Source organism: Dorea sp. Marseille-P4042 (assembly GCF_900290215.1).
Lineage (GTDB): Bacteria > Bacillota > Clostridia > Lachnospirales > Lachnospiraceae > Dorea > Dorea formicigenerans.
Genome location: NZ_OLMI01000002.1, coordinates 1,440,862 through 1,498,532, shown reverse-complemented (window position 1 = coordinate 1,498,532; position 57,671 = coordinate 1,440,862). Strand labels below are relative to the sequence as shown.

Below are 57,671 nucleotides of genomic sequence, written 5' to 3'. Positions count from 1 at the left end.
AGGATTGTAGAATTGATTTGTAATTAACAGAGGAATGTTTTTTGATAAATGCTTGACTGTAAACCTTGTTTATAGCTTATTATTAAGTAAAATAGAGTTGCTCGAAAGGGAGGCATAATATGACTATAAAAGACGTAGAAGAGCGAACAGGTTTATCCCGTTCTAATATCCGTTTTTATGAAAAGGAAAAACTTATTGAGCCTTCGAGAAATGAAAGTAATGGTTATAGAGATTATTCTGAAAATGATGTGGAAAATATAAAGAAGATTGCATATCTACGTACATTGGGAATTTCTATTGAAGATATACGAAGTATTATATCCGAAAAAGTAACATTGCAGGAAATGCTTGAGAAGCAAAAGGAAGTATTAAAAAATCAGATTACTGATTTGAATAAGGCGAAACTCATGTGTGAAAAAATGCTGGATGAAGAAAGTATTAGTTATGAAAAATTACAGGTAGAACAGTATATAACAGATTTGCATGACTATTGGAAAGATAATCGAACTGTTTTCAAACTGGATTCAGTCAGCTTTTTGTATATATGGGGAAGTATGCTTACCTGGACTATGCTTACCGCACTATGCTTGATTATTGGGGCTTTGTCTTATTCTAAGTTGCCGACAGAAATTCCAGTACAATGGAGTAAAGGAGTGGCAACATCCCTAGTTAATAAAAACTGGATTTTTATTTGTCCTGTTATATGTATCATAATCCGTTATTTATTAAAACCTTTTATCTATGCGAAATTGCAGATGAACAATTATTATGGAGAAATTATAACAGAGTATTTGACAAATTATATGTGTTTTATTGTGTTGTCAGTGGAAATCTTCTCCATACTTTTTACTTTCGGAGTGGTAAAAAGTGTTGTTGTACTGTTATTTGTGGACACGGCAATTTTTATTGGATTGTTAGTAGTTGGTTTGGTAAAAATGGATTTGAGAGGGAAAGAAGTTTTATGATTCAAATTTTATATTTCAGAAATAACAATAAGATACTATTTTTCCCACTATGAGAACGGTGGCTATGAGATAGAAATTGCATATACCGGCGAATAAAAGAACCGCTGTTGCATGGTTTATTAGCTTCCATGTAGCAGCGGTTTGTGCTATGGTTATTCGGTTAAATTCTCAGAACGACAATTAGAATTTTCTTTTCTATATGATACCTAACGCAATATTTTCTGCCCAGAACCAAAACGGTGACATAACAATCCATGTAATCGCTAAAATAAAAATTCCCCTACTGCTCATGATTTTCTTCCTGAAACTTCGATTGTTGCTTACATTATACTTCGTCCATCTCTCTAAGGACAGTGGGATGTTGTGATGAAAGTGAGAGAGATCGCTTACCTGTCAGACAATTTATCTTACTATATTTTTTGCACGATAAATTTACTGATTTAATATCTCTGCAATCGTGTTTGGTGCATATTTATTGAGTTCATGTCCTGCATTTGGAACGATGTGCAAAGTAGCTTGGGGTAGCAATTCTTTTAGCCTTTTAGAAGCCTTTAGATTGGCAGTATCCTTTTTGCCACACAAAATTGTTACTGGACAACGAATATTATTTAATTGCAAAGTAAAATCCAATGACCGCATAGAGTGAGCCAATTTTATGGTGCTGCTTTTTGATAGTCCCATACTTTCAAAAACCTTGTTTGGCATACAACGGAAGATAAGATTTTGAAAATCTATCAGTAAACTTGGAACTTTATATTGTGCGCCAATCAAAACCAGCGAATCCACTTTTTCCTCATGTCGAATAGCAAAATCAATCGCAAGAAGCGCACCTAACGAAAGACCGCAGATACGAAGCGGCTCTTTTACTTCTGAATACCGCTGTTCTAAATCACCCAAAATCTGCGAATAGGATATTTCATCTTCTGTTGAAGAAAAAAGTTCTGGGCAATCGACATCAGAAATTGATAGTTGTTGGACTACTTCTTTCCAGTCCTGTGCAGTTTGTCCCAACCCATGTAAAAAAACAGTTTTCATTAAACGCCTCCTAAGCTCAAGATAACCATCAATGCACAAACAAACTGGAAGTTGGTTACTTCTTGTAATTCATTTTCTTACTTAATACCCCAAACAAAGCCAATAAAAATATTCCTATTCCAAGCAATACGCCAGCCACTTTCATTAATTCATTGTTTGTATACTCTGTATCCGGAAGAATCCCATACTTGTAATAAGAATAACTAACATGGTCTGTGGTATATGCAGCTATGGAATCTCCTACATTATATTCCGAATATACAAATCCCGGTACTTGCATTCGCTTGTGATAATCATTCACTTTTCCATTGTTGTAGTAGAAGAAATAATTCTGAGATATCGTATCAGCCGAGGCATCTTCAGCCCTTTTACCTGTAATCACAATATCCTCCATATAGTAATCTTCTCCCAGTACCATCTCTTCCATTTGTGTATTAAATGCTTTAGATGTCAAAAGTATATTTATCCAGACTGTAATGAAAGCTATACTTAAAATAATGAAACAAATCCAAAACAAAATTTTCTTTTGATTTCCAGTTAATATTTCTTTTGATTCTTTGTGCTCAACCAATTTATTACTCATTCCATAATACCTCTAAAGTACTTTTTTCTTCTTCCTTCCCTTCGTCCAAGAAGTGTATCTCACTCAAAGAACTCGGTCAATCCCGATTTTACTTTGTAACTATGATTTTTCCTTCTGAATCCAGAAGAGGTGTAATAGCCGCTCCATATCCAGATTTCCAACAAAGATAGTTAACCCCAGTCTCCTTATCTACAAGGATTTGGCGAACTCCTTCATCCTTAAGCTGACTTCCGTCTCTAAATGTAGCTTCAAATCTTTCTTCTTTCTTTGCCAGGTTTATTTCTCCTTTTTTCAAGCGTTAAATTCAAAATTACCTTCGCTTTACTATTTCTAATAGTTTTCTCACATAATCATCTGCGTGGTTTATTGAAAACTCTCCATGATACATATTAGGAAGAACTTGTATAAAACTATCCTGCAATTTTTCATGAATGATTTTAGCAGATTTTTTCATTGATTGCTTTTCTTTTTCTCCAACATAAATTTGAACGGTTGCTTCACACTCTCCAATGCCATCTTTTAGTGAATATACTGAGTTTTCCTGTAAAAAGGCAATCATATCACTCTTTCTAATAGCACAAGTATCTTTGTAATATTCATCAAACAAATTCGACTTTATTCGTAGTGATTTGAATTGCAATTTTGAAAACCACTTATACTTTATTAAGCCATAGCAACTTCCAAACGCCGGTTTAATCATAGAATATGTAAATTTTGAAGGTATCACAAGTACACTTTCCACTATTGCATACTTACATATATCTTTGCGTTGAGATAAAATTTCAAGCAAAATCTGCCCTCCAAGCGATAGTCCTCCCATCATTAAAACAGAACCGCCCAATTTGCTATTTACAAATTCTATAATATCCAAAGCATTATTCTCTATCGTTGTAAACTGCTTATCACATCCTGCATGACCATCTAATATAGGCAAAACCACATGATAATCTGTTTGAAGTCTTTCAGCAACCTCTTTGTAATTCCACCATGATAAACCGCCTCCGTGTAAGAGGATAATTACATCGCTGTTTTCTTTTCCATATTCTACATAATTCAACCTCTTTCACCTCGCTGTAAACTTCCGATTTCTATTTTCGTTTCCATAGCATAGTGTACTCTTTTTCACCAATAGCTTCATCCAAGCCTTCACATTGAATAATGAACCCTTCTCTTTGGTAAAAAGAAATTGCTCTGGCATTCTTCTGGTATACATTTAATTGTAAGCTAACTTTTTTATCCTTAACATAATCTAATAAAAGCTTACCTATGCCACATGACTGCATTTCATCAGAGACAAAAATACCTTCTATATATTTATCATTTAGTCCTACAAATCCTTGTATCATTTTATCTGCTTCAAACACATAAACTTCGTATTGTGACATCATTTCTTTTACTAATTCATAATTACTTTTCCAGTATTGATTGGAAATAAAATAATGTGCTTTCAGATTTGTCTTTAACCATATGTCAGCAACTCTATCGATATCTCCGTTCAGCAACTTTCTAATCATAACAAATTTTCTCCACAACTACATCCTTTATGCTTCTCTCTTTTTTCCATTCTACCACAAGCTCATCATTAATCATCATTTTTTTGATGTTTTTTCTTTTCCCCCACTGTAAAACAGCCTCTGAGCGTTTCGTTATATAGAGGGGTACAAATAAGAGCAAGATCCACCCAGGTATTACCGTATCGCCATTTTATGGCTACGGCATACCTCCGGGTAAGTCTCTTGATGGGGATTCCGATTCCCCATACCCTCGTACGGATATCAAAGATATCTGTAGGCTCTCTATCAAAGATAGTCAGCTAATTTATGTTTGCAGGTTTGGGAGAGATTGTTTCTTTTCCCGCCTTTTCTCTGATTTACATCCCCGAATAAGGGGTGACAACGGAGCGGAACCCAAATGTTAGCTGGAAATTGATCATTTTGAATGGAATTTTGTGTCACGAACGTGATTAGAAAATAACAAAAGCGTTCGCTGTCAGCTAATCCAGCTAACAGCGAACGCTTTGAAGTCCGTCGCCAAGAGGATTTGAACCTCCGATCCCTAGCTTAGGAGAGCTCCAACCTATTGTCACTCTCTGTCAATCTGAGGTAAGGTAAACCCATATGGGACACTATTAAAAACTGTTTCCGATTCAATTTGAGTTATTCTGAATACCCCCTCTGTCAAGCTCTGAAAGTTAGCTGATTGTTTGCTCCAGCTAATAATTGGGGAATGCCTTGATATTACCATCGACATCTGTTATATGACCACCATGCTTCGTACGTTCGATCATGGTAAACAGTATTCAATTAAACTTCCTATCGAAAGCACAAGATATTTTCTTGTCTATAAATAATATAACGCATACGAGACGGTTTGTTTATGCGTTTTTGACTGGCAAATTTATAGAATTTTCCAGTAACCATTTTTCTTGCACCCTCTCGATAGAGTACTTTTTTCCCTTGTAAGACCTTTAAAATTCTTTGAATTTTTGATCTTGAAAATCCAGATTTTGTAACCATTTCTTTTTGACTTATTTGTGGATTCGATTTAATTATATTTATTATTACTGCTTCATCTGAATTTAAAGATTCACTTATTGATTCATTTATTGATTCATTTGAAGCTTTATTTGTATTATTCCGATACATATTCACTCGAAAATCACCATCAAAATCAATAAGTTCTGGATCAGGCAAACCATAGTCTCTGCATTCACGGAATATTCTTGGAATACCGGTTCCCCATTTTTCAATAATCTTCATGTATGCAAATGCATTTGCTATCGCCGGATTTCTCGGTTTGGAGTATCCTTCTATCATTTTTTTGATTGAAACATTATTTAACAGCATTCCTGGTGAAGTAACTTCCAGACGATCATCAAATATTGCTACTTGTATATTTCCAGGCTCCAGATAACTGCGGTGTGCGACAGCATTTGCTATCAACTCTCGCACACTGTCAGTTGGTAATTCATATTTAGGTAAAGAAAAAGAGCATATGGAATTGAATCCATACACTCTATGATTTCACGAACTTAAATTCATTTTTAACTCAACAACAATTTTCCCAAACTAAAAATTATTCATTTAATTCAGCCTCAATCTCTTCAATAGTAGGCATACTACCTCTAAACTCTTCTGGTATAAGTTTTGATAATTCATAGCTAGAAATACCAAGTGGCTGGCTAGTAGATTCTAATGCATACTGGGCTTCTACTTTATCCATATCTTTGCAAATCAGAAGTCCCAATGTAGGATTATCGGATTCTGTTTTCATCTGATGATTAACAGCCACAACATAGGTTCCCAATTGACCTGCATAAGAAGAATCAAATTTTCCTGTTTTTATTTCTACAACAACATAGCAATGCCTTTGAGTATTGTAAAATAGCATGTCTATAAATTTTTCAGTATCTCCGACCTCAATTCTCACTTCCCTGCCCATATAAGCAAAGCCAGTACCTAACTCCATAAGAAAATTATTAACTTTCTCTATAAGCGCATCCTTTAGTTCCTTTTCATCATACCTTTCACGCAAAGTCAAAAAATCAAAATTATATGGATCCTTCGTAATTGCTTGTGCTAAATCGCTCTGTTCTATCGGAAGTGTATTAGAAAAGTTAGTTATTGCCTTGCCCTGGCGTTCATATAAATCCGTTCCTAAGAAGTTTAGTAAAACATCTCTTGACCAATTGTTTTCAATAGTCTTTCTGATATAAAACAATGCCTTTGCAGAATTTCCTTTGCATTTATCAAGTATTATTTTGGTATGTCCCCATGGTATTCTAAAAATGATTTGTAAATCATCCCCAACTTGGGGACGATTTGCATCTGTAATCAATTCGTCCTCAGCTTGAGGACAAATTACTGCGTCAGGATACATCTCATAAAAGTATCTCATATATTTCAAGTTAGTTGGAGAAAATGATTTCACATCTGGCAAAATAGATTTCAAATCGTCACTCACCGTTTTATAAAATCTTGTTCCATATCCAAACTGTTCACTCATAGATGAAATGCCCTTACCAAGTTTCCAATAAAATCTTAGCATCTCATCATTTATCTTCATAGAAGCCCTGATTTGGCTTCTTCTAAAATCAGTGGATATTCCGGCAATCCACTCTTTATATTCATTATCAGCCTTAAACAATTCACTCATATATAATCCTTTCTACTGTGTCAGTTCGACAATTGCCGAGTTTACAGTTTCTTTATAGGATGTCTAATGACCGTTTTCCATTTTTCTGGGGCAACCTTTCTTGCATCAGACAGATATATTTCATGATGTAATCTTTCCATATTCATATCATTAACATATCCATTCTGCTCCAAATACGCATCCATAAGTGCAACAGTTGCCGGTTCATCATCAAATGCTCCCAAGTGCATTATTTGAACACACAATTCCTCGTCAATGGTCACAAACTCTGCAGATGAACAATCTATTTTTTTCTTTTTGGTTGCTGTTTCAACAGCCCATTCAAAATCCTTTTGATTTACAAAATCAGGCAGGCGTATAACTGAAATCCAATTAAAAGAATCTTTATCTGCATAATTTACACCATGCATATTTTCCTGCCACCAGAATCCTTCAAGTGGTGGAACTACATATTCAAAAAATCCTGCAATTTTATGATCTGTCTTATAACTCATTCTCAAAGTATATGCAACCGCATATAATACACTAATTGCCTGCTGATATGCTCCACCTTCTTCGTTTGGATTACCCTTTCCTCTGACCGCAATATAATTTGCTTTAGGAACAGTCACGATCTCCGGTTTATTTTTAGGCATATAAAACTCTTTATATTCTTTCTTAAAATCAAAAGCCATAACTAACTCCTTAAATTTATAATTTATGAACTCAAATTCGTTACCAGTGACGAATATCTTTTTGTCTTGTTTTTAATATCTTCCTCAGTAACACCATAATAACTGTATAAATCTCTGGCTATTTTCTTAAATTTTTTCATTACCGCCTTATTTCCTGAATAAGACATTCCAAATATATTCCAAGTATATTCTATCTCCATTTCAAGAAAATCATCATCGATTCTTATTTTATACAAATGAAAATCCATAGGAATTATACTATCGGGCATTTCAGCAATCATTTCACTTCGAGTCTTTATTTTACCCAAATACTCTTTGACGGATGCTTCATTAGAAAAATCCGGTACCGGAATATCCTTCATTTCACCCAAAAGTTCTGGTTCATACTGCAAAATCAAACTCTCTTTTAGACATTTTATTTGTTCAATATATTCTCTATCAGCGGGAGCAGTTTCGGTCAATTCGTATTTATCTTTTGCATACTGCACTGTTTCAGAAAGAGAATGCGGATTTGCAACTATTGTCTTCTCTACTTTTTTTCTCTTATATCTATATATGCTATTTTTGATTCTAATCTTTAATGGTTGCTTTTTTGAATGTCCTGCTATAAAAATGCTTGTAGGACCATCTGCACCACCTATGATTGAAATCGCATTTTTACTTGTTTCCTTCATTTGCCTTTTCATTCACCTTTTCCTCACAAATTCCGATTGAACAAAATCGCTGCGCGATGGCCTGCCAAGGCTGTTACACCAGCCTCATCGGCAAATAAATCATTTTCGTTTAAAAAGAAATCCATATCCAGAAGTTCATCCTCGCTCATATTGCGAATGTCCTTAGATGTCATTCCTTCTGGTGGATTGTCCATGTATTTTTGCGTAATTCCTCGATATTAGATTTCATGGTAGTATTCCTCCTTTTAGAGGATTATATCATAGAACGTGAAAAAAGAAATCATGCAGAAGAACGCTTTCCGAAAGATTTGGACATTGCTCTCTCATAGAGTTCTTCGAGGGATACGCGCTTATGATTATAATAGAGTTCCAAAAGCTCCATTTTGTGTTTGCAATTCGGACACTCTAAAGGATCATAACCAAAAGAAGAAAGAATGGCAGTGCGCCATTGGTTGAAACTCCGGCAAATACGATGTTTGCTTTTCGAGATCGCACGATAAAGTTTTTCGTCTGTTTTTCGATGTCTGGCATATAAGCCACCATATCGAATCATTTTGAAGTACTTCTCAGGGATATGACGAATTAATCGTTTGATAAAATCAATTGCCGGGAGAGTTTCTACAATATATTTATTATCTTCATGCCGATTGTAATGGAAGGGAACAGTATCACCATCATAGCTGTCTATTCTGGACGTAGCAATTACAGGGCGACCAAGATAACGCCCAATGTATTTGATGACTGTTTTGGAATCAGAAAGATTCGGTTTGGCATAGACATAGAAGCCCTGTTTATGGTCGTTGTAACATTTGGACTTGATTTTTTTAAAAGAAGGTCCAATTTTAGAATGCATTTCATTCAGGAGTGCAGTGCGGAACGCATTGCGAAGGTAAGAATAATTAAAGTGACTGACATGACGCCAGAAGCCATCATCACTAAACCCACCTTCTGAAAGAAGGCAATGGATATGAGGATTCCATTTGAGGTCTCTGCCAAAGGTATGTAAAACCATGATAAAGCCAGGAGTGAAGTTTTTGGATTTATTAAGTTTGAAAAACATACGGGAAATGACGCTGTTAACTGCATGAAAAAGACAGTTAAGAAGGGAGCGGTCATGGAGGAAAAAATCACGGAGATTTTCATCAATGGTAAAAACACAGTGGCGATGAGCAACATTGACCAGTTTAAAAGACATATTGGCAGTGCGTTCCATGGCATATTTGTTACCACAAGCGGGACAAAAGCGGCTGTGACAACGGAAAGGGACAAATTTAAAATTGCCACAATGGGTGCAGACATACATAGCTCCGCCAAAGGAAGGATCGCCACAGCCCAACATCTTATCGATATTTTCCATCTCAGTCTTTCTGGGATGAAGGGTATATTTTATTTCTTCATAATAGTCGGTAAAGATTCTTTGTAAGATATTCATAAGTCTATTATGCAGGAAAAAGGAAGAAAAAGAAACCCCCTGACCCCTCAAGATTGAGGGGAAGGGGAGCTGAATAGGCGAAGCCTATTTTTATTTTGAAAAAGGTGGAAAGAAATGCGAAATATGAAGTTGATGGTGTCAAAACGGTGCAAAAAACTTGCATATTATGGAATACTTTGGAAAAAATAATATATAAAAAATCCATGAGATGATAGACTTGTTAAAAAAAGTATGGTAGTATAAATATGAAAATAAGATGGGGTTGTTATATGCAAAATAAGATATGCATACGGAGGATGGATATGCTAATTAAAAACACTTCTATTTCGATAAAATATAAAAAAATAGATAATCTTAAAAAGAATTATTTCTTAAATGAGAATATTTTAAAGGAGCATTTTAATGAAGCGACGGTTTTGCCTATTCCAGATGACGCTCCATTAGAAATACCAAGGATTATTATAAAGTCGTCAAATGAACATTCGCAAATGAACATATCGCCCATTGCTTCTACATTGCAAATTAATTATAATGATGGATTTGAAAAAAATTGGAAGAATTGTGAGCAGTATATTCAACAGAAAATGAAAACAGTTTTTTCTTTTTTAAATATTTTGACTAATAACGAATACGAATATATTGGTGCTATTACGGAAGTTTTATTAGATGAGTACATGAAAGATGGAGCTCAAATTTTAGCACATAATTTATTGAAAAACAATGATGATTCCTCAATTTATGATTTAAACATAAGATATACTTTCGTTGAAAATGATAATATTTTTGTTAATATCATGTTGCAGAACGCAAGACTTTTCAAAAATGGAATAGATGCTGATGTCGCTGGAAGTTTATCAATAGACAATCAAGTGTCAGAATCTATTGGAGTAGTGATTGATATAAATGATAGATATGGGTATAACACTTGCAATGATTATAAAACAGATAGTAGTAAGTTAGATTTTATTATTACTAAAATGACGGATGTAATGGATAGTAAATTGAAGGGACTTTTAGAGAAAGGAGCGTATTAGTATGGGCAATGTTATTAAAAATATTAGTACAACAGTTGCTGTATTAGGTATAGCCTTTTCAGTAGCTGGAAATAGTAGTATAGTTGTATCTGGAAACTATGCCGTTCCTAATTATGAGTTGTTTGCAGACGCTTCTAAAAAAAGTGAAAATAGTAGTATAATTGGATATAGTCAAAATAACATATATATTGATAAAAGAAGTACACGCCTTGAAAGAATGTCAGAGGAATCTTTTGGAGAAATGAGAGACGCTACAAAAGAAGAACTTGAAGGAGTAGATCAATATATTAAATCTATTTCAAACTCTACGGGAATAGATTTCTTCGATTTATGTTAAGAGAATTTATTGACTTTGTAGATAGCGTTTTACCATCAGTCTCTCCTGATTTTAGAGATGGAGCAAAAAATGCTGTTTCACAATTCGAGAAAGACGGGCAACAAATTAATTATCTTACAGCAACTTTATTGCCAGAGTTATCCCAAGGTGATATTATTTCACAAGTGCCATTTACATATTTTGAAGAGGATGGTAGACAAATGATATTTACCGCTGATGCTATGGTAATATCTACGTCATGTCATATAGATCAAAAAGATAAGCTGTTAATGGTTCCGGTTCTTCCAATCGATTCATTTACTGGGAATTTAGTGGAATTAAAAAAGAATATGGTATTTGATTTTATGTATATACCAGATTCCTCTATGAGTAAAAGATATGTATGTTTTAATTTGATGACATCGTATAACAAAAAACTCATTTGTGGTGGAATTGAAAACGGAAGAATTAGAAGAATTTCTTCTTTAAATCAGATAGGTTATTACTTTTTTATTATAAAATTATCTGTATATTTGATGAGAAAAGAAGATCCTACTACTCTGGATTTTAGAAAATGTTTTGCAAAAGCCGTATAAATAACGTAGGGGATGTGAAAAAACTCGATTGAGTTTTTTCGCATCTCCCTTTTTGTACCTGTTGTGTATAAATGACTGAAATCATGCGCAAAGAAAGCGCACTTCCCCTACCCCATAGAAATTCTTTTTTTGAATCTATGCGGCAGTTCTGTTTCTCATCCTTTTTTTCTGATATTTATATAGATTGTGACCTATCGCCACGAGTAAAACTTCCAGTTGTAAACGGTAAAACCCGAGTACCTTTTTTATATGTTCAGCTTATGTCATAATTACACTCAACAAAAACTACAGAGTCAAAAGAGTTAAGTATTCAACTTTTTTGACCGACTATGCAAGGAGTGGTGATTATGTCTACATAAACGAGTCTGATTGCACAGCAGACTAGAATCCGGGAATGGGCAGAACAGGTCCGTGACTGTCAGAGCAGACCAAAGGGAATGGATGTTGAAACATGGTGTGCCCAGAATAATCTTACAAAAGCGAACTACTATTATCGGCTTCGAAGAGTTCGGGAAGTATATCTGGAACAGTTCCGGGAAACCTCACCTGAGTTTATCGAAATATCGAATCCAAAGCCTCAAATAGCAGAAGCAGAAAAACTTTCATCTTCAGATAGTACAGGTGCAAGACCAGTGATCAAACTGACGAATCCACAAGGCTTTTCAGCAGAAATTTTTTCAAATGATTTGGCTGAATTGTTACAGCTTTTCATCAAGGGATTTTGCCATGCTGAATGATGGAACTGGATTTAAAAAGATTTATTTAGCGATGGGATTTACAGATTTACGCCGGGGAATTGATGGTCTGGCAAATATTGTCCGATTTCATTTTCGTTTGGATTCTTATGATAAAAATACTCTGTTCCTTTTTTGTGGCAAACGTAGCGACCGGATTAAAGCTTTGCTCTGGGAAGGGGATGGATTTCTACTTTTGTATAAACGATTGGATAACGGAGCATTTCATTGGCCAAGGTCTGCAGATGAAGCATTGGAGATTTCAGAAGAACAGTATCGTATGCTGATGCAAGGTCTGGAGGTGGTTGCAAAACATCCAATCAGAGCATTAGAAGAGCCACCTGACCTTATGTAGATTGTGCAGAATGCTGAAGATAAAAAATGCAAAAATCGAACCAATAAAAGAAATATCCACAATCATAGAAGATGTATCCACAAAAGACTTGTCTGAAAAGCAGTTCTGATTTTACCAGCCAGGTCTATGTGGATAATCCATCTGAGGTGTCAGAAAATCCTGACATTTCAGATGTGTTATCCACCGTCATAATGCTGAATCCTGAAAGTGACGGATTAGCGGTAATACAGGAAATCTGTTATAATTAAGTCTAGCAAAAAAAGACTGGAGTTCTGATTATGGCAGTAAAGTACACAAAAGAACAACTGAATAAACTGGACAAGGACTTTATCATCGAATTGTTCCTGGGACTTCAGGAGCAGTTAGAAGGACTGAATGGTCAGACACAGGTATTAAATGATAAGATGCAGTTATTGATGGAACAGGTCATCTTAGGAAATAAGAATCGTTTTGGAAGAAGCAGTGAAAAAATGTCCGATCCTGAGCAGTTCTGTTTCATGGAAGTAGATGGAAATATTGTATTTTTTAACGAAGCGGAAGCCGTCTGTGATCTGGAGACTCCGGAACCAGACAATCTTGAATTAAATGTATCGAAAAAGAAAAAGCAGTCTGGAAAGAAAGCTGCTGATATCTCAGGACTTCCAGTACTGAGAATCGATCATTATCTGAGTCTGGAAGAGCTGACAGAAGAATTCGGCGAAAACGGTTGGAGACAACTTCCGGATGCAATTTCAAGATGTTATAAGTTCATTCCTGCAAAAGTAGAAGTCGAAGAACATCACATCGGTGTTTATGCCAGTAAAAAAGATGAACACATGGTAAAAGCACCTCATCCAAAGAACTTACTTCATGGAAGTCTTGTTTCGCCGTCTTTAGGTGCTGCTATTATCAATGGAAAATATGTGAATGCTGTACCGCTCTATCGTCTGGAAAAAGAATTCGAACGATATGGGCTTGCAATCTCAAGACAGAACATGGCGAACTGGATGATTCGATTAGGGGAAGAATATCTAGGAGTTATGTATGATTATCTTCATGAGCTTTTGTACGATTATCATGTGATACAGGCAGATGAAACTCCAGTCCTAGTGAATAAAGATGGACGGAAAGCCGGAAGCAAGAGCTGGATGTGGGTATATCGTTCCGGATATCTGTATAAAGAACGACAGATAGTCCTATATGAATATCAGAGGACACGAAACCAAAGTCATCCCCGGACATTTCTGAAAAATTATTCTGGGATTTGTGTTACAGATGGTTATCAAGTCTATCACAGCCTGGAAAAAGAACTGGAAGATCTGAGGGTAGCCGGATGTTGGGTTCACTGCCGTCGAAAATTCAACGATGCATTAGAATTGATACCGAAAGAGCATCAGAAAGAATCCATCTTATTCCTGATTATGAAACAGATACAGGCAATCTCTCGGGAAGAAAAGAAATTGTCAGAACTATCATCGGAGGAACGATTTGTTCAGCGTCAGCTAGTGGTAAAACCACTGGTAGATGCTTTGTTTGTGTACCTGAAACAAAATCAAAATAAAATCTCAAAGAGTAATAAGATGCACGAAACATTCACATATGCTTTGAATCAGGAACGATATCTGCGGGTATTTCTGGAAGATGGGGATGTTCCGATGGATAACAATGCCAGTGAACGGGCAATACGTGGATCCTGCATTGGCAAGAAGAATTGGGAAATGATCGACACCATCAATGGTGCAAATAGTTCAGCAATTATTTATAGCATAGCAGAAACAGCGAAAGCGAATAATCTGAAACCGTATGATTTTTTGAATACCTGCTCACAGAGCTTCCAAAACATGCAGATGATACAAACCGAGATTTTCTGGCATCACTTCTGCCATGGTCAGAAACATTGCCGGAATATATCAGGAAACCTACGAAAATAGAGAATAAATAGAATGGTCGCAAAAAGCGGCCACATAATATCAAGGTACTCGGAATTTACCGTTTACAAAACAACAGTGAACTATGAGAAGAATAAGAGATAAGGCGGTGTGCTATGAAGTTCATGCATATATCGGATCTTCATCTTGGAAAACGAGTGAATGAATTTTCTATGCTGGAAGATCAGAAGGATATCTTAAGAAAAATATTGAAAATCGCAGATGAAGAAAAACCGCAGGCACTTCTGATCGCGGGAGATGTCTATGATAAGTCCATACCTACGGTGGAGGCAATCCAGCTTTTTGATGATTTTCTGTGTGAGTTGTCGAAGAGAAAAGTGCAGACATTTATTATAAGTGGAAATCATGACAGTGCGGAGAGAATGGCATTCGGTGGACGTCTTATGAAAGAAAGCGGTGTATATGTTGCACCGGTGTATGCGGGGAAAACACAAGCAGTTGTTCTGGAAGATGAATGGGGAGCGATAAATATTTACTTGCTGCCTTTTGTGAAGCCTGCAAATGTAAAGAGATTTTTTGAAGATGAGCAGATAGAAAATTATACAGATGCCATACGAGTGGCTGTGGAGCAGATGAAATTAAATACTGACGAGAGAAATGTATTAGTGATGCATCAGTTTGTGACAGGAGCAAAAAGAAGCGAATCGGAAGATATTTCTGTTGGTGGAACAGATAATGTAGATGCGTCTGTTTTTGATGAGTTTGATTATGTGGCGCTCGGACATATACATGGACCACAGAAGATTGGAAGAGAGACGGTACGTTACTGTGGAACTCCTTTAAAATATTCTTTTTCAGAAATTCATCATAAAAAGTCTGTGACGATTGTGGAGATGAAAGAAAAGGGAAATGTAGAGATTAGCACAAAAGAATTAGCCCCTCTTCGTGATTGGTGTGAGATGAAAGGGACTTATATGGAACTGACTGAAAAGGCATACTATGAAAATCTTGATCAAGACAGCTATATGCATATCACATTGACTGATGAAGAGGATATTCCGGAGGCAGTGCGAAAACTGCAGGTTATTTATCCGAATTTAATGAAACTGGATTATGACAATCAGAGAACAAGAGGAAAAGCTGCATTTCTGGAGGCTGCAGAGGTAGAAGAGAAAACTCCATTCGATATTTTTGAAGAATTATACGAAAAGCAGAATAATCAGGAAATGAATGAAGAACAAAAGAAACTTATTCATGACCTGATAGAAAAAATCTGGGAGGGTGGACATTGAGACCAAAACGATTGAAACTATCTGCATTTGGACCTTATGCAAGTATAGTTGAATTAGATATGGAAAAGCTTGGAATGAAAGGTCTTTATCTGATTACCGGGGACACAGGAGCGGGAAAGACAACTATTTTTGATGGGATTGTTTATGCGTTGTATGGACTGCCAAGTGGGGAAAATCGAGAACCGGCAATGCTTCGCTCAAAATATGCAGAAGCGCATGTGCCTACGGAGGTGGAACTTTTTTTTGAAAACGGTGGACAGGAGTATAGGATCCGTAGGAATCCAGAGTATGAACGTCCAGCAAAAAAAGGTGGAGGAATTACACTGCAGCGGGCGGAAGCGGAACTGATTTATCCAGATGGACGAGTTGTAACAAAGCAGAAAGAAGTGAACAAAGCAATTATCGAAATTCTGGGACTGGATAGAAATCAATTTCTTCAGATTGCTATGATTGCACAGGGAGATTTTTTGAAACTATTATTGGCAGACACAAAAGAACGGCAGGGGATTTTTCGCGAGATCTTTAAAACTGGTTACTATCAGATCCTTCAGGAGAAACTAAAAAGTGAATCAGGTAAACTTTCGGATGAACTGGAATTTGCAAGAAGAAGTGTGAATCAGTATCTGGAAGGTGTGAGTGTAGATTTTACTCAGATTCCGCTGACAGAAGCAATTGATGAAATTCAGAATCTAGTGGACAAAGATCAGTTGGATGTGGAAAACTTGAGCGAAAAAATAAAAAATGTGCAAAAAGAGTTAGAGAAAGTACAGGAACATTTGCAGAAAGCACAGACGAGATCTCAGACACTTCGTACGCTGGAAGAGGCAGAAACAAAGTATCAGAAAATCAAGATTCAAGAAAAAAAGCTTTCCGCAATTTTGAAATTTCAAGAGAAAAAACAAACAGAACGTGATGGGCTGGAAACAGCGATTGCACATATACAGGAAGAAGTGTTGGTTTATCAGAAGCTGGAAGAAAAGAAAAAGAAATTAATAGAAAGAAAAACATTTCTTGAGAAACAGGAAAAGAAGCTCTTGAATCAAAAATTAGAGATAGAAAAACTTCAAGAACATTTACAGGAAGACAAAACTGAAGAAAAAATGTTGGAAAATGAACCGAAGAATCAGGCGGAACTACAGTTTCAGAAAGAAAAACTGGATCTGAAAAAAGAAGAACTGGATGCATTTGTGAAAAATATAAAGCAGTATCAAACATTATGTGGAAATCTTACAAAGCTTCAGAAACAATATGTAGATAAAACGCAGATGGCACAAGCACGAAAGGAAGAATACGACCAGGCATATCAGACATTTTTAGATGGACAGGCAGGGGTACTGGCGAGACATTTGAATCCTGGAGAGCCATGCCCGGTGTGCGGTTCCAGAGAGCATCCGAGGAAGGCTGCAGCTATGGAACATGTGCCATCTCAGGAAGAGCTGGATCAGTTGCAGGAGCATTTGGAACTGGCACGGACAGAGATGGAAAATGCAAGTAAAAAAGCAGCGGAATTGGTGGGAAAAGTGGATCTGCAAAAGAAACAAATCATGGAAAAGCTGCACGAACTGGAAAAGGAGAAGATGTTAGCAGAGCCAATGGAATCAGAAAATTGGAAAGTGCAGGATATTCAAAGCCAGATCAATAACAAGCAGGTAGAACTTGCAGAGCGGGAAAACAAGCTTACAGAGCAGATTCTGGATAATACCAAAAAGGTCAAATATTATAAAAATCTTCAAAAGCAAATTCAGAATACAGAAAAGAAGATCGTGGAGAAGCAGGCAGAGCGGGAGGCTTTGAGCGGAAAAATTACAGCGTTGAATGCTGAAATACAGACGGAGAGCAGGCAGCTTGAAGAACAAAGCCAGAATCTTAAGTTTGAAGATGGGAAATTGGCGGAACAGGAGCTTCGCAATCTGCAGATGAAGAAGGTACAGTTAAAGCAGCAATATGACGAGGCGCAGAAAAATGTACAGAAATGCAGCGGTGAGGCTCGAAAACTGGAAGGTCAGATGGAACAGTGCCGCAAACAACTTGAAAATCTGGGAGAGTTTAGCATAGAGAAAGAACAAGACGAAAAAAGATGTCTGGAAGAAATACGGACAGAACAGGAACAGTGCTTAAAAGACATACAGGTGCGTCTTGCAGCGAATCAGAAAGCATTGGCGAAAATCCAGAAAAAGTCAAAAGACATTATTGAACTGGAACAAAAATGGACTATGGTAAAGGCGTTATCTAATACGGCTAACGGGAACATTTCCGGAAAGGAAAAAATCATGCTGGAGACCTATGTGCAGATGACATATTTTGACCGGATACTGGAGCGCGCAAATGTGAGATTTATGGTTATGTCGGAGGGGCAGTATGAGCTGGAAAGGAGTATTGTAGCAGGGAATAACCGGAGTCAGAGTGGTCTGGAACTGGATGTAATTGATCATTATAATGGGACAAGACGAAGTGTCAAGACACTATCCGGAGGTGAATCCTTTAAAGCCTCCCTATCCCTGGCACTGGGTCTGTCAGACGAAGTTCAGTCCAGAGCAGGAGGAATAAGGCTGGATACGATGTTTGTGGATGAAGGATTTGGTTCACTGGATGATGAATCCCTGGAACAGGCAATGAAAGCACTTGCAGGGCTCTCAGAAGGAAACAAGCTAGTTGGAATCATCTCACACGTTGGCGAATTAAAAGAACGCATCGATAAACAAATTATAGTGACAAAAGAAAAAGCAGGGGGAAGCAGGGCAGTAATTGTATAATTTTAATTACAGCATTTTTGAAATGAAAAGATTGTGATAATGGAAACTCTGGTGTAAGATAGAAATTAGAAATATATTTACTGATTAGGAGGACTGAATATGTTATACATAGGCGTTGATCTTGGAACTTCTGCAGTGAAACTTTTACTGATGGACGAAAACGGAAATATCCAGAAAATTGTGTCTAAGGAATATCCATTATATTTCCCGAAACCGGGCTGGTCAGAGCAGCATCCGGAAGACTGGTATATAAAGTCCATGGAAGGAATGAAGGAGCTGACAAGTGAATGCGATAAGAGTCAGGTGGCTGGCATCAGTTTTGGCGGACAGATGCATGGGCTGGTAGCACTGGATAAAGACGATCAGGTGATTCGCCCGGCAATTCTTTGGAATGATGGAAGAACCGGAAAGCAGACCGATTACCTGAATCAGGTCATTGGCAGAGATAAATTATCCGAGTACACGGCGAACATTGCATTTGCGGGATTTACAGCGCCAAAGATACTTTGGATGAAGGAAAATGAGCCGGAAAATTATAAGAAAATCGCAAAGATTATGCTGCCAAAAGATTATCTGGCTTACCAGCTTTCAGGTTCGTTCTGTACAGATGTGTCGGACGCTTCAGGCATGCTTCTTATGGACGTTAAAAACAGATGCTGGTCAAAAGAAATGCTAGAAATCTGCGGTATCACAGAAGAACAGCTTCCGAAATTATATGAAAGCTATGAAGTCGTAGGCATTTTGAAACCAGATGTGGCAAATGAACTGGGATTTTCAGAAAGTGTAAAAGTGATTGCAGGAGCCGGGGACAATGCGGCAGCGGCAGTCGGTACAGGAACGGTCGGAGATGGAAGATGCAACATTTCTCTTGGAACGTCGGGAACAATCTTTATTTCCAGTGAAAAATTCGGAGTAGATAAGCATAATGCCCTTCATTCATTTGCGCACGCAGACGGACACTATCATCTGATGGGGTGCATGCTTAGTGCGGCGTCTTGCAATAAGTGGTGGAATGAAGAAATCCTCGGAACGAAAGATTACGTGGCAGAGCAGGCGGACATAAAAAATCTTGGAGAAAACAGAGTTTTTTATCTTCCATATCTGATGGGAGAACGATCTCCACATAATGACCCAGACGCGAGAGCCATGTTTATCGGTATGTCCATGGATACAACAAGAGCAGACATGACGCAGGCAGTACTGGAAGGTGTGGCATTTGGACTTCGTGATTCGCTGGAAGTGGCAAAAAGTCTTGGCATTCAGATTGACCGGACGAAAATCTGCGGCGGCGGTGCAAAAAGCCCGCTGTGGAGAAAAATTATTGCAAATGTCATGAACTTAAAAGTAGATGTGATTGAAAGTGAAGAAGGACCGGCACTTGGCGGTGCAATGCTGGCAGCAGTCGGATGTGGAGAATATCCAGATGTAGAGACGATTGCCGAAAAGCTTGTGAAAGTTGTGGATACAGTTGAACCGGAACCAGAACTTGTGGCGAAGTATGAAGAACGGTATCAGCAGTTCAGAAAATTGTATCCGGCAGTGAAAGGGCTGTTCTAGAAATAAATTACAATTAAGGAGGCAATCAATTATGAAAATTGCAATCGGATGCGATCCAAACGCAGAAAATGAAAAACAGGCACTTATGAAATTCATTGAGAACAAAGGACTTGGTAAAGTGACTGACTTTGGAAGCACTGACCCAATTTATGCAAATGTTGCAATTAAAGTTGGAGAAGCTGTTGCTTCAAAAGAATATGACAGAGGTATTCTTCTGTGTGGAACAGGACTTGGGGTGTCTATAGCGGCAAATAAAGTCAAAGGTGCCTATGCGGCGCTTTTGACAGATGCTTATTCAGCAGAGAGAGCTCGCCTAAGCAATGATGCAAATATTGCGTGTATGGGAGCATTTACGACAGGAAGCAAGGAACGAGAACTTTTTACGCAGATTTTTCTGACGAATGAATTTGTACCAGGATGTGGATCTCAACCAAAGGTAGATGCATTCAGAAAATACGATATGGAGCGTAAATAAATCTGCTTTATTCGGTAGGATTAAAGAGAAGCGAGGACGAGGAGCAAATAAATGCTGATTTCGTCCTCATTTTTGTGCAATTTGATATAATATTCGGTTAAAAGAAGTAAATCTATATTTCGTTTAAGTTAAAGTTAGCATATTGTTTATTAAACAATATATCTCTTGTATTTGGATGTGTTAGTGTTAGATAAAATTTTCGGTTGCGAGATAATTTTTTAACATCTATAATAAAGAGGCAACCATTATCGAGGAAGGAGAGGCGTCAAAACAATGCAAAGTAAAAAATGGCATGTACTAATTGTTGATGATGAATTTAGAATAGGGACATTGATTAAGAAGCTAATCCATTGGGATGAACTTAATCTAGACTGTATGGCTGTAGTCGATAATGGGGGAACTGCATTTGAAATAATCCAAAGTGAGAGCTGTCCCAATGTAGTGATTACGGATATTCGTATGCCTAAAATTAATGGATTAGAACTAATCATAATGACAAAAGAGCTTCAGAAAGATATGAAATTTATTGTAATCAGTGGATATAAAGAGTTTGAGTATGCCCATCAAGCATTGAAGTATGGAGTAGAAGATTATCTGTTAAAGCCGGTAAGTGAAGATGAATTGAATCATGTTTTGAAGAAGATTTCTGAAGAGCTTAGTGCCAGTTGGCAATCGGAACAGGAACAAAGAGCTTTCAAGGAGACAGTATCCGAGAGCCGCCACATAATAAAAAGAGATTTTCTAAAAAATATTATTGAAACAGAAGAACCAGAAGTGGTAGACGACAGGGTAGAGTTTCAGGGAGAAATCTATCGAGGAATTGATATTAAGCTAGATTATGTGGATTATAATAAGAAAGATAAAAAGCAGGATAAACTTACTACATCTAGAATTGAAGAGATTGTAGAGAGAATACTGAAAACAGAGACAGAAGAAGTACTAATTTGTGAAAAGGAAAACCTACATATATATTGTCTGTTTAATTATGATTTTAGTAAATCAAGAGCAATTAAAGATAGTGTGAATGATATTATGATGGAAATCAAAGATTATCTTTTGGGATTTGAACAATATGAGGTAACTATCGGAATTGGTACAGAACGGAAAGAATTTGCAGAAATCAGATTTTCTATAAAGGAAGCACATAGAGCAGTCGGTAATCGCATTAAGCAGGGAACCGGACGTATTATTTATGCAGAAACGATACAGCATGACGGTCGGACAGAAGAAGGAGTTTTGACAGAAGAATGGAAAGAGCAGATTCGCACAAGCATTGAAAGTTATTCTGTAAATAAGTTGGAGCAATGTATAAATCAAGTGTACAGTGAATATAAAATTCGAGAAGAAATGGATTTTTCGGGTTGTTATGATATGGCTGAAGAGATAGTAAATTATTTCTTTGATTATGTAGAATTTCAACAAGAGGAAGAAAACGGGGAAAGGAAAAGTGTAATTTCCAATTGTCAGCACTGTTATACAATCAGTGGATTGAAACATTGTCTGAAAAATAGTCTTGGAAAATTTGTAGAGAAAAGTAAGGAGGCTGCTGAGGCGGAATCTGTAAAGCCAATCCGGCAGGCTAGAAAATATATGGAAGATCATTATGATGAGAAAATTGTATTGGAAGATTTAGCAGAGATTGTCGGATTGAACCCAGTATATTTTAGCGTTCTATTTAAAAAGGAGACGGGTATTAATGTCAGTGCTTATCTGTTAAATATCCGGATAGAGAAAGCGAAGGAATTCTTATGCAATACAAATGAAACAATTGCAGCAATTGGTGACCGTGTGGGGTATAAGGATTCTAGATATTTTAGTCAAATATTCACAAAACAGGTTGGTGTAAAACCAGCATTGTATCGAAAGCTTCATTCATAGGAGATCAGAGGAATGAGATTTGTAAAAAAGCTTGAAAAAGTAATTTTAGCAGAGTCTGTTCTTTGCATCCTTACATTGACATTGATTTTTGTCGGATGGCATTTTGATGCAGTAGTTTTTTTTATATTGATTATACAGATTATGATTCTGATTTATACAGTAACAGCTATTGTTCATCCATTAAAGGAATTCGCTAGAATATTAGATTATTTATGTGAGACAGAATTTGAGGAAGAGGAGCTTAGAATTGCGCCGTCAGGGATTCCATTTGTAAAACAAACATATCGGCTGATGGATCGCTATGCAGCTTATAAGACAAGAAAAGATAATGTACAGATTCTTAATAAACAAACTGAATTGACTGCACTTCAGAGTCAGATAAATCCACATTTTCTGTATAATACATTGGAGACAATTCGAGGTCAGGCGTTAATTGATGATAATATAGAGATTGCAAAGATGGTAGAGGCATTGTCTGCATTTTTTCGTTATAGTATCAGTCGAAAAGGAAATCTTGTGACCCTTAGGGATGAATTGGTGAATATTGAAAATTATATGTTAATTCAGCGTTATCGGTTTAATAATCGATTCTCGTTAGAGGTAATTGTAGAAGAAGAAGATGAACAGGCTTATGATTTTTTGATACCGAGATTGATTATCCAACCGGTTGTGGAAAATGCAATTTTTCATGGGTTGGAAGAAAAATTAGAAGATGGAAAGGTTACAATAGAAATAATCGTGACGGATCAAAATCTAATTCTGACAATTTCAGATAATGGAAAAGGTATGGATAGTGATAAGCTGAAAGAATTGAATTTCAGAATTCAATCAGATGATATGGAATTAGATGATGGTAAGAATCATAACACAAGAAATACAGGAATCGGACTTCCAAACATTCATAAAAGAATTCAACTCCTTTTTGGAGATGAATATGGTGTGAATGTATATAGTACAGTGGGACAGGGAACTGATGTAGAGATTACGATTCCGGTGGATTATAAAAATGACCGGGAGAAAGACAATGAAGAAAGAACTGCTGAGAATTAACCATCTGAATTATATTTATACCCGGACAAGAAAGCTCGAGAACGTATCTTTTTGTATTCTGGAAGGAGAATGCATGGGGTTTCTCGGGCTTACTTATTCTGGAAAGGATTTGTTGACTGGACTTTTGTGTGGTGAGTTGACTGAAGGGAAGGGAAGTGGATCCATTTATATAGGTGGACAAAAAGTAAATGACTGGGAAATTTTGGGAGAAAAGATCTATCGAATGCGACCGGAAAATTATATGATTGAAGAATGGACTGTGGCAGAATATATGTGTCTAGTAGATGCAAGATGGGTGGGAGTATTTTTTAGAAGAGAAGTTTTGGAAGAAGCAGGGGATTGTTTTGCAGAATTGGATCTTGATTTAGATGTATCTACCCGAATGCGTCATCTGTCTGAGATGGAAAAACGAATTGTGGATGTGGTCAAAGCATATCGTAGAGGAGCTAAGATTATTATTATAGAAGATGAATTTGATGGTATGAGTCAGATGGAAATCCAAAAATTCGGTCGCGTTTTGCACAGATTAATCCTAGGTAGGATGAGTGTGATTGTGAATAGCAATTCTAATTTTATTCTGTCAGCTTTGTCTGACAAATATGTCATTTTTAACCACGGACATATTGTAAAAAAATGTGCCAGAGAATATATCTGGAGTGAAGAACAGTTGGAACTATATTTTCTTGGAGAGAGTACAGTATCAGTTCGGGAAAATATAGAAAATCGACAGGAAGTATCTGTTCGAGAGGAAGATATAGTATACCGAGTTAGAAATATGAAGCTTCGAAAATGCGGCAGGGAGAATCTGAATTTTATAAAAGGAGAGGTAGTGACGTTAATTGTTCTTGACCGACGGGAAAAAGAAAGGCTATTTATGATTTTGTCAGGAAGAATAAAAAGTGAGGGAACACATTATATTTTAAATGGAAAGTGTTATGAAAATATAGAGTGCAATGAACTTTCCAGAAAAAAAGTTGTATCCGTGAGAGCCCTCGGAAGTCGAGAAGAAGTGTTTGAGCATATGACGGTAGATGAGAATTTGATGCTTCCGTCTCTTGAGAAGATTTCATTTTGGGATTATATCCGTTCTTCTGGCGGTATTCGTAAGATGATGATGGAAGATATGGGAGAGGAGAGCAGTGCCAAGGAGATAAAAGCAGGAGAATTGCGTGTCAACGAATGTATTCGGATGACACTGGAACGATGGTATATTTTTAATCCAATGGTATTAATTTTATTTGAACCATTTGCTCTTTGTGATGTAAATGGTGTGGATATAGTGAAAAAATATGTTAAAAAATTCGCAAGCAAAGGAGCAACAGTAATAATTGTTAATACAAGAGAAGAATATATAGAAAATATTTCAGATCGAATCATATATATTTGACAGTCTCCTAAAAATTCTCGTACTTATTCTAAATTTCCTCACATTGGAAAAAGAAGATTGTTCTTTTATAATATAATTATTCCAAGAGAGAACTTAGAAAAAAGGAGGAAAAGAAATGAAAAAGAAAATTTTAGCAGTGTTGTTATCGGCAGCTATGGTTGCTGCAATGGCAATGGGATGTAGTTCAGGCGGAGGTTCATCAGCAAAATCAGATGGTGAAAGCAAAGGAAAAGCAGAGGATATGACGTTCGTTGTTGTTCCAAAATGTGTGCATGCTTGGTTCGATGAAGTAAATAAAGGTGCACAGAAAGAGGCAGATCTTCTTTCTGAACAGCTTGGGGTAGATGTGAAGATTGATTATCGTGCTCCGGAATCAGCAGAAGTGTCCGCACAGAACTCAACACTTGAGCAGGCTGCAGCAACAAATCCGACAGCTATCCTGCTTGACCCGGTTGATTATGATGGAAGCGCTGACATCATCAAAGAGATTCAGGACAGAGATATTCCAGTTATTTTATTTGATGCTCCTACCCCAGAAGGTAGCGGACTTACATCTGTAGGTAATGACTTTGCGGAGCAGGCAACAATTGCGGTGGAAATGCTTGTTGAGAAGATGGGAACAAAAGGAAAAGTTGCAGTTATGCAGGGTGCTCCTACAGCTCCTAACCACGCAGAAAGATATCAGGCTCACTTAAATGCACTTGCTCAGTATCCAGATATTGAAGTAATCGATGGTGGTATTGATAACGATAATGTTGAGACAGCTCAGTCTCAGGCAGCAGCTGTACTTGCAGCAAATCCTGATCTTACAGGATACTTAAACTGTGATGCATGTGGATCTGGTGTTGCAGCAGCAATCGAAGAGAAGGGTATGCAGGATAAAGTAACATTCGTAGCAATGGATAACTTGATTGAGATTCTTGACTATGTTAAGACGGGAACAATTACAGCTACATCTTCAACACTTCCTCAGGAGCAGGGTATGTATGCAGTGTTAATGGCATATCAGGCAGCTCAGGGAATGCCTCTTCCAGCAAATGTTGATACAGGTATCGGACGTATTACATCTGACAACATTGACGAGTGGATTGAGACTGTAAGTGCTAAATAAATCAAAAAGTTAAAGTTTTAAGATGACTACTAAGCGGGGGCTTGTGACTGGATTTATTCAAGTTGCTCGTCCCCGCTTCTTGAATGAGGAGCATATCTATGAAAATATTAGAGGCGAAGAATATTACAAAGATGTTTCCGGGAGTTATCGCCCTGGATTCAGTAGATGTAGCCTTTGAACCAGGAGAAATTCATGCAATCATCGGAGAAAATGGAGCGGGAAAAAGTACACTAATCAAATGTCTTACCGGAGTATATGAACCGGAAGAAGGAGAAGTCATGATTAGTGGAGAAAATGCGATGAAGAATAAAGCGCTCTTTGACAAAGTTGCGTATGTCCCACAGGAGATAGATTTGTTTGGTTATATGTCTGTTGCAGAGAACTTATTTATTCCGTATGAAAAATCAGGTATCAAAGGGACTGTAAACCAAAAGGAACTTGAGAAACGGGCAAATCCGATTCTGGAAAAATTCTCGATTCCAGTAAAACCAAACGAATTAGTAAAAGATATATCTATATCTTCTCAGCAACTTCTTCAGATTGCTCGTGCAACTGTTCATGAGGATTATGATGTATTGATGCTTGACGAACCGACAACAAGTTTGACGAGCAGAGATACAAAGATATTGTTTAACATAGTAGAGAAAATAAAGAAAGAAAATAAGGCGATTATTTTTATTTCACATAAATTGGAAGAAATTTTCCAGCTGGCGGATGTAATTACTGTTTTTAGAAATGGTAAGAAGGTTGCATATTCAGAGATTAAGGATGTAGATACTAACTGGGTTATCAAACAGATGACAGGTCGGGAACTGAATCAAAATGAGAGATTCTATTCTACAAAGGTATCTGACGAGGTGTTGCTGGAAGTAAATAATCTTACAGGTGAGAGATTTACCAATGTTAGTTTCAAACTGAAAAAAGGTGAAATCCTTGGGTTCTCCGGATTAGTCGGTGCTGGACGAAGCGAAGTTATGCAGGCAATCTTTGGATATCTTCCGGTATATAAAGGTTCGGTCAAACTGGACGGAGCGGACTGGAAACTGGGAGATACAAACTATTCGGTTAAGAATGGATTTATTTATCTTCCAGAGGAACGGAAAAAGCAGGGGATTTTGCCAGTACTTTCTATTAGAGATAATATTTCTGTATCAGTTTTGGATAATCTGAAGAGTGGAATCAGCATTTCTAGAAAGAAAGAAAATGAACTGGCAAAGAGTGTTATTGAAACTTATGATGTAAAGACACCGGGGTCAGACAAAGAAATTCAGTTTCTGTCAGGTGGTAACCAGCAGAAGGTTATTATCGGGCGTGCCATGGCTTGTAAGCCGAAACTCCTGGTATTTGATGAACCGACAAAGGGAATTGACGTAGGAACAAAAACTGAAATTTACCGTCTTATGAAGAAGCTTGCAGAAGAAGAGGGAATCGGAATCATCATGATTTCATCTGAGATGGAAGAGATTAAGAAGTGCTCAAATAGAGTCGTTGCAATGTATGAAGGTAAGATTGCAGGAGAGTTTGACGAATACACGGAACAGCAATCTATTCTAGGAGCAATTATTGGAGTGAATTCCTAATTATATTTTACAGCTGTATCAGAAAGTGGTTCAGCTGGAGGAAAATATTTACGTAAATTCTTAGAAGGATGAAAGAGGAGTTTTAATATGAGTAGAGAAAATGAAAAACAAAAATCAGGAAATGCATTTATCAATGCATTGAAGAAAAGTAATATGACTGCGATGGCAGCAATATTAGTCGTTATGATTATCATTGCAAGTATTGTATCTCCATATTTCTTAAATGTGTACAACTTGCAGTCAGTACTGCGTGATTTAGCATTTGTAGGCATGATTGGTATTGCTCAATCATTGCTTTTGCTAGTTGGAGAACTAGATTTATCAGTAGGTAAGATTGCCTGCTTATCTGGTATCTTAACAGGTATGTTGATGGTAAATGTAGGATTGAATCCATGGCTGTGCCTTGTAATAGGACTAATTCTTGGATTATTGTTCGGATTTATCAATGGTATTATTATTACAAGGCTTCGTTTGAATTCAATGGTTGCTACAATCGGTATGCAGGGTGTATATGGTGGTATTAACTTGGTTATCACAAAAGGAAAAGCTGTTACAGGTATTCCAGCTGATACACAGGTACTTGGAAAACAGTCTATCGGACCTATACCAATTCCGTTTATTATTTGTCTTGTTGTTTTGATCCTGATTTTATTTATGGTAAAGAAGACAAAGACGGGTCGTTACATATATGCGATTGGTAACAGTAAAGAAGCAGCTAAGATTCTCGGAATCAAAGTAGATCGTATTCGTGTTATGATTTACTCTATTGTTGGATTGATTTCTGCGCTGGCAGGACTTCTATATGTATGTCGTCTTGGCTCTGCACAGACAGCCATTGGTGAAGATTGGCCAATGAACTCTATAGCAGCATCTGTTATTGGTGGTGTTGCTCTTACAGGTGGCGTTGGTAATCCGGCAGGAGCTCTGATTGGAGCAGCTGTTATTACAATTATTCAAAATATTATTGTACTGTTCGGCGTTAACTCTTATTGGCAGTCAGCAGTTAGTGGTATTGTCGTAGTACTTGCTATTTCCTTCAGCTCTATTTCCACTATCGTTCGTGAAAACAGACAGAAGAGAATCAAATTGAACTAAACAGACAGATATTTATAGGACTGGTGGATGTTTTGCAATATTGCCAGTCCTGAATCTTAAAAGGAGGAACGTAAATGAAATTAGGATTAAATCTTTCGTTTGCAGTAAAACGCTGGTTGGATCCAGTTGAATTAGCAAAGATGATAAAAGAGGATTTTGGAGTAGATTATGTACAGTTCACATGGGATCTGATTGATCCGTGGTGGCCGCAGGCACAGAGAGATGTTATGGTCTATCAATATAAAGATGCATTTGCAGATGCAGGAATTACAATCGATGCAACATTTGGTGGACTTGCATCCTATTCTTACGCCCATTTGCTGGCACCGACAAAAGTACAAAGGGATATCGCTTTTACATTTTTTAAAAGAGCAATTGATATGACTGTTGATATGGGAGCAAAAATCATGGGAACACCTGTCGGTGGTATGGATTACCATGATGCGAGAGATCCGCAGAGACGTGAAGAACTTTATCAGGATATGCTTGAGTATTTAAGGAAGCTTGCCGAGTATGGAAAAACAAAAGGTTTGGAAGAGATTCATATTGAGGCAACACCTTTGATTACGGAATTTCCACATAGTCCGGAAGTGTCAGTTCAGATGATGAAGGATTTGGAAGGTACAGATATTCCAATCAAACTTTTGGTAGACTGGGGACATGCACTTTATAAACCACTTTTAAAAGAAGAAGCAGATATTGAACTCTGGTTCAAACAGTGTGCTCCATATATCGGCTCTATTCATTTACAGCAGACAGATGGCCAGTGGGACAGACATTGGGATTTCACTCATGAAGGAGGAATCATTACACCGGAGTTGATTAAAAAAGCAACAACAGAAGCAGGGCTGGATGATATTACACAGTACTTGGAAGTTGTAACAATATTTGAAGATGATGACGATGCTGTCTATGAAGGCATGAAGAAGACAATGGATTATCTTCACAAAGAACTTGGATGTTAGGAGGCGGGAAGCATGGATTATAAAGAAACTTATGAAAAAATCCTCGGAGAATACAGACAAGTATTTGAGAGAGTCGACCAGGATAATATGCGCGCATTTATTGACGAAGTAAAGGCACATGACCGCATTTTCCTAATTGGTGTTGGACGTGAAGGTATGGCAACCAGAGCATTTGCTATGAGACTGATGCATATGGGAAAAGAAATTCATTGGATTTGGGATGATACAACACCATCTATCGGAGAGGGAGATTTACTGATTGCGACTCTTGGAGATGGACGTATCGGGCATATTAATTACATTTGCGAGCGTGCGAAAGAAGCAGGGGCAATGATTTATGTTGTGACAGGATCTCCAAGTGGTGACACTGCAAAAAATGTTGCGGATAAAGTATTTTTTGTGCCGGCAGCAGTATATAGAGGAACAGATGATGTAGTTCCATCCTTCCAGCCAATGGGAAATCTCTTTGAGCAATGTTTGTTGATATTATTTGATATTATTATCATGACAATTGTGGATGAGACACCGGGGCTTACATTTGAAAAAATGTCGAAGAATCATCGTAATGTTGAATAATTATAAAGAATGTACAAGGAGGTATCACAAATGGGAACAAAAAAGATCTTAAATAAGGATGTGTCAAATGTTGTAGAGGAAAGTCTTGCGGGATATCTGATGGCTTATAGAAAATATTACAAAAAAGTCGGTGAGTACAATGCATTTACCTATAAAGGACATAGAAAAGATAAAGTTGCCCTTGTGATTGGTGGAGGAAGCGGACATGAGCCGTTGTTTACAGGATATTGCGGAGCAGGACTTGCTGATGCAGTTGCATGTGGAAATGTTTGTGCATCTCCGAACCCTGAATTGATCATGGAAGCTGCAAAGGCAGTGGATCAGGGAAAAGGTGTTCTGTTTGTATATGGAAACTACGCAGGAGATAACCTGAACTTTGATATGGCAGAGGAAATGTGTCAGGCAGAGGGTATGAAGACAGCCCATGTGCGTGAGTGGGATGACTTTGCATCTGCACCAAAAGAGAGAATTACAGATCGCCGTGGTATTGCCGGAGACGTATATACAATCAAGATTGCCGGAGCTGCGTGTGATGCAGGGTTGAGCCTTGAAGAAGTTGTTCGTATTACAGAAAAAGCTAGAGATAACACAAACACAATTGGACTTGCAACATCTCCGGGAACACTTCCGGGAAATGATAAACCGACATTCGAAATAGCAGATGACGAGATGGAATTTGGAATGGGACTTCACGGTGAACCGGGAATTGAGCGTACAAAGATGATGCCTTGCAGTGACATGGTTGATCGTATGTATAAAGAATTGAAAGAAGAGATGGGATTAAAAGAAGGAGATGAGATTGCAGTTCTTGTCAATGGACTTGGTTCTACACCACTTCTTGAGTTGAACCTGGTGTTCTATGAGTTACATAAACGTATGCATAAAGATGGGCTTAAAATCTATGACACAGAGATTAAGACATATTGTACATGTATGGAAATGGGTGGATTTTCCATTACTTTCTTGAAATTGGACGATGAACTGAAACCGTATTATGATGCACCATGCTATTCTCCGTATTATGCGAAAGGTTCTGTATCAGGAGAAGCAATCGAGGATGATGGTGAGGACGAGGAAATCGAGTTTGATGAAAACGATGTTAAGCCAGCTGAAATCGTAAGAAGTAAAGAAGGAGAGTTGACAGAACTTAACGCAGAAGATACAAGAAATATGCTACTTTATATCGCAGATAAAATTATTGCAAATAAGCCATATCTGACAGAGATTGACAGTGCTATCGGTGATGGAGATCATGGAATCGGTATGGCAGGTGGAATGCAGAAGGCAAAGAAGAAACTGCTTAAGATGGCAGGTGAGGAGAATGCTTACCAGCTCTTTGAGACGGCAGGACAGGCAATGCTTATGTCTATGGGTGGAGCTTCAGGAGTTATCTTCGGAAGTCTGTATCTGGCAGGAGCAAAAGGTATGGATCCAAAGTCTGTTATTACATCCAAAGATCTTGCCGATATGGAGAAGAAGAGCCTGGAGGCAATTCAGGAAAGAGGAGGAGCACAGGTCGGAGACAAGACTATGGTAGATGCTCTTTCACCAGCAGTAGATGCACTTGCAGCAAATGCTGATAAAGGTCTTCTTGAAATGTTGAAGGCGGCAGAGGCGAGCGCAAAGCAGGGTGTTGAAGATACAAAGAAATATGTTGCAAAATTCGGACGTGCAAAATCGCTACTTGAGAGAGCGATTGGACATCAGGATGCAGGAGCAACATCTGTATATCTGATTTTCCAAGGAATGAGAGAATTCGTGGAAGGAAAACTTGCATAAAACTGTGTAGTATAGATTACTGAAAAATTGAAGACTTATATGATGATGTGGCGTGGTGAAATAGCCACGCCGTAGTGAAAAATGGGAGAAAAGAATGTTAGCGACGTTAAAAGAAGTACTTGAAAAAGCAGAACAAGGTAATTATGCAGTAGGAGCATTTAACTGTACTTCTCTGGAGTCTGGAATGGCAATTGTGGAAACAGCAGAAGAGCTCAATAGTCCAGTGATTTTACAATATGCAGATTCCCATAGACATCTGATTTCTATAGATGTTATTGGACCGATTATGTTACAGCTTGCAAAAATAGCGAAAGTACCAGTCGTAGTACATTTGGATCATGGCGCAAGTATTGAAAGTTGCAGATATGCAGTTGATATGGGATTTACTTCTGTGATGTATGATGCATCTGCGAAGCCGTTTGAGGACAATGTAGCTGAAACAAGAAGCGTTGTGGAATATGCACACGAAAGAGGTGCTTCAGTAGAGGCGGAACTTGGACATATATTGACTTCCAAAGCAGGAGCTGCTGAAGGCAATGGGAAATCCTATACTCGTGAAGAAGCATATACAGATCCTGAGATGGCAAAAGAATTTATCGAAAGGACAAATGTAGATGCACTTGCAATTGGATTTGGAACAGCGCATGGAATTTATACGGAAAAACCCGTACTGGATTTGAACCGCATTGCGTTGATAAAAAGTGCAAAAGATATTCCATATGTTATGCATGGAGGTTCCGGACTCAGTGAGGAAGAGTACAGAACAGCAATTCATAACGGAATTCGTAAGATTAATTACTATACTTACCTGTCATTGGCTGGTGGAAGAGGTGTGATGCAGTATCTCGAGGATAAAAAAGATAAGGATGCAATTTACTTTGAAGATATAGCAAAAGCAGGGATTACAGCAATGAAGGCAGATGTGAAAAGAGCAATGAAGATTTTTGAATCGGATGGAAAAATATAACCATCGGCGTACTTATAGATATGCTTAAGATAGCAGAAAATCCCTGGTGAAAACCGGGGATTTTCTGCAAGAAATCCCAATTGAGCTAATTAGTAAAAATGAATATAATAAATTTATTTAGATCAGGAACAAAAGGAGGTAAGACATGAGTAAAAAATTATATTTTGGAAGTAATTTGAAAATGTATAAGAATATTAAGGACACGGTAGAATATCTTCAGAAATTAGTGGAGAATACGAAAGATATCAGCCGGGAAGAGATAGAATTATTTATTATCCCGTCTTATACCACTCTTGAAAGTGCTACGAAAAATGTTGACCGCGCTTATGTAAAGCTGGGCGCTCAGAATATGTGCTGGGAAGATGAAGGACAGTTTACAGGAGAAATTTCGCCGCTTATGCTAAAAGAGTTAGGGTTGGATCTTGTAATGATCGGACATTCTGAGAGAAGACATGTGTTTGGCGAGACTGATGTTGAGGAAAATAAAAAAGTAAAAGCAGCTTTAAACCATGGCTTTACAACACTTTTATGTATTGGTGAAACAGCAGAAGAAAAAGACTTTGGAATTAGTGCAGAAGTCCTTCGGACTCAGTTGAAAATAGGATTTCATGATGTTCCGGTATCTCAGGTTCCGAATATCTGGGTTGCATATGAGCCGGTATGGTCTATTGGTGTAAACGGAACTCCGGCATCGGCAGATTATGCAGAGAAGATGCACAAGGTAATTAAAGCATGTTTGAGAGAAATTTTTGGTGATGTTGCTGATGAAATCCCTGTATTATATGGAGGAAGTGTAAATCCGGGAAATGCAAATGAATTAATTGTTCAACCGTCGATAGATGGGTTGTTTACGGGAAGAGCAGCATGGCAGGCGGACAATTTTGATAAGTTGATTCGTGATGCAAAGGCAACATATGAAGCAAAGTAAAGAATGTTAAAAAGTAAAGGGGGCAAAAATAAGCCCCCTTGATTTATAAATTTTTAAGCAAATCTTTTAACGTTTCTTCCACAGAATCTGTCGTGTGTGTAGCGTAATCCGCTACTCCGGTGGCAGCGGTCGTCATAGCATAGCTTGTGTTGGACAGCTGCAACATTTCCAGATCATTGTACTGATCTCCGAATGTGATACCATTCTTTGGATTCATGCCAAGGGAAGATACGATATTGGAAAGGGCAGAACCTTTATTGGCATTCGGTGCAATGAAATCAATCCAGATATTCCCGGAGGTTACAATCTTGATTCGATCACCGAAACGTTCTTGAAAATAGGCGCGAAGACGTTTTTCAGTTCCATCAAAATCACATACTGCGATTTTGATAAAAGGCTCCTTGATATCACGCACATTTTGAACAACGTCCATGTCATAACCGACATCGTTACGGATATGATTGATGTAGTCAGAATCTTTTGAGTCGGTATATCCGGTTCGGGCTGTAGAAATTAAAGTGTGGCAATGACCATATTCTTTTGCAGCGTCTGCGATTTCATAGATAAGACCAGTATCAATATGTCCTAATGAGACGATCTTGCCATCATGTACACACATAGATCCATTTTCTGCAACATAGGAGATATCATCCTTCACAGGGGCAAATAGACGACGGAGATTTTTGTACTGGCGGCCGCTGGCTGCAATAAAATGTATTCCATGTTCTTTTAACTGACGGATAATGTCAAATAATTCTGGATTCAGTTCAGTCGCGTGACCATGAAGTAAAGTTCCGTCTACGTCGCTGGCAATATATTGTATCATAGTGTTCCCTTTCTGTATTTATGTATTAATTAGGCGTTTGCGAAACGCCACAAGCCGCATGAATACGGCATTTTTCTGTTATGAAAAACAAATAACCCCTCACTGGATATGGTATAATAGAGTTGACTAAAAACTAAAAACCATCACCCAAGAAAGGAGNATCACAATGTTAGATTACTACACCGAAAAGTGTGTTACTTGTTAAGTTGATTGAACCGCCGTATACGGAACCGTACGTACGGTGGTGTGAGAGGTCGGAATTTCTCATTTAAGAGAAATTCCTCCTACTCGATTTAATTATTATATACCTACAAAAACTGTTCGAAACAGAATTTGTAGATATGTCTACTTATTATTCTTCAGAATCCTCATCATATTCCACTTTCTCCGGCAGATACACATGAACTTTCTCAATACGGTTTTTATCCAGAGATTCTACAACCAGTCGAATACCATCGGATGTTGTGACAGAATCACCGAGTTCCGGAAGCCGGTCCAGATGCTCGATGATAAATCCACCGAGGGAATCATATTCTTCGGATTCCAGATTCAGTTCCAGACGGTCATTGAAGTCGTCCAGGTTGACAGAACCTTCTACCAGATATTCTTTGTCAGAAATTTTGTGAACAAAATCTTCTTCATTCTCGTCATATTCGTCATGAATTTCACCGACAATTTCTTCCAGGATATCTTCCAGTGTGATCAAACCGGAAGTTTCACCATATTCATCCAGAACAATTGCGATGTTAAAGGATGCCTGACGCATCTCCACAAGAAGCTCGGAAATATTCTTATACTCATAAGTAAAATAAGCTTCTCGCATAATATCCCGGATATGGAATTCTTTTGTGTTTCCGTAATCGTAAAGCAACAAGTCTTTCATGTTAATCGTACCGATCACATTGTCGGTCGTATCTTCATAAATCGGCAGCCTTGTGAATTTATCTTCACGGAAAATGTCAATCAATTCTTCATATGTGCAGTTTACATCTGCAAATGTTACGTGAACGCGTGGAACCATAACATCTTTAGCTTTTGCATCTCCGAGATCTACCACATTGTAGATCATTTCTTTTTCTTCGGATTCGATAACGCCGTCTTCATGGCTGACATTTACGATAGTACGAAGTTCATTCTCGGTCATGGCGCGTTTGTGGTCATTCGGATCTACGCGTAAAATGAAAAGAACAACGTTGGTCAGACCATTGATAATGAAGACGAACGGTGTCATGATCTTCATAAATATATGGATGATTGGTGCGTATGCCAGAGATACCTTCTCAGCGTGGATGGTAGCCATTGTCTTCGGTGTAATCTCACCGAAAAGCAGAATCGCTACAGTTAAAATTCCGCTGGCGATTGCGACCATGGAGCCTCCGAGACTGTAAGCCAGGGTTGTGGTCAGCGATGCGGCAGAAAGGTTCACGATGTTGTTACCGATCAGTATAGCGGTTAGCATCTTAGAAGAATCATCCGTAATTTTTAATACAGTTTGTGCGTTTTTGTTGCCTTCATCGGCAAGGTTGCGGATTCGAATTCGGTTTACTGTTGTAAGTGCAGTCTCCGCAGAAGAAAAGAAAGCAGATAGTGCTAACAGTACAATCAGTACAATAAATAGTATAGTATCATTCGAGTCCAATGATAAATCACTCCTTTTTGATAATAGTGTAATTAAGAGTAATATACAGCATTTACGGGGATTTTGCAAGAAGAAAGGAGGTATCGCAGTTTTTAATTGCAGTTTTGAAAGGTAAATTTATTTTATAGCCTGCCAATTCTGTGATTTCACATGTTTACACATTTTTTGTAAATTTAGGAAAGGTATCCACATTGAATGATTATACTGCTTCCCTCTCTAAAAAATGTGCATAAATTTGTGTTTTCTCTTGGCTCTTTCCTGTTCTCTGCTCATTTTTCTTCCTTTGCGATAAAGTTTTTTTTATTTTACCTTATCGCAAAGAAATCAACTTATTTTTTCAGAACTATTAGTGCGAATTATTTTTACCTTTCAAAACTGCTTTTATAGTGAAAAGAATATTTTTACCGCTGCAAAAAAGAAAGAAAAAACTTGACAAATAAAAAGAAAAGAATATAATGTAACTAATTCGATCGAAGAAAGCAAGACAAAGAAGTCAGATGATTTTTTTGTCTTGCTTTTTTATTAGCATCTGTTAGCAGGCAGATGCTAATAAAAAATAGATAAAACGTTTTACCAATTCTTGTGAATTGAGCACAAAATGTCAGAAAATTAACACGTATAATGTTGCATAGTGCAAAAAAATAAAAATGAAATATTGTGAAATGTGACGATTGACGCGTGCAAAATTGGCTGGTAAGATAAAAATACATTAATTGATAAAACGTTTTACCAAAAGGAAATTCAAGAAAAGAGGAGGAAATGGACAATGAAAAAAAGAATCGTAAGTGTATTACTGGTTATGGCAATGTGTGTAAGCATGTCTGCTTGTGGAAGTAAGGGTGCTGAGAAGAAATCAGATGGGAGTGCTTCTGGTCAGAAAAAAGTTGCAGTTGTATATGCAGGTAATCTTGGAGATAAATCTTACAATGATTCATGCAATGAAGGTGCAAAAAAAGCAGAAAAAGAATTGGGTGTAAAAGTAAAGACACTTGAAGGAACTACAGCAGATGAGTGGGAAGCTAATTTCCTTGCAGCAGCAGAAGGTGGATATGATTTAGTATTATGTTCTAACTCCAACTTTGAAGAATATTTGAAGAAATATGCAGCAGATTATCCGGATGTAAAATTTGCGATTATTGATACTACTGTAGATGCCGATAATGTAGAATCCATTAGTTTTGCACAGAACGAAGGATCATTCTTAGCAGGAGCGGCAGCAGCAATGTTCACTCAGAAAACAGATATTGAAGGTGTAAATGCAGATCATACAATCGGCTGGGTTGGAGGTATGGACGTCCCAGTATTGCATGATTTCTATACAGGATATGAACAGGGCGCAAAATATGTTGACCCAGATGTAAAAATTCTTCAGTCATTTGCAGGTTCCTGGTCAGATCCTTTAAAAGGAAAAGAATTAACACTTGCACAGTATGAGCAGGGTGCAGATATTGTTATGAATGTTGCATCTGGAACAGGTACAGGAGTTCTTGAAGCTGCGAAAGAAGCAGATGAATATGCAATTGGTGTTGATTTGAATCAGGATAATGATCAGCCGGGACATGTACTTACATCTATGGTAAAAAGAGTAGATACTGCATCCTATGAAGTTATTAAATCTATTACTGATGATACATTTAAAGGTGGAACTGTTAAATACATGGATGTTGCAGGTGATGGCGTATCATTAACAGATTTCAGTGTTATGAAAGAATCATTGGGTGATAAATTCCCACAGGATATTGTTGATAAAATTGATGAACTTGCCGATAAAATCAAATCAGGCGAAATTAAAGTTGATAATTATGAAGGATTTGGCGAAAACAAATAGAATTTGAAATTGAAATAAGGGGGCTTGTACAGACCAAGGCCCCTTTTCCCAAAGAGGAAGTGACAAAATGAATGATTATATCGTGGAAATGAAAAAAATCCGAAAAACTTTCGGTGAAGTACAAGCTGTAAAAAAAGGCGAATTTAATTTGAAAAAAGGCGAAATCCATTCATTGATCGGTGAAAATGGTGCAGGAAAATCAACAATGATGAAAATGCTTTACGGAATGTATGGTATTGATGATGGAGAAATTATCATTGGAGGAGAGAAGGTAGAAAATTTATCACCTAAAATTGCTATAGAAAAAGGAATCGGTATGGTACATCAGGAGTTCATGCTGGTAGATGAACTGACTGTATTGGAAAATGTTATTTTAGGTTTTGAACCGAGAAAGGGTCTGACAATTGATTTTGACAGTGCACGAAAAAATATTCAAAAATACATTGATCACTATGGAATGGATGTACAATTAAATAAAAAGATCAATCAGATATCAGTAGGAGAAGCACAAAGGGTTGAAATCATAAAAACTCTTACAAGAGGAGCTAATATTATAATTTTAGATGAACCAACAGCAGTACTTACTCCGCAAGAGACTCAGCGATTGTTTGAGATACTTCAAAATTTGAAAAATGATGGTAAATCAATTGTATTTATTTCTCATAAGCTTAATGAAATAATGCAAATATCGGATCGTATCAGTGTTATGAGACAAGGTGAATATATGGGCACGGTCAATAAAAAAGATACGAATCAAGCAGAACTGGCAAAGATGATGGTGGGTAGAGAAGTTTTCTTGAATATTGAAAAAAAGCAGGCCCATATCGGAGATACTGTGCTGAAAATTGATAATCTATGGACTTCTGGAGAAAAAGAAATGTCTAAAATCAGAGGCGTTTCGCTAGAGGTTAAGTCGGGAGAAATTGTCGGAATTGCCGGAATAGATGGCAATGGACAAAGTGAGTTGATTGAGGCAATCTGTGGATTGCGTAAAGTAGAAAGAGGAAGCATACTTTTAGACAGAAAAAATATAACTAATGAATCTGTGAAAAAAATAAGAAAAGCAGGATTGTCACATATACCTGAGGATAGAAATGTCAGAGGGTTAAATAGAAGTATGACAATAGAAGAAAATATTGTTGCAGCCCAGATTTCAGATGCTCCTTTTTCAAATGGAATTATGTTGAATAATACAAAGATGTTGGAATACACAAATGAATTAATAGATAAATTTGATATTCGTCCGCGAAATCCACAAACGTTGACTCAAGGAATGTCGGGTGGAAATGCTCAGAAGATTGTTGTTGCACGAGAAGTATCTATCGGCGGAAAAGTATTAATTGCATCTCAACCGACTCGAGGCGTAGATATCGGGGCGATAGAGTCAATACGAACGATATTGATGGATGTAAAAGAAAAAGGACTCGGAGTGTTGCTTGTATCAGCAGATTTGGAGGAAATATTTTCATTATCAGATAGAATAATCGTAATGCATGAGGGTGAAATTACAGGAAATCTTCAAGTGGACGAAGCTGATGAAGAGAAAGTAGGACTCTTGATGATGGGAGGAAAACGCAGAAAGGAGAAGTGTCATGAATAGTGCAGTAGAGAGTGTTAAAAAAATATTACTTACAATGTTACTTGCACTGGGAGTAGGAGCAATTATTATTCTTGTAATTGGACAAAATCCTATCGAAGCATATGCGGCTTTGATAAAAGGAGCATTTGTGGGAAAAAGAGCATTTGGCACAACTTTGGCAAGTTTAACTCCTTTGCTTTTGACTACAGTTGCATTTGCCTTGGCGGCAAAAGCGGGAGCTTTTAACGTTGGAGTAGAAGGTGAAGTGTTTCTTGGAGGAATTGTAGCGGCATATATCGGAATTAATTGGACTTTTTTGCCAAAGCCATTGTTGTTGATAGCTTGTTTCGCAGGCGCAATTGTTGTAGGAGCTGCTTGGGCTTTTATTCCGGGGATACTGAAGGCTTTATACAATGTAAATGAAGTATGTACTACTATTTTGATGAATACAGTCGCATTATATATTACTTCTTATTTAGTGAATGGACCAATGAGTGCTGGAGGAGCGAATGCACAAACCCCACCTGTACAGGTAACATTACCTAAATTTTTAAAACCAAGTAACGCAAATGTAGGTTTGTTTATTGCTATCTTCGTAATTGTTATAGTAGTAATTGTGTTGAATAAAACTAATATCGGGTACAAGATCCGAACCGTTGGATTAAATCCAAAACACGCAGAATATGTAGGAATTAATCCGAGAAAAGTGTTCGTGGGAACAATGATGGCAAGTGGAGCAATTGGAGGAATTGCCGGTTGCATAGAAGTCCTTGGATCATATGGATATTTCTTAAATAATTTTGCATATAATTTGGGAACAAATGGAATGCTGGCATCATTGATCGTTAAAAATGACATTGTATTTGGTCCATTTATGGCATTTTTCCTTGCAGTATTAAAATCTGGTGCTATGGGAATGCAACAAAATACCGGTGTGCCAAAATCTATTATTGATACAATTACAGCAGTATTTATCATTATTGCAACTATGGAATTGTTGTCTCAGATAAAGATAAAGCGGAAAAAGAAGAAGGCAGTTAAAGAACAGGAGGCAAATGCATGAAATTAGAACAGATTTTTAGTGTCTCTTTGATATATGCATCGATCAGATCGGCTACACCAATTATTTATGCTGCGCTGTGTGCAGCGATTACACAACAGGCTGATATTTTAAACATTGGTACAGAAGGAATTATGCTGACGGGAGCATTTGCAGCGGTTGCAGTCAGTTATTTCTCTGGAAGCTGGCTTATGGGAATTTTAGCAGCCATGATGGCAGGATTTGTGATATCTGGAATTATGGCAGTGGGACATATTAAATATAAAGCAGATATTTGTGCCATTGGTATGGGAATAAATTTATTTGCTCTTGCTATTACTAAATTTATGTTGAATGTCATCTTTGATACAAGTGGTACATTTACTGATCCAGATGTGAAGGCAATTCCACGAGTGGATATTCCATTTATAAAAAATATTCCTATATTAAAAGATATTTTTAATGATTGGGCTGTGACGGAATGGTTTATGATTGTTTTAATCTTGATTTTGACATTTTTATTATATCGTACCCGTTGGGGATTGAGATTAAGAGCAGTGGGACAGTTCCCTATGGCAGCGCAAACAGCTGGAATAAATGTTATTTCCATGAAATATCAGGCAATTCTTATTTCAGGTTTGGTAGGAGGCCTGGCCGGAGCTCATTTGTCACTGGGATATAGTACTATGTTTACAGAAAATATGACAAGTAACAGAGGTTTTATGGGTGTAGCAGCAATGTACTTTGGACATGCAAATCCAGCTCTTACAGCAGTTGGTTGTCTTGTGTTTGGTGTGGCAGATTCTGTTGGAGCCAGACTGCAGGCATATGGATTGCCTTCACAGTTTGTCCTGTTAATGCCATATGTAGTTACAATTGTAGTATTGTCAATATCTATGATTTCAAAGAAAGTAGCAACAGATAGAAAGAAGAGTTCCCTAAATGTTGTAAAACAGGAGGCGGTCTAATGAAAGAACTAAAAAATGTGTTGAATGAGCACAAAGAAGAATATATAAAATATTTGTCAGAGCTAGTTTCGATAGACACGCAGGACTTGGGACATGGAATTGATGGTGGAAGAGAAGAAAAAGGTCAGGAATATCTGATTAAGTTGCTTGAAAAAATGGGTGCAGATAAAATTGAAAAAGATGCTTTGGAAGAAGAGACCATAAAAAAATGTCTGCAGCTTTATAATGAAGGAAATCTGGGTCATAATTATGATCATCGCTATAATGTATATGCTACATTTGCTGGAAAAGGTGGAAAAAGCATAATGTTTAATGGCCATATGGATACAATGCCTCCGGGAGATTTGAGTAAATGGATAACAAAACCACATTGCCCGGATATTAGAGATAATAGAATGTATGGCTTAGGAACAGCAGATATGAAGGGCGGATTGATGGCCTCAGTTCTGGCAATAAAACTATTGAAAGATGCTGGAATAGAACTTCCGGGAGATGTGATAATTACATCTGTGTGCGATGAAGAAGGCGGAGGCAATGGTTCGATGCTTGCTGCTATGAATGGAAAGAAAGCAGATGGAGTTGTCGTATGTGAAGGTACAAGCGACGAATTGATTGTTGCTCACATGGGATTTGTATTTTTCGATGTAAAAATTGAAGGTAAAGCAAATCATTCTGGTGCCAAATGGCTTGGAGTAAGTGCAATCGAAAAAGCAATCAAACTTATTCGTGGATTAGAAGAACTGGAACATGGTTGGTTAATGGAATATAAACATCCATTACTTCCGGCTCCAAGCCTTAATGTAGGAGTAATAGCAGGTGGTACAGCTGGTTCTACTGTTGCAGGAGAATGCGAATTTAAGGTTTGTGTTCACTATTTGCCAGAAATTATGAGTTATGAAAAAGTAGTATCAGAATTTACAGATACTATTGAAGGCATTGCGAATGGCGATAAATGGTTGAAAGACCATAAGCCAGAAATTAGTGTTTATCAGGCAGGTGGAGCCTTTGAAATGGAAAGAACTCATCCATTCGTTGAGGCATTTGCAGAAGGATATAAGCAAGCGAAAGGCAGAACTCCTAATATTGTCGGTTCACCATCTGGGTGTGATTCCAGAATATGGAAAAATGTTGCAAAATGTCCGACCATTCAATTTGGACCGGGAAATTTGGAACAATGTCATTCCGTAAACGAATATTTGGATATGGATGCGTATTTAGAATCGATTTTGATATATGCAGAATTAATACTTGCATGGGGAAAAAATAAATAAATACAAGGAAGGTAAAATTATGAGTAAAAAAGTATTATTAGCAGGTGAATCATGGATGAGTAATACAACTCATACAAAAGGATTTGACAGTTTTTTTACAGGAGTATATGAGACAGGAGAGACACGACTCGTCGAGGCCTTGGAAGCGAGTGGTTATGATGTGACATTTCTTCCGAACCATCTTGCAGGAGAAAAATTTCCATTTTCATTAGAAGAGTTAAAAGAATATGATTGCATAATTTTGTCGGATATTGGAGCAAATACGCTGTTGCTTCCGGCGGTTACATTCAGCAAAAGTGTAAAAATGCCTAATCGAACGAAGGTTATCCGGGATTATGTGTTGGATGGCGGATCATTACTTATGATTGGAGGATATTTGACATTTTCTGGAGTTGATGCGAAAGGTAAATGGCATGATACAGCAGTGCAGGATGTTCTTCCGGTAGAAATATTGACGGTTGATGATCGTATGGAGCATTGTGAGGGAGTAAAACCGGTGACAATAAAGGAACATAAAGCGCTGCAAGGTGTTGGAAGTGACTGGCCGGAAGTTCTTGGTTATAACAAAACCGTTGCAAAACCAGAGGCAGATGTGGTTGCGACAATAGAAGGAGATCCGTTTATTGCATTTGGAGAATATGGAAAAGGACGGAGCGCCGTTTTTACAACAGATTGTGCTCCACATTGGGCACCGCCGGAGTTTTGTGAGTGGGAAGATTATAATAATGTCTGGGCTGGAATTGTAGACTGGCTTACGGAATAGAGGATAACGTCTGTGGCTTTTGAGGCTGCAGGCGTTTGCTTTGTAATGGAGGATAAAAATAATGAAAATGACAGAAAAAGAATTTTTAATGAATTTGTTAAGTATTCCTAGTGTAAATGGTGAAAATTCAGAAAAGGATATCGCTGTATATATACAACAATTTATGGTGGAAAGTGGGATTGATGCACAAATACAATTCATTGATGAAAAACACGCAAATGTAGTTGCAAAATTACAGGGAAAATCATCAGAAATCATTATTTGGAATGGACATATGGATACAGTTCCTTATGGTGATGAACAATTATGGGACACAAATCCAAGAACTCCAATAGAAAAGGAGGGAAAAATTTTTGCAAGAGGTGCCAGTGATATGAAAAGTGGTCTGGCAGGTATGATATGGACTCTGTGCAAAATGAAAGAAGAAAATTATGTGCCAGAAAAAACGATTGTTTTTTATGGGACTTGCGATGAAGAAAAAAATGGAGTGGGTGCGAGATATTTGCTTGAAAATGGAATGCAAAAAAATGCCCAATTAATGCTGATAGGTGAACCGACAGGACTAAAATTGGGAATGGCTCAAAAAGGGTGTATATGGCTGCAATTGCATGTCCATGGGAAAACTAGCCATGGGGCTTATCCAGAACAAGGAATTAATGCTGTGGAATATGGCTTTTTAATATGTCGAGAAATTAAAAGAAGAATTTGTAAACATGAGCATAACCTGCTTGGGAAAGCAACAGCACAAATCACGATGCTTCAAGGCGGAATAGTTCCTAATATGACGCCTGATAAGGCAACGTTTCTGATGGATATCAGGACGGTACCCGGAATGAGTACAGAACAGATTATTGTAATAGCAGAGGAAGAATGTCAAAAATATGAAAATGAGACCGAGAATATTCTAAAAGTAGAAATAGAGTTGAAAAATGACAGGTTCCCAATTGAAATTTCGGAAGATAATGAATGGGTTAAAAAAATGAATAACAATTCATTTATTGGAATTAATTTTTTTACAGATGCATCCATTCTTATTCGAGATACACCAGAGATGCCGGTATTATTATATGGTCCTGGGGAGCCGGATGTGGCACATAAACCGAATGAATACGTTGAATTAAAAAACTATATGGAATATATTTCGTGTTTAAGAAAAATATTTTAACCACTCGAATGCAATATGGTATAAAATTAAGAAAAAAAGTAGTGAGAAAGGGTAGTATCGGTTTGAGAACAACAATAAAAGACATTGCTAATTTTACAGGATTTTCGGTGACGACAGTATCATTGGTTTTGAATAATAAGGCGAATAGAATTCCGCAAAGCACCAGAAATGCTATTTTAGATGCTGCTGAAGAATTGAATTATCATCCAAATCAGGTTGCGGTTGGATTAGTGAAGAAAAGAACACAAACGATAGGGTTAATTATATCGGATGTTAGTAATGTCTTTTTCTCAACTTTGGCAAAAGGAGTGGAAGATACCTGCAGGAAGCAAGGAAGGAATTTGATTTTATGTAATACGAATGATAAGCATGAGAGAGATTTATCATATATACAGGTTCTTGCTGATAAGGGTGTTGATGGAATTATTTTTTGCATGGCACGGGATAGTGACAAAAAAAGAGCCCAAGAAAGCATAGAATTGCTTGAAAAATTAAAAATCTCATTTGTAATGATAGATCGATATGTAGAAGCATCGGTATGTAGTTCTGTAATTGTTAATCACAGGCAAGGTGGCTATATAGCAACGCACTATTTGCTGGAACAAGGACATAGAAAGATAGGGTGTGTTACTGGCCCGGATGAACTTGAGGATTCAAAGGAACGTTTGCTTGGATATTGTAAAGCACTGAAAGAATATGGGATACCATATGATGAACGGTTGGTTTTTGAAGGAAATTATGATAGAGAAAGTGGAAAGAATGCAGTAGAGTATTTTTATAATCATGGCTTGGAAATAGATTCTATTTTTGCATTCAATGACATGTCTGCATATGGGGTATACAATGGACTGAAAGAATATGGATTGAGTGTTCCAGATGATATTTCGGTTGTTGGATATGATGATATCTTCTTTTCGGAAATATTAGATACTCCTTTGACGACAATACGGCAGCCGGTTTATGAAATGGGAGTAGAGGGAATGAAGCTATTATTAAATGAAGTGGAAAGTACGAATCATATAAAAAAATGTATTACATTTCAACCAGAAATTATAATCCGCGAAAGTGTAAAGAATGTCAGGCGTTGAATTCCCTGCTTTTTTATTGTATGATAAGGATATTCGAAAATGTTTCGTATAGGAGAAGATTTTTATGAATCAGAGCTTTTATGATAAATTGAACAATGTGATAGGAAAGGATAGCATTTTGATCGATGAGCCGATGAGCCGTCACACTACATTCCGTGTGGGCGGACCGGCAGATTTCTTCGTGACACCAAAGGCGAAGGAAGAAGTAAGAGATGTGATCCGTATCTGTAAAGAAGCAGGAATGCCGTATTATATTATAGGAAATGGAAGTAATCTTCTTGTGTCTGATGCGGGATACCGCGGTGTGATCGTTCAGATTTATAAGGAAATGAATGAAGTGAAGGTAGAAGGTGATCTTGTAAAGGCACAGGCTGGAGCATTGCTTTCAGGAATCGCGGCTAAAGCGCTGGGGGCAGAGCTTTCAGGTTTTGAATTTGCTTCCGGAATTCCGGGGACAATCGGAGGTGCCTGTATGATGAATGCAGGAGCTTACGGTGGTGAGATGAAGGACGTGCTGGAATCTGTGACAGTGCTTACAGGGAAAGGTAAGATTATAGAACTGGGCCGTAATGAACTGGAGCTTGGATACCGCACTAGTGTGATTGCGAAGAAAGGTTATATTGTGCTTGGGGCGGCGTTGAAGCTTGAGCGCGGAGACGGAGAGAAGATCAAAACTTATATGGATGAGCTGAAGGAGAAGCGTGTGACGAAACAGCCGTTGGAATATCCAAGTGCCGGAAGTACGTTTAAGCGTCCGGAAGGATATTTTGCAGGAAAACTGATTGAGGATGCCGGACTTCGGGGATTTCAGGTCGGAGGAGCACAGGTGTCCGAAAAGCACTGTGGTTTTGTGATCAATCGGGATCATGCGACGGCAGCAGATATTATGGAACTGATGAGACAGGTACAGATACGCGTGAAGGAGAATTCCGGCGTGGATCTGGAACCGGAAGTGAAGAGATTAGGGGACGAATAAGATGAGACTTGTAATTGTGACTGGGATGTCCGGTGCCGGAAAAAGTACGGCACTTAAGATGCTGGAAGATATGGGATATTTTTGTGTAGATAATTTACCGGTCCCATTGATTCCGAAATTTGCAGAACTTCTGGCGGTGCCGGGTACGGAGATGAATAAAGCAGCTCTTGGAGTAGATATCCGGAGTGGACAGAGCTTTCAGGAGCTTGCGAATGTACTGAAAGTTCTGGATGAAGGCGGCTGCCAGTATGAGATCCTTTATCTGGAATCCAGCGATGATGTACTTGTAAAGAGATATAAAGAGACGAGACGTTTTCATCCGCTGGCAGGTAGTGACGGACGTGTGGAAGATGGCCTGAAGAGAGAACGAGAACTTCTTGGATTCCTGAAGAAAAAAGCGGATTATCTTGTAGATACCAGTCATATGCTTACAAGAGAACTGAAAGCAGAGCTGAACAAGATATTTGTCCAGAACAAGGAATATAAGAACCTTTACATTACGGTGTTGTCATTTGGCTTTAAGTATGGAATTCCGAATGATGCGGATTTGGTGTTTGATGTACGTTTTCTGCCAAATCCATATTATATAGAAGAGTTACGTCCTATGAGTGGAAATGATCAGCCGGTCAGAGACTATGTGATGAATAACGACACAGCAAAACAGTTCTTGACAAAGCTTACGGATATGGTAGAATTTCTCATACCGAATTACATTTCCGAGGGAAAGACACAGCTCGTGATCGGAATTGGATGCACGGGAGGAAAGCATCGTTCCGTTACACTGGCAAATGAATTGTATGAGGCGCTGAAAAAAACAGACAGCTATGGAGTTCGCATTGAGCACCGTGATATCGGAAAAGATGCGATCACGAAGGCAAAATAGGTGAGTATCATGTCGTTTTCGGGGAAAATAAAAGAAGAACTCGCAGAGCATGTCGCGAAAGCACGGCATTGTAATCTGGCAGAATTGACTGCGATTTTACATATGTGCGGGGAATTTGAAGAAGATAAAAATGGTATATGTACGATTAGATTTCGATCAGAAAATTATCTGGTAGCGAGAAAGTGCTTTACATTAATGTCAAAAACATTTAATATAGAAGCTGACATCGTAGTCCGAAAGAATATGACGAATGGAAGCACAAGTTATTTTATGCGTTGGGCAGGGGGGGAACTGTTGGCGGTAAAGAATGCACTTGTGCAGGCTGTATGCTGTAAGCGTGCTTATATCAGGGGGGCATTCATTGCAGCAGGATCGATGAGTGATCCGAGCAAGTCTTATCATTTTGAGATTGTGTGTGGGGAACTTGCACAGGCAGAGTATGTGAGAGATATGATCAACAGCTTTGACCTGGATGCTAAGATCGTAACGCGTAAGAAGACATTTGTCGTATACTTGAAAGAAGGATCCCAGATTGTGGATGTCCTGAACATTATGGAAGCGCACATCGCCCTCATGGAACTTGAGAATGTCCGCATTCTGAAGGAGATGCGTAACTCAGTGAATCGAAAAGTTAATTGTGAGACAGCGAATATCAACAAGACCGTATCGGCGGCCGTAAGGCAGATGGAAGATATTGTGTATGTCAGAGATACAGTTGGCTTGGATTATTTGCCAGAAGGATTAAGAGACGTTGCCCTTACACGGCTTGAGAATCCGGATGCTACTCTGAAAGAGCTGGGGAGTCTTATGGCAGACCCGGTTGGAAAATCAGGGGTGAATCACCGGCTGAGAAAGATTAGCGAGATAGCAGATAAGTTAAGGGGTTAGTTTAAGGAGGATTTATATGATTAAGAAACCTGTTACACTTCAGTCAGACCTGGACATGGAGTCCAGACCAATCGCACATCTTGTGCAGGAGGCAAGTCAGTATGACAGTACGGTGTACATTGAGATGGACAACATGAAGATTAATGCCAAAAGTATTATGGGGATGATGGCATTACAGTCACACCAGCCGGGAAAAGGAACCAACCTTACTCTCATTGCTGAGGGAGACGACGAGGAGCAGGCTGTAAGTGGAGTGGAATCATTTCTGCTTGCACAGTAATCAATAACATACATAGATAATTGAGGAATCGAAAGAGGGCATCTCACATGCCCTCTTTTTGGAATATATTGTAAAACCATGGAGGAAATGTCAGATGAAAAAGCTTCTATTTGTATACAATCCACGTGCGGGAAAAGAGATGTTAAAGCCAAGATTGTCAGATGTTCTTGATATCTTTGTGAAAGCGGGATATGAAGTGACAGTGCATCCGACACAGGCATACAGGGACGCTTATTATCAAATCAAGGAATACGAAGTTGGCAAATATGATCTGATTGCGTGTAGCGGTGGAGATGGAACGATTGACGAGGTTGCGACTGGAATGATGAAGCGCCGTGAGATGGGAAAAGATGTTGTTCCGGTAGGGTATATTCCGGCAGGAACGACGAATGATTTTGCCAAGAGTCTGCACATTCCGAGAAAACCCCTTGCGGCAGCAGACAATGCGGTGAAGGGAGTTCCATTTCCGTGCGACATTGGAAAGTTCAATGACAGCGTATTTGTTTATATTGCAGCATTTGGAATTTTTACAGATGTGTCTTACGAGACAGATCAGGCAGTGAAAAATGTACTTGGTCATATGGCGTATATATTGGAAGGTGCAAAGAGAATCTTTAACATTCCTTCCTATAAAATTAAGGTGGAGCATGACGGGGAAGTTATCGAGGACGAATTTATCTTCGGTATGGTGACGAATTCTCGTTCCGTTGGCGGCTTTTCTAATATGGTCGGGAAAAATATAGTATTTGACGACGGACTATTTGAAGTGACACTGATCAAGACACCGAAGAATCCGATTGCTTTGCAGGAGATTATTGCAGCACTCCTGATCGAGCAGGTGGATACAAAGCATATGTACACATTTAAGACAAAAAAAATTACCTTTGATTCTGTTGAAGAGATTCCGTGGACACTGGATGGAGAGTTCGGTGGAGAACAGGATTATGTGGAAATCGAGAATGCTCAGAAGGCAATGGAGATTATGGTTCCGGAGAATCATGTACTGGAGCTGAGCGAGCAGAAAAATAAAATAGAAAGAGATTAAATAAGTGGAGACTAGAGAAAAATTTTCATCAAGACTGGGATTTATATTAATGTCCGCAGGCTGTGCAATTGGTCTGGGAAATGTATGGAGATTCCCGTATATCACAGGAGTGTACGGAGGAGGAGCATTTGTGCTTCTGTATCTGTTCTTTCTTTTGATTTTAGGACTTCCGATCATTGTTATGGAGTTCGCGGTTGGCCGTGGAAGCCAGAAGAGTATTGCAAAGTCTTTCAATGAACTGGAACCAAAAGGAAGTAAATGGCACATTTACCGCTATTTCGGAATTGCAGGTAATTATCTGCTGATGATGTTCTATACGACAATCGGCGGCTGGATGCTTGCATATTTCGTAAAGATGGTAAAAGGAGATTTCGTAGGAGCTGACACAAAGCAGGTGGAGGCGGTTTTTGGAGAACTGACTTCTAACAGAAATGAAATGCTGTTCTGGATGATTTTGATTTCCGTGCTGGGGCTTATAGTGTGTTCTATGGGACTTCAAAATGGTGTCGAGAAAATGACAAAATTCATGATGTCCAGTTTGTTTGTAATTATGTTAATATTGGTCGCTCGTGCAACGACACTGGACGGTGCGATAGACGGATTGAAGTTCTATCTGCTTCCGGATTTTGGTAAGATGGCCGAAAATGGATTTAAAGAAGCGGTGTTTGCGGCAATGGGGCAATCATTCTTTACTTTAAGTGTCGGAATTGGTGCACTGGCAATCTTTGGAAGTTATATTGGAAAAGAGAGAAGATTGACTGGAGAGGCAATCAGCATCACCGTTCTGGATACGATTGTAGCGCTTGTTGCAGGTCTGATTATATTTCCATCCTGTTTTGCATTTGATGTAAACCCGGGTCAGGGACCAGGACTTGTATTTGTGACACTGCCAAATGTATTCCGTGAGATGGCTGGCGGAAGAATCTGGGGATCCCTGTTCTTCCTGTTCATGTCGTTTGCAGCATTTTCCACGATCATCGCAGTGTTCCAGAATATTATCCAATTCGCAAGAGATATGTGGGGGATTTCTTTGAAGAAATCTGTTCTTATTAATGGAGTTCTGCTGATTCTTCTTGCAGTGCCGTGTGTGCTTGGAATGACAGACTGGGCAGGATTCTCTATAGGTGGAAAGAGTATTATGGATATCGAGGATTTCCTTGTAAGTAATAACCTTCTGCCGATTGGATCACTGGTATATCTTTTGTTCTGTATGACAAGATATGGCTGGGGATGGGATAATTTCATAAAAGAAGCAAATACCGGATCTGGAGTGAAATTCCCGACACATAAAGCCATCCGGTTTTACCTGACATTTATCCTGCCGCTGATCGTGCTGTTTATATTTGTGCAGGGTTATTGGGGCTTGATCGCAGGTTAGGACATCAAAAACGTAGTTTTAGATTACGATGTCGTACAAACAATAATTTTGCGCCGACCGAAACGGAGTGTAGACTTGCAGAGGTGCGCAGTAGAAGTATGTCATGCAATTGCATGACGCGCACCTCGCAGCAAGAATGTATTGTTTAATTGCGATGTTATAAACTAAAATATGAAATTTTTATTGCGGGTGAAAGAGAATAGATATTTGAGCCCAGCGTAAGAAAGCCAATACACCGAAAGCCGAATATGATTTCCAGTATAAAGGAGCATCGGAATGTCAGATGCGTCCCTGCAAAATGTCGGAATTTGATGAAAAAATAAAAAAGTTTAAAAAAATTGAAAAAAGTGCTTGCATTCTTGGGAAACCTTTGCTATACTAAGCAAGTACCGAATGCGAGGGTACGGAAAAAACATAAAAACTGATATGGCTCCGTGGTCAAGCGGTCAAGACGCTAGCCTCTCACGCTGGAATCAGGGGTTCGATTCCCCTCGGAGTCACTAAGATCCACAGATTGTTCTGTGGATTTTTTTGTTGTATCCGTGATGAAACGAAGTCTGAGGAGTATTCACCTGGGAAAGATATTTTACAAAAGTATTAGTCCAGAAAATGGAAATGACTTATTTGAAGTATAAAAAGGCGTAGAATTTAATTGTTAAAAATATGACGAAAATACTTCGGGATTGGCTGAATTTTTTTGACAAAATCACATGTCTCCAGATACTTGTCATTTAGAATGTTATGGTCTATAATGAGGAAAGCAAAGGTAACAATTTAAATGGAGGAATTTAATATGTTAGTATCAGCAAAAGAAATGCTTGAAAAAGCAGTAGAAGGCCACTATGCAGTAGGGCAGTTTAACATCAACAATCTGGAGTGGACAAGAAGTGCGCTTCTTGCAGCAGAAGAGGTAAAATCTCCAATTATCCTTGGTGTATCTGAGGGCGCAGGAAAATGGATGACAGGATTCAAGACAGTTTCCGCTATGGTACAGGCCATGATTGAAGAACTGAATATCACAGTTCCGGTAGCATTACATCTTGACCATGGTACATACGAAGGATGTTATAAGTGTATAGAGGCAGGATTCTCCTCTATTATGTTCGACGGATCACACTATCCGATCGAGGAGAACATTGAGAAGACGCGTGAACTTGTGAAAGTCTGCAATGAGAAAGGAATTTCTCTTGAAGCAGAGGTTGGCTCTATCGGTGGAGAAGAGGATGGCGTAGTCGGAATGGGCGAGTGCGCAGATTCTAAGGAATGCAAGATGATCGCTGATCTCGGTGTTACAATGCTGGCAGCAGGAATCGGTAATATTCATGGAAAATATCCTGCAAACTGGCAGGGACTCAGCTTTGAGACTCTTGATGCAATTCAGCAGTTAACTGGAAAACTCCCGCTCGTTCTTCACGGTGGTACAGGTATTCCGGATGATATGATTAAAAAGGCAATCAGTCTCGGTGTTGCTAAGATCAATGTAAATACAGAGTGCCAGCTTTCATTTGCAGAAGCTACACGTAAATACATTGAGGCAGGAAAGGATCTGGAAGGAAAAGGATACGATCCACGTAAACTTCTCAAACCAGGTGCAGATGCAATTATTGAAACTGTCAAAGAAAAGATGGAATTATTTGGCTCAGTTGGTAAGGCTGAATAAAGATTTAATTTATACTTGCCTTTTTCAGACGATAGGGTTATACTAACAGACATAGACAGAACAAAGGCGTTCCAATGTTGAATTGGAGTGCCTTTTCTGTATATATAAAAATAGTAATTGTTTAGTATTTGACAAACGGCGAGTATAAGAATATGGTATTGAATGATTACGATTTAAAATAAGTGAAAGAGAGGAAAGCAGGATATGAGTGAGCGTTTTAATGTAGCAGACATTTTCGGAGAAGATGTATTTAATGACACTGTTATGCAAGAGCGCCTTCCGAAAAAAGTATACAAGGATTTGAAGAAGACGATCGAGGAAGGAAAAGAATTAGACCTTGCCACAGCTGATGTCATCGCACATGAGATGAAAGAGTGGGCAATTGAGAAAGGAGCTACACATTATACGCACTGGTTTCAGCCATTGACAGGTGTAACTGCTGAGAAGCATGATTCATTCATTTCCGCACCGCTTCCGAGTGGAAAGGTTCTTATGAGCTTTTCTGGAAAAGAACTGATCAAAGGAGAGCCGGATGCATCTTCATTCCCGTCCGGAGGACTTCGTGCAACATTTGAAGCACGTGGATATACAGCATGGGATTGTACATCACCGGCATTTGTAAGACATGATGCAGCAGGTGCTACACTTTGTATCCCAACTGCTTTCTGTTCTTATACAGGAGAGGCACTGGATCAGAAGACACCACTTCTTCGTTCTATGCAGGTAATCAATGAACAGTCATTGAGATTACTTCGTCTCTTTGGAAATACAACAGCTAAGAAGGTAACACCTTCTGTTGGACCTGAGCAGGAATATTTCTTAGTAGATGCTAAAAAGTTCATGCAGAGAAAAGATTTGATCTATACAGGACGTACACTTTTCGGAGCAATGCCTCCAAAAGGTCAGGAGCTGGATGATCATTATTTTGGAACAATCCGCCAGAGAATTGCAGGATTTATGAAAGATGTAAATGAACAGCTCTGGAAAGTTGGAGTTTCATCAAAGACACAGCATAATGAGGTTGCACCGGCACAGCATGAGCTTGCACCGATCTATGCTGAGGCAAATGTGGCTTTGGATCACAACCACCTTGTAATGCAGACATTAAAGAGAGTTGCATGTCAGCATGGTATGAAGTGTCTGCTTCACGAAAAACCATTTGCAGGAGTTAATGGATCTGGTAAACATGACAACTGGTCACTGACAACGGATGATGGAAAGAATCTTCTGGATCCAGGTGATACACCTCATGAGAATATCCAGTTCTTACTTGTACTTACATGTATTTTGAAAGCTGTTGATGAGCACGCAGATCTTCTTCGTGAGTCTGCAGCTGATCCGGGAAATGATCACAGACTTGGAGCAAATGAGGCTCCACCGGCAATTGTATCTGTATTCCTTGGAGAGCAGCTTGAGGATGTCCTGAATCAGTTGATCAGCACAGGAGAAGCTACACATAGTCTTGCAGAAGGAATCCTTAAGACAGGTGTAGATACACTTCCGGATTTTACAAAAGATGCTACAGACCGTAATAGAACATCACCATTTGCATTTACGGGTAATAAATTTGAGTTCCGTATGGTAGGATCTCGTGATTCTATTGCCGGACCGAACGTTGTACTTAACACAATTGTAGCAGATGCATTTGCAGAGGCATGTGATGTACTGGAGAAAGCAGATGACTTTGATCTTGCAGTACATGATCTGATCAAGAAATATGCGACAGAGCATCAGAGAATCGTATTCGGTGGAAATGGATACTCTGACGAGTGGGTTGCAGAGGCTGAGAGACGTGGACTTCCGAACATCAAGTCTATGGTAGAAGCTATCCCGGCACTGACAACAGATAGAGCAATTAACCTCTTTGAGAAATATAAAGTATTTACAAAGGCAGAGCTTGAGTCCCGTGCCGAGATCAAATACGAGAACTACTCAAAGGCAATCAATATTGAAGCTCGCACAATGATCGATATGGCTACAAAACAGATCATTCCTGCAGTTATCAAATATACAAAAGAACTTGCAGATACAATCAATGCTGTAAAGGCAGCAGGTGCAGACGTTTCTGTACAGTCTGAGCTTCTGACAGAGATTTCGGCTCTTCTTGTAGAGAGCAAGAGCGCTCTGAAAGCTTTAACAGAAGTTACAGAGAAAGCTGTAGAGATGGAAGAAGGAGAAGAGCAGGCCAGATACTATCACTTCACAGTTGTGCAGGCTATGGCTGCGCTTCGTTCACCAGTTGACAAACTTGAGATGATCGTAGATAAAGAAGCATGGCCAATGCCTTCCTACGGAGATCTGATGTTTGAAGTATAAGATAAATGTTCCGATAGCAGAGTACAGGAGATTGTAGACTGCGGAAACTTTAGAAAGAATTAAGGATTTTATAAGGACCTTGGACTTGGAATGGACACATCTTTGTGCTATTCTAGGCTCAAGGTCTTTTTCTATGGCATTTGAGTAATGTTGTATGGAGTAGAGATGCATTGTGGATCTTTAAATAATAAAGTGTGAAGGTGTCTGGCTCGCTCGTGATACATAATAGAAACGATTAAGTGTTAATATTAGATATAAGAGATTAAGGAAGGAGATGGAAGATATGACAAAAAATGAATTCCTGGAGGGGCTTAGAAAGGCTCTTGGTAATGATCTGGATCGTGAGACTGTGCAGGAAAATGTTGCATATTATGATGGGTATATCAGTGTTCAAGTGAATCTTGGAAGAACAGAAGAAGAGGTGACCGCGGATCTTGGTGATCCGTGGGTAATTGCGCAGACAATTATTGATGCGGAGGAGGCAAAGCGGGGCACGGGCAGAAATGCTGGAAGTTCTTATACTACTGCTAATAGTGGATTCAGTGATCCGGTATATGGAGATGGCGGGGATTATACACGCGAGGATTATTATGATCAGAATCAGGGATATCAGGCACATGTGCACACATTTGGCTTTGATACCTGGTGGAAAAAGCTGTTGCTGATACTTGGAATTATTGGGATTATCGTGCTTGTAGTATCGATTGTTGGAGGAATTATAAGCCTTCTGGCACCGATTTTGATTCCGCTTGTGATCATTATGCTGATTATCAGACTGATTGGCGGAAGTGGCCGGCGATGGTAAGCGAGACAGGCAGTCATATAAATATGATTTATATATAGAAAATATATGAAATAAGAAACAGATATTCCGACGGGGTTAAAATCAAGCCTGCCAGAATATCTGTTTTTGTTTGGGAAAATAGGGCAAAATAAAAGACTGATAGGGGAGCTATCAGTCTTTTGAGGGGAGTATAAATAATTAATAAGGGGTTGTAGAAAGTTGTGCTTCCTACGAATTCAAGTATAATATAGGAATTTCTAAAAAGCAAGATAAAAATGAAAAATCTTAAAAAAACCTTAAGGTGAGATTAAGATGCAAAAATATAAAAATAAAACTATTTTACATCACATAAAATTCGGATGCCGGGACATACTAATTTTGCAGCAAAAAAGATTAGGAGGAATTAATATGGCTAAGAATTACAGTTCATCAAACAAAAACAGTTACGGCGAGGATGGTTACAACTCAACAAACAAGAACAAAACAAATTCAAGTATGGGGGATAAAAACGCATCTAACAAGACTTCAAACAAGAATGCAAAGAATTCTTCAAACAAGAATGCATCTAACGCATCTGACCGCAACTGTCATGATGAGAGTGACAGATACTAATCAGAGCTGATGATCAGCGTGGTTTGCAGGTATACTGTGAATTTTGCTGGCGACCGGGGGCATGCCACAAGGCATGTCCCTGTTTGCGTTGCCGGAAATAGAAAGTGATAATGATCGAGAAACTGCCTGAGATATTTGAAAATATATTTTTTCAATATTTTTTGTTGAGTCCGACTTACGGAAATGATTGACAGTGCCCGGTAATAAAAGTAATATGAAAGAAAAACTTTTTTAATGCAAATGATGATTTGGAGAGATATATGAGAAGAATGGAATTGATTGCTCCGTGCCATTTTGGACTGGAAGCAGTGCTAAAACGTGAAATTATAGACCTTGGATATGAGATTTCGGAAGTGGAAGACGGAAGAGTCACATTTATCGGAGATGAGGAGGCTATATGCCGTGCAAATGTGTTCCTGCGTACGGCAGAGCGTATTCTCATTAAGGTGGGGAGCTTTAAAGCAACAAGCTTTGAAGAGCTGTTTGAGGCAACGAAGAGCCTTCGCTGGGAAGAATATATTCCGAGAAACGGAAAATTTTGGGTTGCGAAAGCTGCTTCGATAAAAAGTAAGCTGTTCAGCCCGTCAGATATTCAGTCTATTATGAAAAAAGCGATGGTACGCAGACTTCAGGAGTATTATGGCATCGAATGGTTCCCGGAGGATGGAGCATCTTACCCGGTACGTGTATTTTTAATGAAAGACATTGTGACAATTGGAATTGATACTTCAGGGGTATCTTTACATAAACGCGGATATCGAGAAGTGTCTGGAAAAGCGCCGATTACAGAAACGTTGGCGGCATCACTTATTATGCTGACACCTTGGAATAAAGACCGGATCCTGGTAGATCCATTTTGTGGAAGTGGA

The 57,671-nt window shown here is 38.3% G+C and carries 54 protein-coding genes, 1 tRNA gene and 1 pseudogene (2 of these 56 only partly in view); 43 read left to right on the top strand and 13 right to left on the bottom strand.

Translation table 11 applies throughout. The annotated features are described in order from the left end of the window. Window positions 1-27 carry the end of a TnpV protein gene (locus C7E02_RS13005; RefSeq protein ID WP_081646537.1) on the top strand. Its footprint begins 102 nt before the window's first position, so only the last 27 of its 129 coding nucleotides appear in the window; its start codon lies off the left edge, out of view; it ends in the stop codon at window positions 25-27. A 92-nt stretch (window positions 28-119) separates the two neighbouring features. After that, a complete protein-coding gene (locus C7E02_RS13000) occupies window positions 120-965 on the top strand; it encodes a MerR family transcriptional regulator (protein ID WP_029731709.1) in 846 nt (281 codons plus the stop codon). Between the two features lie 432 nt (window positions 966-1,397). Here the strand turns inward: C7E02_RS13000 and C7E02_RS12995 are convergent, their stop codons facing one another. The 11 genes from C7E02_RS12995 to C7E02_RS12940 all read right to left on the bottom strand — a co-directional run bounded on the left by C7E02_RS12995 (window position 1,398) and on the right by C7E02_RS12940 (window position 9,518). After that, a complete protein-coding gene (locus tag C7E02_RS12995) occupies window positions 1,398-2,000 on the bottom strand; it encodes an alpha/beta fold hydrolase (protein WP_005342549.1) in 603 nt (200 codons plus the stop codon). Window positions 2,001-2,055: 55 nt separating this feature from the next. Further along, window positions 2,056-2,583, bottom strand: a complete 528-nt coding sequence (locus C7E02_RS12990; RefSeq protein WP_005342546.1) for a hypothetical protein — start codon at window positions 2,581-2,583, stop codon at window positions 2,056-2,058. Between the two features lie 88 nt (window positions 2,584-2,671). After that, the gene (locus C7E02_RS12985; protein ID WP_005342538.1) at window positions 2,672-2,857 is read right to left on the bottom strand and encodes a DUF6440 family protein; all 186 of its coding nucleotides are present in this window, start codon (window positions 2,855-2,857) and stop codon (window positions 2,672-2,674) included. Between the two features lie 36 nt (window positions 2,858-2,893). Next, window positions 2,894-3,640 (bottom strand): alpha/beta hydrolase, encoded by a 747-nt coding sequence (locus C7E02_RS12980; RefSeq protein WP_005342006.1) that lies wholly within the window; start codon window positions 3,638-3,640, stop codon window positions 2,894-2,896. A gap of 31 nt (window positions 3,641-3,671) precedes the next feature. Beyond that, complete coding sequence (locus C7E02_RS12975; RefSeq protein ID WP_105309760.1) at window positions 3,672-4,097, bottom strand: GNAT family N-acetyltransferase; 426 nt, start codon at window positions 4,095-4,097, stop codon at window positions 3,672-3,674. 798 nt (window positions 4,098-4,895) lie between these two features. Next, window positions 4,896-5,597, bottom strand: a complete 702-nt coding sequence (locus C7E02_RS12960; RefSeq protein ID WP_242978821.1) for an ATP-binding protein — start codon at window positions 5,595-5,597, stop codon at window positions 4,896-4,898. 61 nt (window positions 5,598-5,658) lie between these two features. Beyond that, window positions 5,659-6,738, bottom strand: coding sequence for a PDDEXK nuclease domain-containing protein (locus tag C7E02_RS12955; RefSeq protein WP_105309758.1), 1,080 nt, complete (start codon window positions 6,736-6,738; stop codon window positions 5,659-5,661). A 41-nt stretch (window positions 6,739-6,779) separates the two neighbouring features. Then, complete coding sequence (locus C7E02_RS12950) at window positions 6,780-7,412, bottom strand: GyrI-like domain-containing protein (RefSeq protein WP_105309757.1); 633 nt, start codon at window positions 7,410-7,412, stop codon at window positions 6,780-6,782. Between the two features lie 23 nt (window positions 7,413-7,435). Beyond that, the gene (locus tag C7E02_RS12945; protein ID WP_105309756.1) at window positions 7,436-8,098 is read right to left on the bottom strand and encodes a hypothetical protein; all 663 of its coding nucleotides are present in this window, start codon (window positions 8,096-8,098) and stop codon (window positions 7,436-7,438) included. 11 nt (window positions 8,099-8,109) lie between these two features. Further along, window positions 8,110-8,235, bottom strand: coding sequence for a hypothetical protein (locus C7E02_RS20680; RefSeq protein ID WP_278336551.1), 126 nt, complete (start codon window positions 8,233-8,235; stop codon window positions 8,110-8,112). Between the two features lie 131 nt (window positions 8,236-8,366). Then, a complete protein-coding gene (locus C7E02_RS12940; protein ID WP_105309755.1) occupies window positions 8,367-9,518 on the bottom strand; it encodes an IS91 family transposase in 1,152 nt (383 codons plus the stop codon). Between the two features lie 302 nt (window positions 9,519-9,820). On the opposite strand from C7E02_RS12940, the gene C7E02_RS12935 reads away from it, so the two are divergent. From C7E02_RS12935 to C7E02_RS12835, 21 genes and pseudogenes are all read left to right on the top strand, one after another. After that, entirely contained in the window at window positions 9,821-10,552 is a 732-nt protein-coding gene (locus C7E02_RS12935) for a hypothetical protein (protein ID WP_105309754.1), read from the top strand. Window position 10,553: 1 nt separating this feature from the next. Further along, a complete protein-coding gene (locus tag C7E02_RS12930) occupies window positions 10,554-10,889 on the top strand; it encodes a hypothetical protein (protein ID WP_021840261.1) in 336 nt (111 codons plus the stop codon). Continuing rightward, window positions 10,883-11,464, top strand: coding sequence for a hypothetical protein (locus C7E02_RS12925; RefSeq protein WP_021840260.1), 582 nt, complete (start codon window positions 10,883-10,885; stop codon window positions 11,462-11,464). The genes C7E02_RS12930 and C7E02_RS12925 overlap by 7 nt, the downstream gene beginning before the upstream one ends. Before the next feature lie 365 nt (window positions 11,465-11,829). Next, window positions 11,830-12,201 carry an IS66 family insertion sequence element accessory protein TnpA gene (gene tnpA / locus C7E02_RS12920; protein ID WP_242978863.1) on the top strand — a complete coding sequence of 124 codons (372 nt, stop codon included), beginning with the start codon at window positions 11,830-11,832 and terminating at the stop codon, window positions 12,199-12,201. Continuing rightward, entirely contained in the window at window positions 12,191-12,553 is a 363-nt protein-coding gene (gene tnpB / locus C7E02_RS12915; RefSeq protein ID WP_158683037.1) for an IS66 family insertion sequence element accessory protein TnpB, read from the top strand. The genes tnpA and tnpB overlap by 11 nt, the downstream gene beginning before the upstream one ends. 278 nt (window positions 12,554-12,831) lie before the next feature. Next, window positions 12,832-14,474, top strand: a pseudogene (gene tnpC, locus C7E02_RS12910) (IS66 family transposase). 102 nt (window positions 14,475-14,576) lie between these two features. After that, window positions 14,577-15,713: an exonuclease SbcCD subunit D gene (locus C7E02_RS12905; RefSeq protein ID WP_105309752.1), complete on the top strand. Its 1,137-nt coding sequence runs from the start codon at window positions 14,577-14,579 to the stop codon at window positions 15,711-15,713. After that, complete coding sequence (locus C7E02_RS12900; RefSeq protein WP_105309751.1) at window positions 15,710-18,466, top strand: SbcC/MukB-like Walker B domain-containing protein; 2,757 nt, start codon at window positions 15,710-15,712, stop codon at window positions 18,464-18,466. The genes C7E02_RS12905 and C7E02_RS12900 overlap by 4 nt, the downstream gene beginning before the upstream one ends. Before the next feature lie 99 nt (window positions 18,467-18,565). Further along, the gene (xylB, locus tag C7E02_RS12895) at window positions 18,566-20,023 is read left to right on the top strand and encodes a xylulokinase (protein WP_021840255.1); all 1,458 of its coding nucleotides are present in this window, start codon (window positions 18,566-18,568) and stop codon (window positions 20,021-20,023) included. Window positions 20,024-20,054: 31 nt separating this feature from the next. Beyond that, window positions 20,055-20,498, top strand: a complete 444-nt coding sequence (locus C7E02_RS12890; RefSeq protein ID WP_021840254.1) for an RpiB/LacA/LacB family sugar-phosphate isomerase — start codon at window positions 20,055-20,057, stop codon at window positions 20,496-20,498. Between the two features lie 273 nt (window positions 20,499-20,771). Further along, window positions 20,772-22,376 (top strand): response regulator, encoded by a 1,605-nt coding sequence (locus tag C7E02_RS12885; protein ID WP_021840253.1) that lies wholly within the window; start codon window positions 20,772-20,774, stop codon window positions 22,374-22,376. A 12-nt stretch (window positions 22,377-22,388) separates the two neighbouring features. Continuing rightward, entirely contained in the window at window positions 22,389-23,426 is a 1,038-nt protein-coding gene (locus C7E02_RS12880) for a sensor histidine kinase (protein WP_105309750.1), read from the top strand. Further along, window positions 23,401-24,813, top strand: a complete 1,413-nt coding sequence (locus tag C7E02_RS12875; protein WP_158683035.1) for an ATP-binding cassette domain-containing protein — start codon at window positions 23,401-23,403, stop codon at window positions 24,811-24,813. Before C7E02_RS12880 ends, C7E02_RS12875 begins: the two co-directional genes overlap by 26 nt. Before the next feature lie 115 nt (window positions 24,814-24,928). Then, window positions 24,929-25,924, top strand: a complete 996-nt coding sequence (locus tag C7E02_RS12870; RefSeq protein WP_021840250.1) for a substrate-binding domain-containing protein — start codon at window positions 24,929-24,931, stop codon at window positions 25,922-25,924. A 98-nt stretch (window positions 25,925-26,022) separates the two neighbouring features. Beyond that, window positions 26,023-27,504: a sugar ABC transporter ATP-binding protein gene (locus tag C7E02_RS12865; protein WP_021840249.1), complete on the top strand. Its 1,482-nt coding sequence runs from the start codon at window positions 26,023-26,025 to the stop codon at window positions 27,502-27,504. Between the two features lie 87 nt (window positions 27,505-27,591). Further along, window positions 27,592-28,599, top strand: a complete 1,008-nt coding sequence (locus C7E02_RS12860; protein ID WP_021840248.1) for an ABC transporter permease — start codon at window positions 27,592-27,594, stop codon at window positions 28,597-28,599. Window positions 28,600-28,673: 74 nt separating this feature from the next. After that, window positions 28,674-29,564: a sugar phosphate isomerase/epimerase family protein gene (locus C7E02_RS12855; RefSeq protein ID WP_105309748.1), complete on the top strand. Its 891-nt coding sequence runs from the start codon at window positions 28,674-28,676 to the stop codon at window positions 29,562-29,564. Between the two features lie 12 nt (window positions 29,565-29,576). Then, complete coding sequence (locus C7E02_RS12850) at window positions 29,577-30,140, top strand: SIS domain-containing protein (protein WP_021840246.1); 564 nt, start codon at window positions 29,577-29,579, stop codon at window positions 30,138-30,140. Window positions 30,141-30,170: 30 nt separating this feature from the next. Further along, window positions 30,171-31,919, top strand: coding sequence for a dihydroxyacetone kinase subunit DhaL (dhaL, locus tag C7E02_RS12845; RefSeq protein ID WP_105309747.1), 1,749 nt, complete (start codon window positions 30,171-30,173; stop codon window positions 31,917-31,919). 94 nt (window positions 31,920-32,013) lie between these two features. Next, a complete protein-coding gene (locus C7E02_RS12840; RefSeq protein ID WP_021840244.1) occupies window positions 32,014-32,886 on the top strand; it encodes a class II fructose-bisphosphate aldolase in 873 nt (290 codons plus the stop codon). Window positions 32,887-33,031: 145 nt separating this feature from the next. Beyond that, a complete protein-coding gene (locus C7E02_RS12835) occupies window positions 33,032-33,814 on the top strand; it encodes a triose-phosphate isomerase (RefSeq protein WP_021840243.1) in 783 nt (260 codons plus the stop codon). 43 nt (window positions 33,815-33,857) lie between these two features. Here the strand turns inward: C7E02_RS12835 and C7E02_RS12830 are convergent, their stop codons facing one another. Both C7E02_RS12830 and C7E02_RS12825 read right to left on the bottom strand, forming a co-directional pair. Then, complete coding sequence (locus C7E02_RS12830) at window positions 33,858-34,640, bottom strand: HAD family hydrolase (protein ID WP_105309746.1); 783 nt, start codon at window positions 34,638-34,640, stop codon at window positions 33,858-33,860. Between the two features lie 352 nt (window positions 34,641-34,992). Next, complete coding sequence (locus tag C7E02_RS12825; RefSeq protein WP_005342854.1) at window positions 34,993-36,279, bottom strand: HlyC/CorC family transporter; 1,287 nt, start codon at window positions 36,277-36,279, stop codon at window positions 34,993-34,995. 766 nt (window positions 36,280-37,045) lie between these two features. On the opposite strand from C7E02_RS12825, the gene C7E02_RS12820 reads away from it, so the two are divergent. From C7E02_RS12820 to C7E02_RS12725, 20 genes are all read left to right on the top strand, one after another. Next, the gene (locus C7E02_RS12820; protein WP_105309745.1) at window positions 37,046-38,107 is read left to right on the top strand and encodes a BMP family lipoprotein; all 1,062 of its coding nucleotides are present in this window, start codon (window positions 37,046-37,048) and stop codon (window positions 38,105-38,107) included. Between the two features lie 67 nt (window positions 38,108-38,174). After that, a complete protein-coding gene (locus tag C7E02_RS12815) occupies window positions 38,175-39,707 on the top strand; it encodes an ABC transporter ATP-binding protein (protein ID WP_105309744.1) in 1,533 nt (510 codons plus the stop codon). Next, the gene (locus tag C7E02_RS12810) at window positions 39,700-40,749 is read left to right on the top strand and encodes an ABC transporter permease (RefSeq protein ID WP_105309743.1); all 1,050 of its coding nucleotides are present in this window, start codon (window positions 39,700-39,702) and stop codon (window positions 40,747-40,749) included. The genes C7E02_RS12815 and C7E02_RS12810 overlap by 8 nt, the downstream gene beginning before the upstream one ends. After that, a complete protein-coding gene (locus C7E02_RS12805; protein WP_105309742.1) occupies window positions 40,746-41,693 on the top strand; it encodes an ABC transporter permease in 948 nt (315 codons plus the stop codon). The genes C7E02_RS12810 and C7E02_RS12805 overlap by 4 nt, the downstream gene beginning before the upstream one ends. Beyond that, window positions 41,693-42,964 carry a M20 family metallopeptidase gene (locus C7E02_RS12800; protein WP_105309741.1) on the top strand — a complete coding sequence of 424 codons (1,272 nt, stop codon included), beginning with the start codon at window positions 41,693-41,695 and terminating at the stop codon, window positions 42,962-42,964. The genes C7E02_RS12805 and C7E02_RS12800 overlap by 1 nt, the downstream gene beginning before the upstream one ends. A 19-nt stretch (window positions 42,965-42,983) precedes the next feature. After that, window positions 42,984-43,727 (top strand): glutamine amidotransferase, encoded by a 744-nt coding sequence (locus tag C7E02_RS12795; protein ID WP_105309740.1) that lies wholly within the window; start codon window positions 42,984-42,986, stop codon window positions 43,725-43,727. 61 nt (window positions 43,728-43,788) lie between these two features. Next, complete coding sequence (locus C7E02_RS12790) at window positions 43,789-44,892, top strand: M20 family metallopeptidase (protein WP_029730949.1); 1,104 nt, start codon at window positions 43,789-43,791, stop codon at window positions 44,890-44,892. Between the two features lie 62 nt (window positions 44,893-44,954). Continuing rightward, on the top strand, window positions 44,955-45,980 hold the full coding sequence (locus tag C7E02_RS12785; RefSeq protein WP_105309852.1) for a LacI family DNA-binding transcriptional regulator: 1,026 nt from the start codon (window positions 44,955-44,957) through the stop codon (window positions 45,978-45,980). 64 nt (window positions 45,981-46,044) lie between these two features. Continuing rightward, window positions 46,045-46,956: a UDP-N-acetylmuramate dehydrogenase gene (gene murB / locus C7E02_RS12780; protein ID WP_105309739.1), complete on the top strand. Its 912-nt coding sequence runs from the start codon at window positions 46,045-46,047 to the stop codon at window positions 46,954-46,956. Between the two features lies 1 nt (window position 46,957). After that, entirely contained in the window at window positions 46,958-47,839 is an 882-nt protein-coding gene (gene rapZ, locus C7E02_RS12775; RefSeq protein WP_005331962.1) for an RNase adapter RapZ, read from the top strand. A gap of 9 nt (window positions 47,840-47,848) precedes the next feature. Further along, the gene (gene whiA / locus C7E02_RS12770; protein WP_105309738.1) at window positions 47,849-48,727 is read left to right on the top strand and encodes a DNA-binding protein WhiA; all 879 of its coding nucleotides are present in this window, start codon (window positions 47,849-47,851) and stop codon (window positions 48,725-48,727) included. A 16-nt stretch (window positions 48,728-48,743) separates the two neighbouring features. After that, entirely contained in the window at window positions 48,744-49,007 is a 264-nt protein-coding gene (locus C7E02_RS12765) for an HPr family phosphocarrier protein (protein WP_005338598.1), read from the top strand. Between the two features lie 94 nt (window positions 49,008-49,101). Then, window positions 49,102-50,052 (top strand): diacylglycerol/lipid kinase family protein, encoded by a 951-nt coding sequence (locus C7E02_RS12760; protein WP_105309737.1) that lies wholly within the window; start codon window positions 49,102-49,104, stop codon window positions 50,050-50,052. A gap of 4 nt (window positions 50,053-50,056) precedes the next feature. After that, window positions 50,057-51,430 (top strand): sodium-dependent transporter, encoded by a 1,374-nt coding sequence (locus C7E02_RS12755; RefSeq protein WP_105309736.1) that lies wholly within the window; start codon window positions 50,057-50,059, stop codon window positions 51,428-51,430. Between the two features lie 428 nt (window positions 51,431-51,858). Beyond that, window positions 51,859-51,930, top strand: a tRNA-Glu gene (locus C7E02_RS12750). A gap of 293 nt (window positions 51,931-52,223) precedes the next feature. Then, complete coding sequence (fba, locus tag C7E02_RS12745) at window positions 52,224-53,090, top strand: class II fructose-1,6-bisphosphate aldolase (RefSeq protein WP_105309735.1); 867 nt, start codon at window positions 52,224-52,226, stop codon at window positions 53,088-53,090. A 204-nt stretch (window positions 53,091-53,294) separates the two neighbouring features. Then, a complete protein-coding gene (locus tag C7E02_RS12740; RefSeq protein WP_005338590.1) occupies window positions 53,295-55,406 on the top strand; it encodes a glutamine synthetase III family protein in 2,112 nt (703 codons plus the stop codon). 283 nt (window positions 55,407-55,689) lie between these two features. Then, a complete protein-coding gene (locus C7E02_RS12735) occupies window positions 55,690-56,211 on the top strand; it encodes a DUF1700 domain-containing protein (protein WP_186279131.1) in 522 nt (173 codons plus the stop codon). A gap of 387 nt (window positions 56,212-56,598) precedes the next feature. After that, window positions 56,599-56,802 (top strand): hypothetical protein, encoded by a 204-nt coding sequence (locus tag C7E02_RS12730; protein WP_005331971.1) that lies wholly within the window; start codon window positions 56,599-56,601, stop codon window positions 56,800-56,802. Between the two features lie 260 nt (window positions 56,803-57,062). Next, window positions 57,063-57,671 carry the 5' portion of a THUMP domain-containing class I SAM-dependent RNA methyltransferase gene (locus C7E02_RS12725; RefSeq protein WP_105309733.1) on the top strand. Its footprint extends 546 nt past the window's final position, so 609 of the gene's 1,155 nt are visible here — the first part of the coding sequence; it begins with the start codon at window positions 57,063-57,065; its stop codon lies off the right edge, out of view.

Bases quoted from the DNA above. Each gene is read 5' to 3' on its own strand.
- C7E02_RS12870 (WP_021840250.1), top strand. From the start codon at position 24,929: ATGAAAAAGAAAATTTTAGCAGTGTTGTTATCGGCAGCTATGGTTGCT.
- C7E02_RS12885 (WP_021840253.1), top strand. From the start codon at position 20,772: ATGCAAAGTAAAAAATGGCATGTACTAATTGTTGATGATGAATTTAGA.
- C7E02_RS12805 (WP_105309742.1), top strand. From the start codon at position 40,746: ATGAAATTAGAACAGATTTTTAGTGTCTCTTTGATATATGCATCGATC.
- tnpB (WP_158683037.1), top strand. From the start codon at position 12,191: ATGCTGAATGATGGAACTGGATTTAAAAAGATTTATTTAGCGATGGGA.
- C7E02_RS12815 (WP_105309744.1), top strand. From the start codon at position 38,175: ATGAATGATTATATCGTGGAAATGAAAAAAATCCGAAAAACTTTCGGT.
- C7E02_RS12940 (WP_105309755.1), bottom strand. From the start codon at position 9,518: ATGAATATCTTACAAAGAATCTTTACCGACTATTATGAAGAAATAAAA.
- C7E02_RS13000 (WP_029731709.1), top strand. From the start codon at position 120: ATGACTATAAAAGACGTAGAAGAGCGAACAGGTTTATCCCGTTCTAAT.
- C7E02_RS12790 (WP_029730949.1), top strand. From the start codon at position 43,789: ATGAAAATGACAGAAAAAGAATTTTTAATGAATTTGTTAAGTATTCCT.
- xylB (WP_021840255.1), top strand. From the start codon at position 18,566: ATGTTATACATAGGCGTTGATCTTGGAACTTCTGCAGTGAAACTTTTA.
- C7E02_RS12830 (WP_105309746.1), bottom strand. From the start codon at position 34,640: ATGATACAATATATTGCCAGCGACGTAGACGGAACTTTACTTCATGGT.
- C7E02_RS12730 (WP_005331971.1), top strand. From the start codon at position 56,599: ATGGCTAAGAATTACAGTTCATCAAACAAAAACAGTTACGGCGAGGAT.
- C7E02_RS12875 (WP_158683035.1), top strand. From the start codon at position 23,401: ATGAAGAAAGAACTGCTGAGAATTAACCATCTGAATTATATTTATACC.
- C7E02_RS12860 (WP_021840248.1), top strand. From the start codon at position 27,592: ATGAGTAGAGAAAATGAAAAACAAAAATCAGGAAATGCATTTATCAAT.
- C7E02_RS12810 (WP_105309743.1), top strand. From the start codon at position 39,700: ATGAATAGTGCAGTAGAGAGTGTTAAAAAAATATTACTTACAATGTTA.
- C7E02_RS12930 (WP_021840261.1), top strand. From the start codon at position 10,554: ATGGGCAATGTTATTAAAAATATTAGTACAACAGTTGCTGTATTAGGT.
- whiA (WP_105309738.1), top strand. From the start codon at position 47,849: ATGTCGTTTTCGGGGAAAATAAAAGAAGAACTCGCAGAGCATGTCGCG.
- C7E02_RS12880 (WP_105309750.1), top strand. From the start codon at position 22,389: ATGAGATTTGTAAAAAAGCTTGAAAAAGTAATTTTAGCAGAGTCTGTT.
- C7E02_RS12995 (WP_005342549.1), bottom strand. From the start codon at position 2,000: ATGAAAACTGTTTTTTTACATGGGTTGGGACAAACTGCACAGGACTGG.
- C7E02_RS12905 (WP_105309752.1), top strand. From the start codon at position 14,577: ATGAAGTTCATGCATATATCGGATCTTCATCTTGGAAAACGAGTGAAT.
- rapZ (WP_005331962.1), top strand. From the start codon at position 46,958: ATGAGACTTGTAATTGTGACTGGGATGTCCGGTGCCGGAAAAAGTACG.
- C7E02_RS12975 (WP_105309760.1), bottom strand. From the start codon at position 4,097: ATGATTAGAAAGTTGCTGAACGGAGATATCGATAGAGTTGCTGACATA.
- C7E02_RS12740 (WP_005338590.1), top strand. From the start codon at position 53,295: ATGAGTGAGCGTTTTAATGTAGCAGACATTTTCGGAGAAGATGTATTT.
- C7E02_RS12835 (WP_021840243.1), top strand. From the start codon at position 33,032: ATGAGTAAAAAATTATATTTTGGAAGTAATTTGAAAATGTATAAGAAT.
- C7E02_RS12850 (WP_021840246.1), top strand. From the start codon at position 29,577: ATGGATTATAAAGAAACTTATGAAAAAATCCTCGGAGAATACAGACAA.
- fba (WP_105309735.1), top strand. From the start codon at position 52,224: ATGTTAGTATCAGCAAAAGAAATGCTTGAAAAAGCAGTAGAAGGCCAC.
- C7E02_RS12945 (WP_105309756.1), bottom strand. From the start codon at position 8,098: ATGAAAAGGCAAATGAAGGAAACAAGTAAAAATGCGATTTCAATCATA.
- C7E02_RS20680 (WP_278336551.1), bottom strand. From the start codon at position 8,235: ATGAGCGAGGATGAACTTCTGGATATGGATTTCTTTTTAAACGAAAAT.
- dhaL (WP_105309747.1), top strand. From the start codon at position 30,171: ATGGGAACAAAAAAGATCTTAAATAAGGATGTGTCAAATGTTGTAGAG.
- C7E02_RS12935 (WP_105309754.1), top strand. From the start codon at position 9,821: ATGCTAATTAAAAACACTTCTATTTCGATAAAATATAAAAAAATAGAT.
- C7E02_RS12765 (WP_005338598.1), top strand. From the start codon at position 48,744: ATGATTAAGAAACCTGTTACACTTCAGTCAGACCTGGACATGGAGTCC.
- C7E02_RS12925 (WP_021840260.1), top strand. From the start codon at position 10,883: ATGTTAAGAGAATTTATTGACTTTGTAGATAGCGTTTTACCATCAGTC.
- C7E02_RS12795 (WP_105309740.1), top strand. From the start codon at position 42,984: ATGAGTAAAAAAGTATTATTAGCAGGTGAATCATGGATGAGTAATACA.
- C7E02_RS12840 (WP_021840244.1), top strand. From the start codon at position 32,014: ATGTTAGCGACGTTAAAAGAAGTACTTGAAAAAGCAGAACAAGGTAAT.
- C7E02_RS12820 (WP_105309745.1), top strand. From the start codon at position 37,046: ATGAAAAAAAGAATCGTAAGTGTATTACTGGTTATGGCAATGTGTGTA.
- C7E02_RS12760 (WP_105309737.1), top strand. From the start codon at position 49,102: ATGAAAAAGCTTCTATTTGTATACAATCCACGTGCGGGAAAAGAGATG.
- C7E02_RS12735 (WP_186279131.1), top strand. From the start codon at position 55,690: ATGACAAAAAATGAATTCCTGGAGGGGCTTAGAAAGGCTCTTGGTAAT.
- C7E02_RS12855 (WP_105309748.1), top strand. From the start codon at position 28,674: ATGAAATTAGGATTAAATCTTTCGTTTGCAGTAAAACGCTGGTTGGAT.
- C7E02_RS12990 (WP_005342546.1), bottom strand. From the start codon at position 2,583: ATGAGTAATAAATTGGTTGAGCACAAAGAATCAAAAGAAATATTAACT.
- C7E02_RS12950 (WP_105309757.1), bottom strand. From the start codon at position 7,412: ATGGCTTTTGATTTTAAGAAAGAATATAAAGAGTTTTATATGCCTAAA.
- C7E02_RS12865 (WP_021840249.1), top strand. From the start codon at position 26,023: ATGAAAATATTAGAGGCGAAGAATATTACAAAGATGTTTCCGGGAGTT.
- C7E02_RS12800 (WP_105309741.1), top strand. From the start codon at position 41,693: ATGAAAGAACTAAAAAATGTGTTGAATGAGCACAAAGAAGAATATATA.
- C7E02_RS12955 (WP_105309758.1), bottom strand. From the start codon at position 6,738: ATGAGTGAATTGTTTAAGGCTGATAATGAATATAAAGAGTGGATTGCC.
- murB (WP_105309739.1), top strand. From the start codon at position 46,045: ATGAATCAGAGCTTTTATGATAAATTGAACAATGTGATAGGAAAGGAT.
- C7E02_RS12890 (WP_021840254.1), top strand. From the start codon at position 20,055: ATGAAAATTGCAATCGGATGCGATCCAAACGCAGAAAATGAAAAACAG.